Origin of the sequence: Oribacterium sp. KHPX15 (genome assembly GCF_900107835.1) — a bacterium.
Lineage (GTDB): Bacteria > Bacillota > Clostridia > Lachnospirales > Lachnospiraceae > Oribacterium.
On the sequence record NZ_FNRG01000007.1, the window covers coordinates 57,672 to 115,342 of the forward strand.

General features: G+C 42.7%; 49 protein-coding genes, 5 tRNA genes and 1 pseudogene (2 of these 55 cut by a window edge). 4 read left to right on the top strand and 51 right to left on the bottom strand.

Features of this window, described 5'->3' with window-relative positions; genetic code table 11:
• Positions 1-26: the 5' end (the start) of a glycosyltransferase family 2 protein gene (locus BLV86_RS06345; RefSeq protein ID WP_090815719.1), read on the bottom strand. It extends 1,009 nt beyond the left edge of the window; the window shows 26 of its 1,035 coding nt (coding positions 1-26); the start codon lies at positions 24-26; its stop codon lies off the left edge, out of view.
• Between the two features lie 378 nt (positions 27-404).
• Between BLV86_RS06345 and mgtE the strand changes: the two genes are divergently transcribed.
• Complete coding sequence (mgtE, locus tag BLV86_RS06350; protein WP_031554577.1) at positions 405-1,757, top strand: magnesium transporter; 1,353 nt, start codon at positions 405-407, stop codon at positions 1,755-1,757.
• A 144-nt stretch (positions 1,758-1,901) separates the two neighbouring features.
• On the opposite strand, the gene BLV86_RS06355 is transcribed toward mgtE, so the two are convergent.
• From BLV86_RS06355 to BLV86_RS06390, 8 genes are all read right to left on the bottom strand, one after another.
• Positions 1,902-1,974, bottom strand: a tRNA-Thr gene (locus BLV86_RS06355).
• A gap of 522 nt (positions 1,975-2,496) precedes the next feature.
• On the bottom strand, positions 2,497-3,039 hold the full coding sequence (locus BLV86_RS06360; RefSeq protein WP_242873253.1) for a shikimate kinase: 543 nt from the start codon (positions 3,037-3,039) through the stop codon (positions 2,497-2,499).
• A gap of 236 nt (positions 3,040-3,275) precedes the next feature.
• Positions 3,276-4,163, bottom strand: coding sequence for a shikimate dehydrogenase (gene aroE, locus BLV86_RS06365; RefSeq protein ID WP_175456456.1), 888 nt, complete (start codon positions 4,161-4,163; stop codon positions 3,276-3,278).
• A 94-nt stretch (positions 4,164-4,257) separates the two neighbouring features.
• Positions 4,258-4,977 carry a YoaK family protein gene (locus tag BLV86_RS06370; RefSeq protein WP_090815722.1) on the bottom strand — a complete coding sequence of 240 codons (720 nt, stop codon included), beginning with the start codon at positions 4,975-4,977 and terminating at the stop codon, positions 4,258-4,260.
• A gap of 215 nt (positions 4,978-5,192) precedes the next feature.
• A complete protein-coding gene (rlmB, locus tag BLV86_RS06375) occupies positions 5,193-5,936 on the bottom strand; it encodes a 23S rRNA (guanosine(2251)-2'-O)-methyltransferase RlmB (protein WP_031553830.1) in 744 nt (247 codons plus the stop codon).
• 130 nt (positions 5,937-6,066) lie between these two features.
• A complete protein-coding gene (locus BLV86_RS06380) occupies positions 6,067-6,612 on the bottom strand; it encodes a Mini-ribonuclease 3 (protein ID WP_242873254.1) in 546 nt (181 codons plus the stop codon).
• Positions 6,597-8,003: a cysteine--tRNA ligase gene (cysS, locus tag BLV86_RS06385; RefSeq protein WP_090815726.1), complete on the bottom strand. Its 1,407-nt coding sequence runs from the start codon at positions 8,001-8,003 to the stop codon at positions 6,597-6,599. Before cysS ends, BLV86_RS06380 begins: the two co-directional genes overlap by 16 nt.
• Positions 8,004-8,198: 195 nt before the next feature.
• Positions 8,199-9,608, bottom strand: a complete 1,410-nt coding sequence (locus BLV86_RS06390) for a S1C family serine protease (RefSeq protein ID WP_090815728.1) — start codon at positions 9,606-9,608, stop codon at positions 8,199-8,201.
• Positions 9,609-9,867: 259 nt separating this feature from the next.
• Between BLV86_RS06390 and BLV86_RS06395 the strand changes: the two genes are divergently transcribed.
• Entirely contained in the window at positions 9,868-10,794 is a 927-nt protein-coding gene (locus BLV86_RS06395; RefSeq protein WP_031553819.1) for a diacylglycerol/lipid kinase family protein, read from the top strand.
• 36 nt (positions 10,795-10,830) lie between these two features.
• Here BLV86_RS06395 and ispF read toward each other — a convergent pair whose 3' ends face one another.
• The 17 genes and pseudogenes from ispF to BLV86_RS06480 form a co-directional block, all read right to left on the bottom strand.
• Positions 10,831-11,304, bottom strand: coding sequence for a 2-C-methyl-D-erythritol 2,4-cyclodiphosphate synthase (gene ispF / locus BLV86_RS06400; RefSeq protein WP_090815730.1), 474 nt, complete (start codon positions 11,302-11,304; stop codon positions 10,831-10,833).
• Between the two features lie 108 nt (positions 11,305-11,412).
• Positions 11,413-12,795: a S41 family peptidase gene (locus BLV86_RS06405; RefSeq protein WP_175456457.1), complete on the bottom strand. Its 1,383-nt coding sequence runs from the start codon at positions 12,793-12,795 to the stop codon at positions 11,413-11,415.
• A 279-nt stretch (positions 12,796-13,074) separates the two neighbouring features.
• Positions 13,075-14,373, bottom strand: coding sequence for a murein hydrolase activator EnvC family protein (locus BLV86_RS06410; RefSeq protein WP_090815734.1), 1,299 nt, complete (start codon positions 14,371-14,373; stop codon positions 13,075-13,077).
• Positions 14,370-15,278, bottom strand: coding sequence for a cell division protein FtsX (locus BLV86_RS06415; protein WP_031553807.1), 909 nt, complete (start codon positions 15,276-15,278; stop codon positions 14,370-14,372). Before BLV86_RS06415 ends, BLV86_RS06410 begins: the two co-directional genes overlap by 4 nt.
• Before the next feature lie 615 nt (positions 15,279-15,893).
• A pseudogene (gene ftsE / locus BLV86_RS18620) lies at positions 15,894-16,547 on the bottom strand (cell division ATP-binding protein FtsE); the annotation flags it as partial.
• 117 nt (positions 16,548-16,664) lie between these two features.
• The gene (locus BLV86_RS06425; RefSeq protein ID WP_031553802.1) at positions 16,665-17,756 is read right to left on the bottom strand and encodes a PucR family transcriptional regulator; all 1,092 of its coding nucleotides are present in this window, start codon (positions 17,754-17,756) and stop codon (positions 16,665-16,667) included.
• Between the two features lie 259 nt (positions 17,757-18,015).
• Positions 18,016-19,128, bottom strand: a complete 1,113-nt coding sequence (locus BLV86_RS06430; protein WP_090815737.1) for an ABC transporter ATP-binding protein — start codon at positions 19,126-19,128, stop codon at positions 18,016-18,018.
• 172 nt (positions 19,129-19,300) lie between these two features.
• Entirely contained in the window at positions 19,301-19,951 is a 651-nt protein-coding gene (locus BLV86_RS06435) for a S1-like domain-containing RNA-binding protein (RefSeq protein WP_090815739.1), read from the bottom strand.
• Between the two features lie 172 nt (positions 19,952-20,123).
• The gene (locus BLV86_RS06440) at positions 20,124-20,849 is read right to left on the bottom strand and encodes an acyl-[acyl-carrier-protein] thioesterase (RefSeq protein ID WP_090815741.1); all 726 of its coding nucleotides are present in this window, start codon (positions 20,847-20,849) and stop codon (positions 20,124-20,126) included.
• Between the two features lie 225 nt (positions 20,850-21,074).
• Positions 21,075-21,554: a large conductance mechanosensitive channel protein MscL gene (gene mscL, locus BLV86_RS06445; RefSeq protein WP_031553793.1), complete on the bottom strand. Its 480-nt coding sequence runs from the start codon at positions 21,552-21,554 to the stop codon at positions 21,075-21,077.
• A 179-nt stretch (positions 21,555-21,733) separates the two neighbouring features.
• Positions 21,734-22,564, bottom strand: a complete 831-nt coding sequence (locus tag BLV86_RS06450; protein WP_031553791.1) for a hypothetical protein — start codon at positions 22,562-22,564, stop codon at positions 21,734-21,736.
• Between the two features lie 272 nt (positions 22,565-22,836).
• Entirely contained in the window at positions 22,837-24,372 is a 1,536-nt protein-coding gene (locus tag BLV86_RS06455) for a hypothetical protein (protein ID WP_090815743.1), read from the bottom strand.
• 73 nt (positions 24,373-24,445) lie between these two features.
• The gene (locus BLV86_RS06460; protein ID WP_175456458.1) at positions 24,446-25,318 is read right to left on the bottom strand and encodes an ABC transporter ATP-binding protein; all 873 of its coding nucleotides are present in this window, start codon (positions 25,316-25,318) and stop codon (positions 24,446-24,448) included.
• The gene (locus tag BLV86_RS06465; protein WP_031553786.1) at positions 25,311-25,670 is read right to left on the bottom strand and encodes a GntR family transcriptional regulator; all 360 of its coding nucleotides are present in this window, start codon (positions 25,668-25,670) and stop codon (positions 25,311-25,313) included. The genes BLV86_RS06460 and BLV86_RS06465 overlap by 8 nt, the downstream gene beginning before the upstream one ends.
• A 206-nt stretch (positions 25,671-25,876) precedes the next feature.
• Positions 25,877-25,948: transfer RNA gene (locus BLV86_RS06470), tRNA-Gln, on the bottom strand.
• A gap of 34 nt (positions 25,949-25,982) precedes the next feature.
• Positions 25,983-26,054 (bottom strand) — tRNA-Gln (locus BLV86_RS06475).
• 319 nt (positions 26,055-26,373) lie between these two features.
• Positions 26,374-27,504, bottom strand: a complete 1,131-nt coding sequence (locus BLV86_RS06480) for an FAD:protein FMN transferase (protein ID WP_090815747.1) — start codon at positions 27,502-27,504, stop codon at positions 26,374-26,376.
• Positions 27,505-27,766: 262 nt separating this feature from the next.
• Here BLV86_RS06480 and BLV86_RS06485 point away from each other — a divergent pair.
• Positions 27,767-27,852, top strand: a tRNA-Ser gene (locus tag BLV86_RS06485).
• Positions 27,853-27,894: 42 nt separating this feature from the next.
• On the opposite strand, the gene dapA is transcribed toward BLV86_RS06485, so the two are convergent.
• From dapA to BLV86_RS06505, 4 genes are all read right to left on the bottom strand, one after another.
• Positions 27,895-28,806, bottom strand: coding sequence for a 4-hydroxy-tetrahydrodipicolinate synthase (dapA, locus tag BLV86_RS06490; protein WP_090815749.1), 912 nt, complete (start codon positions 28,804-28,806; stop codon positions 27,895-27,897).
• Between the two features lie 176 nt (positions 28,807-28,982).
• A complete protein-coding gene (locus BLV86_RS06495; protein WP_090815751.1) occupies positions 28,983-30,263 on the bottom strand; it encodes a four-carbon acid sugar kinase family protein in 1,281 nt (426 codons plus the stop codon).
• Positions 30,264-30,292: 29 nt separating this feature from the next.
• Entirely contained in the window at positions 30,293-32,320 is a 2,028-nt protein-coding gene (locus BLV86_RS06500) for a TRAP transporter permease (RefSeq protein WP_242840118.1), read from the bottom strand.
• Positions 32,321-32,493: 173 nt separating this feature from the next.
• Complete coding sequence (locus tag BLV86_RS06505; protein WP_090815752.1) at positions 32,494-33,657, bottom strand: TAXI family TRAP transporter solute-binding subunit; 1,164 nt, start codon at positions 33,655-33,657, stop codon at positions 32,494-32,496.
• Positions 33,658-33,933: 276 nt separating this feature from the next.
• Between BLV86_RS06505 and BLV86_RS06510 the strand changes: the two genes are divergently transcribed.
• Complete coding sequence (locus BLV86_RS06510; protein WP_175456459.1) at positions 33,934-35,715, top strand: sigma-54-dependent Fis family transcriptional regulator; 1,782 nt, start codon at positions 33,934-33,936, stop codon at positions 35,713-35,715.
• Between the two features lie 104 nt (positions 35,716-35,819).
• Here BLV86_RS06510 and BLV86_RS06515 read toward each other — a convergent pair whose 3' ends face one another.
• The 21 genes from BLV86_RS06515 to BLV86_RS06615 form a co-directional block, all read right to left on the bottom strand.
• On the bottom strand, positions 35,820-36,284 hold the full coding sequence (locus BLV86_RS06515; RefSeq protein ID WP_090815757.1) for a NanQ anomerase/TabA/YiaL family protein: 465 nt from the start codon (positions 36,282-36,284) through the stop codon (positions 35,820-35,822).
• A gap of 4 nt (positions 36,285-36,288) precedes the next feature.
• Positions 36,289-37,389 carry a PdxA family dehydrogenase gene (locus BLV86_RS06520; RefSeq protein ID WP_090815759.1) on the bottom strand — a complete coding sequence of 367 codons (1,101 nt, stop codon included), beginning with the start codon at positions 37,387-37,389 and terminating at the stop codon, positions 36,289-36,291.
• A 556-nt stretch (positions 37,390-37,945) separates the two neighbouring features.
• Positions 37,946-39,739 (bottom strand): sigma-54-dependent transcriptional regulator, encoded by a 1,794-nt coding sequence (locus BLV86_RS06525; RefSeq protein ID WP_090815760.1) that lies wholly within the window; start codon positions 39,737-39,739, stop codon positions 37,946-37,948.
• A gap of 212 nt (positions 39,740-39,951) precedes the next feature.
• A complete protein-coding gene (locus BLV86_RS06530; protein ID WP_090815762.1) occupies positions 39,952-41,118 on the bottom strand; it encodes a sialidase family protein in 1,167 nt (388 codons plus the stop codon).
• 214 nt (positions 41,119-41,332) lie between these two features.
• Complete coding sequence (locus BLV86_RS17765; RefSeq protein WP_175456460.1) at positions 41,333-41,476, bottom strand: hypothetical protein; 144 nt, start codon at positions 41,474-41,476, stop codon at positions 41,333-41,335.
• Positions 41,477-41,517: 41 nt separating this feature from the next.
• The gene (locus BLV86_RS06540; protein WP_090815766.1) at positions 41,518-42,690 is read right to left on the bottom strand and encodes an iron-containing alcohol dehydrogenase; all 1,173 of its coding nucleotides are present in this window, start codon (positions 42,688-42,690) and stop codon (positions 41,518-41,520) included.
• Between the two features lie 90 nt (positions 42,691-42,780).
• On the bottom strand, positions 42,781-44,004 hold the full coding sequence (locus tag BLV86_RS06545; RefSeq protein ID WP_090815768.1) for a four-carbon acid sugar kinase family protein: 1,224 nt from the start codon (positions 44,002-44,004) through the stop codon (positions 42,781-42,783).
• A gap of 50 nt (positions 44,005-44,054) precedes the next feature.
• Positions 44,055-44,768, bottom strand: a complete 714-nt coding sequence (locus tag BLV86_RS06550; RefSeq protein ID WP_242873255.1) for an ArsB/NhaD family transporter — start codon at positions 44,766-44,768, stop codon at positions 44,055-44,057.
• Positions 44,769-45,072: 304 nt separating this feature from the next.
• Positions 45,073-46,833, bottom strand: coding sequence for an EAL domain-containing protein (locus BLV86_RS06555; protein ID WP_175456461.1), 1,761 nt, complete (start codon positions 46,831-46,833; stop codon positions 45,073-45,075).
• 330 nt (positions 46,834-47,163) lie between these two features.
• Positions 47,164-47,249 (bottom strand) — tRNA-Leu (locus BLV86_RS06560).
• 193 nt (positions 47,250-47,442) lie between these two features.
• Positions 47,443-47,895 (bottom strand): V-type ATP synthase subunit K, encoded by a 453-nt coding sequence (locus BLV86_RS06565; protein WP_090815774.1) that lies wholly within the window; start codon positions 47,893-47,895, stop codon positions 47,443-47,445.
• Positions 47,896-47,926: 31 nt separating this feature from the next.
• Positions 47,927-49,768 carry a V-type ATP synthase subunit I gene (locus BLV86_RS06570; RefSeq protein WP_090815776.1) on the bottom strand — a complete coding sequence of 614 codons (1,842 nt, stop codon included), beginning with the start codon at positions 49,766-49,768 and terminating at the stop codon, positions 47,927-47,929.
• Positions 49,765-50,379, bottom strand: coding sequence for a V-type ATP synthase subunit D (locus BLV86_RS06575; RefSeq protein WP_090815780.1), 615 nt, complete (start codon positions 50,377-50,379; stop codon positions 49,765-49,767). The genes BLV86_RS06570 and BLV86_RS06575 overlap by 4 nt, the downstream gene beginning before the upstream one ends.
• An 11-nt stretch (positions 50,380-50,390) precedes the next feature.
• Complete coding sequence (locus BLV86_RS06580) at positions 50,391-51,683, bottom strand: V-type ATP synthase subunit B (RefSeq protein WP_090815782.1); 1,293 nt, start codon at positions 51,681-51,683, stop codon at positions 50,391-50,393.
• Positions 51,684-51,691: 8 nt separating this feature from the next.
• Positions 51,692-53,422 carry a V-type ATP synthase subunit A gene (locus BLV86_RS06585; protein ID WP_031553712.1) on the bottom strand — a complete coding sequence of 577 codons (1,731 nt, stop codon included), beginning with the start codon at positions 53,420-53,422 and terminating at the stop codon, positions 51,692-51,694.
• Positions 53,423-53,449: 27 nt separating this feature from the next.
• Positions 53,450-53,971, bottom strand: coding sequence for a DUF2764 family protein (locus tag BLV86_RS06590; protein ID WP_090815784.1), 522 nt, complete (start codon positions 53,969-53,971; stop codon positions 53,450-53,452).
• 13 nt (positions 53,972-53,984) lie between these two features.
• Positions 53,985-54,545 carry a hypothetical protein gene (locus BLV86_RS06595; RefSeq protein WP_031553706.1) on the bottom strand — a complete coding sequence of 187 codons (561 nt, stop codon included), beginning with the start codon at positions 54,543-54,545 and terminating at the stop codon, positions 53,985-53,987.
• A 561-nt stretch (positions 54,546-55,106) separates the two neighbouring features.
• A complete protein-coding gene (locus tag BLV86_RS06600; RefSeq protein WP_175456462.1) occupies positions 55,107-56,036 on the bottom strand; it encodes an RnfABCDGE type electron transport complex subunit B in 930 nt (309 codons plus the stop codon).
• A 12-nt stretch (positions 56,037-56,048) separates the two neighbouring features.
• A complete protein-coding gene (locus tag BLV86_RS06605) occupies positions 56,049-56,663 on the bottom strand; it encodes an electron transport complex protein RnfA (protein WP_031553698.1) in 615 nt (204 codons plus the stop codon).
• 2 nt (positions 56,664-56,665) lie between these two features.
• A complete protein-coding gene (rsxE, locus tag BLV86_RS06610) occupies positions 56,666-57,367 on the bottom strand; it encodes an electron transport complex subunit RsxE (RefSeq protein ID WP_044917006.1) in 702 nt (233 codons plus the stop codon).
• 15 nt (positions 57,368-57,382) lie between these two features.
• Positions 57,383-57,671 carry the end of an FMN-binding protein gene (locus BLV86_RS06615; RefSeq protein WP_090815786.1) on the bottom strand. 320 nt of this gene lie beyond the right edge of the window, so only the last 289 of its 609 coding nucleotides appear in the window; its start codon lies beyond the right edge, outside the window — the gene reads right to left on this strand; the stop codon is at positions 57,383-57,385.

Sequence of the window (57,671 nt, forward strand, 5' to 3'; positions counted from 1 at the left end):
ATTGCCACTGAAAGAAGTTTATGCATCGTATAACCTTTTCTTTAATCCGAAATTACCTTTGACGCTAAAAACAATTCTCAAAAGGACAACCTTAAGTCTGCTTTAAGCGTATTTCTACGGCTCGAATGATTGTACCATATATTTGATGTTCACGAAACTTTTTAATGAAGTAAAACCTTGACTTTGATATTTTATAAACATAGAATTGAATCGAAAATCGTTCCTGTTTTTAAATTCTTTTGAAGGGTGGTGGTCATATGTCAAGTGACAGTCGAAGTTCAGATACTGTTCCCCGAAGTACACATAATATGATCACGGCAATCTTCTGCTGCAACACCCGGAATTCCCTGTAAAGAGTATCTTCCTGTGTGCGGCTTATTTTGCCGTATAAAAGGAGATACAAGATGGAAGAAAAGAATAATGTTTTTGATGAGCTTCTCACCATGTTTGAAAACAAGGAGTACCTGAAGCTCCGTGAGGCGCTGTCCGAACATAATGATGCGGATATCGCTGCATGGATAGAGGAACTCGATGAAGAGCGAATGCTTAAGATATTCCGTATTCTGACCAAGAATCAGGCTGCGGACGTTTTCTCGTACCTTGATGTGGACCTCCAGCAAAAGATCATCAGCGCAATGTCCGAAAAAGAAGCGGCAGGAATCATTGATAACCTTATGGCGGATGATGCTGCAGATCTTATGGATGAGATGCCGGCGAACATCGTTACAAGGATACTGGCCAATGCCAATGCCGATACAAGGCGTGAGATCAATCAGCTTCTGCGCTATCCGGATGACAGTGCCGGAAGCATCATGACCGTGGAGTTTGTGGACCTTAAGGAAAGCTCTACTGTCAGGGAAGCCATAGAAAGAATTCGTAAGGTCGGTGTCGACTCCGAGACCATCGATGTTTGCTATGTACTGGACAGCGGCAGGCATCTCCTTGGAACCGTAGCCCTGAGATATCTCCTGCTCTCAAAGGATGATGAGATAATCGGGGACATAATGCATGAAAATGTCATTGCCCTTAATACCATGATGGATCAGGAGGAAGTTGCGAGACAATTCAAGAAGTACGACTTTACCACCATGCCGGTAGTAGACAATGAAAACAGGCTTGTGGGTATCGTTACAGTCGATGATATCGTGGATATCCTGGAAGAAGAGGCCACAGAGGATATGGAAAAGATGGCAGCTATCCTTCCTTCCGATAAGACCTACATGAAAACCAGCGTGTTCGAAACCTATAAAAAGAGGATTCCCTGGCTTCTGCTTCTCATGGTAAGTGCTACCTTTACCGGTGCCATCATTAAGTCCTTTGAGGACGCCCTCAGTGTGTGCGCTGTGCTTGTGGCTTACATTCCCATGCTCATGGATACAGGCGGTAATGCCGGCGGCCAGGCGTCTGTTACGGTTATCCGTGGATTGTCTCTCGGTGAGATTGAATATTCCGATGTTCCCGGGGTTATCTGGAAGGAAATCAGAGTTGCTGTTTTCTGCGGACTGACATTGGCAGTTGCCAATTTTGCAAAGCTTCTCATCTTTGATCATGTGGCTGTGCCTGTAGCTATCACGGTATGTCTGACGCTTATTGCAGCGGTACTTATGGCTATGCTCATAGGCTGTGTGCTTCCGGTTGGAGCAAAGCGCCTTGGTTTTGACCCAGCGGTTATGGCGAGTCCTTTCATCACTACAATCGTTGATGCTCTCTCGCTGTTGGCATATTTCAGGTTTGCGACGATGATTTTGAAGCTGTGAAAAAACCCGAAATCTCATGTGATGTCATGGGATTTCGGGCTTTTTGTTCATGAAATTATGATAGGACCCTTGCAGAAGAAAGGCTTAGGAACTGCACAAGCTTGCAATTTCCTAAGCCTTTTTTGATACTACAGAAACAAAAAAAGCTGGTAACCGGAATCGGACCGGTGACCTCCGCACTACCAATGCGACGCACTACCGACTGTGCTATACCAGCATTTGCTCTCTCAAGTGAGAACCTACTAAATTTAGCATATGGATATACCAATGTCAATATACAGTTGAAAAATTGATAAAATTCAGCCGGTGGACCGAAACAGTTCAGCCGGTATGCCTTATTTTCGCAGTGAACAAGGCATTACATTGACCCATATTCCGGTTACTAGGATTTGAGTCATCCTGAATGGCAGGTTACAATGACTCAATTTCAGGTAATCAGGATTTGAGTCATCCTGAATGGCAGGTTATAATGACTCAATTTCAGGCAATCAGGATTTAGGTCATCCTGAATGGCAGGTTACAATGACTCAATTTCAGGTAATCAGGATTTGGGTCATCCTGAATGGCAGGTTACATTGACTCAATTTCAGGTAATCAGGATTTGGGTCATCCTGAATGGCGGGTTACATTGACTTATATTCTGAATTCTGAGTTTTAAGGTCAATCAGTGGTTCCAATAACTCCGGATGGTGGGGAAAAGAGCCGACCAAGGTCTTCGCGAACCATGCCGGCTGAATCGTCAGGAATTCACAACAGCCTGCACCAGTTCTTCGCAGATTTCCTGAACTGTCTTTCTGTCTGTAGCAATGATGATATCCGCAGCAGCCTCGTACTTTGTGCTTCTCTTCTCCTGCAGGCTCCGGATGAAATCAACATTCATGTTGCCGTTGAGGATTGGGCGATCGCCTGAATCCTTTACTCTTTCAAGGGTTGTTTCCGGGGTTGCGGTGAGAAGGACTATGGTGCTTCCTTTTTTCAGGTTTGTAACATTTTCTTCCCGAAGAACCGCTCCGCCGCCACAGGAAATGATGGTGCCACTTGATTTTTGGAGGTCAAGGATGACCTCGCTTTCACATTTCCTGAAGTAGTCTTCACCGTGCTTTTCGAAGATGTCCTTGATGGGCATGCCTTCACGACGGACAATTTCCGCATCAGTGTCCACTTCTGTCATTCCAAGCATGTCTTTAAGGCAAGAGGAAACCGTGGATTTTCCTGCTCCCATAAAGCCGATGAGGGCAATGTTCTTTTTCTTCAGTTTTTCGAGGGTCTGAGGGTTTGTCACTTTGGTTTCCTCCTGTTTTAGATAAAATCATGCTTAATGAAGAAAAATTAGTGTAAAAGTTGTAATCGTTCAATCAACATATTTAATAAAAATCAAAGTTTATTTAGATTTTAAAGATGATCCCGTTTCTCCGGTTGACTTACTTTGCTGTTTTTCGAGAATGCAGTCAATCCTAAGGCAACAATATTATAGTCATGCCTTGGTGGAGCTGTTACTAATAGTTTCCCTCGCCTAAGTCATATATCAAAGTATTTTTCCTTCACGATCTCCACCGGCATTTTCTTTCCGGTCCAGAGCTCGAAGGCAGCAGCCCCTTGGTAAAGCAGCATGTACATGCCGTTAAAAGCATTGAGTCCACACTCCTCTGCCATTTCAAGAAGCTTTGTTTTCCGTGGGTTGTATATGACATCGGAAACCGTAAGTTTCTCATTCATCCCGGAGGCTCTGTCCGTAAGCCAGGAAGCATCCTTTATGAGATTTCCTTCCGGATTCGGTGCCATACCAACGTTTGTAGCATTTATGAGGAGCACAGATTCAGAAATCTCCCGTTTCATCACATCATCCTCGTAATCATAGACCGTGACCTTGCAGGAAGTGGCATCATGTATTTTTTTAATGGTTGACGCTGTTCTGTCCTTGAACCTGCTTCCTGAGCGTTCAAAAACAGAAATCTCCTTTGCACCATCCAGTGCCAGCTGGGTGAGCACCGCAATGCCGGCACCTCCTGTTCCCAGCAGGGTGATTTTTTTTCCAATGTAATCGACCCCGGCCTGTCTCGCTGACTCCGTAAAACCGATTCCGTCGGTGGTGTGTCCTGTGACGGTTCCGTCATCCTCAATGACCACGGTATTTACGCTTTCAGCAATCTTTGCGGCTGTACTCAGTCTGTCGCAAAGGGATACCGCTTCTGTTTTAAGGGGCATGGTGAGGTTAAAGCCTCTCACTCCCATCTTCTTGAAACTGTCAAGAACGCCGCTGAGCTCCCCCTCTTTTACATCAAATGCAAGGTAGCAGTAGTCAAGGTCAAGCTGCTTAAAGCCTTCGTTATGCATGGCAGGAGAAAGGCTGTGAGCTACAGGACTGCCCAGGAGGCAGATCATCTTTGTATGTCCGGATATATTCATGATAAATCTCTTTCCGCTATCTTATAACTTTAACTGCCGAAGATGGATACGGTCATCATGATAGCTAAAAAACAGTAGGTTTGTCGGAATAGTTTCAGTGCCCTCTGGGCACATTTCCCAAAAGGTTTTTTTCGTAAGTTCTGTCTGCTTTCATCAGGTTTATGAAAACTACAAGGAGCACGATGCCTGCGCCCCAGATAGATTTATAGCTTACCAATCGGCATCCCAGAGTACCCACATAAGCTCCAGCCATAAAAATAATGAGCATGCTTAGATGGAGCTTCCATCGCCTTGTTGCCTCTGGATTACCGTCACGAAAAGCTTTTACCAGGTTTGAACCAAACTGTCTTATGTGGTTGGTGCAGAAAGTTGTTGCCATACCTATACCCTCAGACTGCCTGAAGGTGTTGAATTGCATGGCACAGATAAAGTTAAGAGTAACCTGACAGATCTGATCCGGCCATTCTGCCGGCATAAGTCCTAACAAAATTACGGCAATTAATTCGATGCCCACAAGGATGGTGTCCCATCTGAGCAGATGATATTTCTTAACCGCCTTTGCCAGAACCTCTGAAAGGATGGTTCCACCCAGGTAGGCGGCAAATGGTATCAGGTAGTAAGCGGCCTTTCCGTAGTTACCGTTCCCTAAGTTTAAGCCAAGGAGAACAACATTGGCAGTCTGTGCATTACAGAAAACGCCTCCGCGAATGTTGTAGGTATAAGCACCGTAATAGCCTCCCACAAATATAAGTGACCAGAAGACCCATATCTTCTCGCACTCCAGAAATTCTTCCTTCTCTGATTTTGTTTCCATAAATTCTCCAAAATAGATTCGTAAACGTAATTAACTGCCATTTCTGAGTTAGCCTAGTTTGCGTCTACTCGTAAACAATTAATGTAGTGTAAGTATGCTCATTAACGAGTTTTAATAATAAATGTCTCCCCTAGGATAACCCTTTTTTTTATAAAATAAAAGTCGGGCACTATACCCGACTTTTATATCTTATATTATGTTTGAGATTTTATACATCATCCATTCAGTCTCTGACGCACAATCTCATAGGCCAGAACACCGCAGGCCACAGAAGCATTGAGGGAATCAATGTTTCCGAACATAGGAATGGAGGCTACCATGTCGCACTTCTCCTTTACGAGTCGTGATACGCCCTCTCCTTCATTTCCGATAACGAGACCGATGGCACCTTTCAGGTTCAGCTTATACATCTGCTCGCCATCCATATCGGCACAAACAAACCAAAGTCCTTCCTTTTTCAGATCTTCGATGGTCTGACCGATATTTGTAACCTTGGCAACCTTTGTGTATTCCAGGGCACCGGCTGAAGTTTTGGCAACTGTTGAGGTGAGTCCCACAGCACGTCTTTCGCGAATGATTACGCCGTGTGCGCCTGCAAGATTAGCCGTACGGATCATGGCACCGAGATTGTGAGGATCTTCTATTCCGTCCAGAATAAAAAGAAACGGGCTTTCATTTTTCTCCCTGGCATAGTCAAGTATTTCCTCAACTGTGCTGTAGTGGAAAGCTGCAAGATAAGCTATGGCACCCTGGTGTGAACCCTGACCGGCAATCTCATCGAGTCTTTCCTTTTTAACGAATTCCGGCTTGATACCGGCTTTCTTTGCTTCTCTTATGATGGTGGAAACAGGACCGTCATGAACACCGTCCTGCAGAAACAGACGGTCAACTGTTTTTCCGGCACGAAAAGCTTCGATAACCGGATTTCTGCCGATGATGGTAAATTGTTCGTCTCTCATATATAGACCTTTCAAAAGTTAATTAATAAAATGCAGAGGAGTTAATTGATGATCTGTCCTCAGAAATAGCACATATTTTCGACTCAATGATACTCTTCGAAAATCACATACCAATCATCATCTGGGATTTTTAGGAATCCGGATTTTCTGCATCAGAGGAATAGTCATTATCAGGAAGTTCTGTCTTTTCCTCATGCTTTATCTTCCCGTATTTGTCATGCAATTCCCGGAGATGATGGATGCCCATGGCTTCAATCTCCAGCAGGCGTTCGTACTGTTCTGTCAGATACAGATACCCGATAAGAGCCTCAAAACCTGTGGCGCGACGATACTCCTGGATGGAGCTGTTCTTACTGTGGGTTACGGACTTCTGGTTCCTGCCTCGCCGGTAAATAGACATCTCTTCCGGAGTCAGTATTTCCTTCGCAATTATATACCCCATGATCTCCGACTGGGCATGGGCACATACAAATTCGGTTTTCTTTCGGTTGATGGCATTGATGGAACCGGGGAAATGGGTGACCACATACTCCCTGACTGCGAAATCATAGATGCAGTCCCCGATATACGCAAGAATAAGCGGGGATGTTGTTTGGACATCCACCGCCTTAAGATCAAGTTTTTCTTTGTAAAGTTTGATAAAAGATTCTGTCATGGACATTATGCTCTGCTCCACTTAACGCCCTCACGGGTATCCTTGAGAACGATGCCCATTTCGAGAAGCTTATCTCTTATTTCATCAGCCTTTGCAAAATCCTTAGCCTTACGTGCAGCCTGGCGCTCTTCGATGAGCTTTTCAACCTCTGAATCCAGATCATCCTTTGCTACCACTGTCTTGATTCCGAGAACGCTCATAAGAAGTTCTATCTTTTCGAGTACGTAGTCTGCAAATGCCTTGGTGCTTTCTTCTGTGACAGAAACATTGGCAATCTTTACAAGCTCAAAGATGGCTGTGATGGCATCGGCAGTATTGAGATCATCATCCATCTTCTGGTTGAACATATCCTGCTGTGCGTCCACGCTCTTTACTGTCTCAAGCTCGGCTGCTGACATGTCGCTGCCGGTTAACTTTGCGCTAAGCTCACGGAGACGCTCGATGGCAGTCTGTATACGCTCGAGAGAGGTCTTTGCACTGTCCATAAGATCCCTTGAGAAGTTAAGAGGATTACGATAGTGTGCGCTCAGCATGTAGAATCTGAGAACACGGGGATCATACTGTGAAGTAATGTCTCTGACCGTGAAGAAGTTGCCCAGGGACTTGGACATCTTCTGATTGTTAATGTTTATGAATGCATTGTGCATCCAGTAATTTGCGAATTTTTCGCCGTGAGCCACCTCATACTGGGCGATTTCATTCTCATGATGAGGGAAAATAAGGTCCTCGCCGCCGGCATGGATGTCGAGACGTCCACCACAGTATTTGGGAGCCATAACGCAGCACTCTGTGTGCCAGCCCGGACGGCCTTCGCACCATGGTGACTCCCAGTAAGGCTCTCCCATCTTCTTTGGCTTCCAGAGAACGAAGTCTGTTGAAGTTCTCTTGCCGTCCTCGCCGGAAACCTTCAGATCACGGAAACCTGACTGAAGCTCATCAATGTTTTTGTGGCTGAGTTCGCCGTAATCTTTAAATGATGTTGTATCGAAGTAAACGGTTCCGTCCTTTGCAACATAGGCACTGTCCTTTTTAACAAGAGTATCGATAAGGTCGATCATGCCCTGGATCTCTTCTGTGGCACGGGGATGGATAGCCTCCTCGATATTTAAGTCAGCCATATCCTTCTCAACTTCTGCTATATATCTTTTGGTAATGTCGGAGCACTCAACGCCCTCTTCATTAGCCTCTTTTATAATCTTGTCATCTACATCGGTGTAGTTGGAAACGTAGGTCACCTTATACCCCTGATATTCCATATATCTTCTGAAGGTATCAAAGACGATCATGGGACGGGCGTTTCCGATATGAATGAAATTGTAAACCGTAGGGCCGCAGACGTACATGCGGATCTTTCCCGGCTCTATGGGTTTAAACTCTTCCTTCATGCGTGACATCGAATTAAAAATCTTCATAATATCTCCTTTGCCTCCAAGGCACGGTTTTACGCTTATAAAGCGAATCTCCCCGCAGGCTACATGAAGTTTATTTTAGTATTTAAGCGGTTTTGCGTCAATAATAAACAAGACAAAGCCGGAGGGCATCAATTGAAAAACTTGTCACAGCGACTCATTTTCAATTGATGCCCTCCGGCTGTAGATTACTTATTATTACTGATGCTCATTGAAGAACTCTTCAAAGGTTCTCCAAAACTCATCGGAGTCCATTGAGTAGTTTTCGGAATTCTGGCTGCTGCCATCATTTCCTGACTCACCGTTGTTTCTTGCGAAAGGATCGATACTCTCCTTCTGTCCGTCAGAGGAAGCATTATTTGAGGATGGTGACTGGCCCAGAACCACGTCAACATTAAGCTCGTCATACTTGTCACCGTTAGGTCTCTGAATAGTGAGAGTTACTGTTTCACCCACACGATATTTTGCAAGGATTGAAGATAGATCTGTAAAGTTCGTTACTCCCTGACCATTCATTGCGGTGATAATGTCTTTTTCCTGAAGTCCCTCGTTCTGAGCTGTTGAGCCTTCGATGAACTTATAGATAAATACACCCTGAGGCATTCCGAAGCTTTCGGCTGTTTGAGCATCAATGTTCTTTACCATGATGCCGAGGTAGCCTCTCTCTGATTCAGGGATCTCCTCACGTGTCTCAAGAGAAGAAAGTGAATCAACGATCTTCTTTGCCTTTGAGGAAGGGATGGAATAGCCCATGCCTTCTATGGAGGTGGAGGTATATTTTGCAACGTTAATGCCTATAACCTCACCCTTCATATTGATAAGAGCGCCGCCGGAATTACCCGGGTTAATTGCAGCATCGGTCTGAAGAAGACCTGAAGATGTGCCCTTGCTTGTGGCAACGTCTCTGTCCTTTGCTGAGATGATACCTGTGGTAACTGACTGACCGTAGCCGAGAGCATTACCGATAGCTACTACCTGATCTCCTACTTCCAGCTGATCGCTGTCACCGAGAGTTGCGACGGAAATAGCTTCCATTGTCTTTGTAGGGATGTTTTCAAGCTTTATTGCGATAAGAGCCAGATCTGCGGCAGCATCTGTTCCCTTTACAACGGCATCAACTGACTCGTCATCTATAAAGGTTACGGAAAGAGACTCAGAGGACTCAACCACGTGATTGTTTGTAAGAATGAGAAGCTCTGTGTCTGTCTTCTGCACTATCACACCCGAACCGCTGGCAGGCACTTCAGTTTCGTAACTCTGATAGTTTCCGAAGATAGAATAGCCATTCTGACGATACTTGACCATATTTGTTATGGCCACAACTGATGGCATGGCATTCTTTGCAACCTCAGTCACACTGGTAAATGACGAACTGACCGGTGCAGTCTGAATAGTTGATGGTGTACTTGTAGTAACCGGCGTGGATTCTGTTTCAACCGGTGTGTTTGATTGTTCCCCTCCGGCAGGAGCTGTTTCGTTGACAGCATTAATTGATTTCTGATATGCAATTCCTGCCTTCTGAGCAGCTATATTTACTCCAACCATTGAAGCGCCGGCTACAACGCCGAATAAAAGAGCTCCTGCAATGATTCCAGCTATTCGTTTCATTTTTTCCTCCTACCTGTGAATGCTACTGTATATGGATGTTACTGCCCCTAACATATGACGGAAAATCCGAGGGAACAGTTTGAGTAATTTCCTTTGATAATGTGTATCATACTTACTTTCTGTGTTCAATTTGTGTCTAATCAAAGTATTTTTTGTGTTGCTTATTTGAAGTTTGAATTTCGACTTATTTAATAGTCTTTTTATACATGAACAGATTTTTCGATGCTATACTCTCTGTTAGTTATAGCTTGGAGGACAAATGTATTATTTTATTGTAAACCCTGCGGCTACCAATGGTCGTGGACGTATAATCTGGGATAAGGTTCTCAGATATCTTAAAAAGACTGAAAATGCCGAAAATTTTGAGGCTTATATAACAGAAAAAACCGGGGATGCCCGTGATTATGCACATAGATTATCAGATGATCAGGAAACAAAAACCATTACTGTCATAGGTGGTGAGGGAACTTTCAATGAAGTTGTGGACGGAGTAAATATGGATGGAGATAATATTTCCCTCGCCTACATTCCCACAAACGCTGACAATGATGTGGCCCGTTCCTTCCGAAGGAAATATAACCTGAAAGCACAGTTGAAAAGACTTTTTAATGATTCGGATGAGGTACTTCTGGACTACGGAGTGTTAAACTGCTCTTCCATGAACAGAAGGTTTGCTGTCAGCTCCGGAATAGGACTTGATGCAGCCATCTTTCTTGATCTTTATGATGAAAAGTGCGCTTGTGAAAAGCAGAAGAAAAAGCTTGACCGGATTCAGAGATTTAACTATGTGAGAACGGTTATGAGGGAGCTTTTCAGAACAAAGCCCACAAAGGGTTATGTTATCCTGGATGGGAAAAAACATGAATTTAACAACGTTTTGTTCATTTCCTGTCACGTTCACCCTTATGACGGCGGATACATGGTGTGTCCCGGTGCCAGTGGTAATGATGGCTGGCTTGATGTATGTATAGTAAGCACCAAGCAGAAGTGGCGCTGGTATATCATTCTGTTCTCAAGTATTTTCGGGCTTCATGTGACCCGTACCGGGGTCCATCTCTATCGCTGCAAGTCGGCAGAGATTCACATGACAGAGGCACTTCCCGCCCACGTGGACGGTGAGTCCATCGGAAAGCAGAAGGATTTTACACTGAACTGCATTCCGCAGAAGTTGAAATTGAGGATTTAAAAAGAGCAGGCGAAAAATCGCCTGCTCTTTTTTGGTTTACAAATTTTCTATCAGCGCCACAGCCTGTGAACTGATGCCCTCACCTCTTCCGGTGAAGCCGAGATGCTCTTCTGTGGTGGCTTTTATGGAAACCTGATTTATATCAAGACCGAGGGCGTCGGCAACATTCTTCCTCATTTCCGGAAGGAAGGTCATAAGCTTTGGTCTCTGGGCAATGATGGTGGAATCTATGTTTCCAACTTTATATCCTTCTTTTTTCAGGATATTTCCAACTTCCTTCAAAAGCTTTATGGAATCTGCACCTTTATATGCAGGATCATTGTCAGGGAAATGCTGACCGATATCTCCCAATGCAGCAGCGCCTAAAAGAGCATCCATGATGGCGTGTACGATCACGTCCGCATCGCTGTGACCGTCAAGTCCAAGCTCGTAAGGCACTGTTACTCCGCCAAGGATAAGCTTTCTTCCGGGAACCAGTTTATGTACGTCATATCCTGTACCTATTCTCATTTTTATCTCCATTCCGCCGCCTTTTTTATGTCGGCACTTTCAGTGCAAATATTTTCAGAATCGATCCGATGATGATCATGGATCATAAAACTATAGCAGGTTTTCGGTTCAGTTACCATTTACCAGGACTTCGATGGCCTTCTTCATCTGAAGGTCATCCTCCAGGGAAACCATGTACTCATCAGCTGTGCTGCCAAGCTGGATCTCGATGTCAGGAACTATACCTACCTTATGGATGTTGAGCCCTGATGGTATGTAGTAGTAATGGGTTGTGAACTCAACGGCAGAACCGTCGGCAAGTGTGGTCACTGTCTGGACTATTCCCTTACCGTAGGAGGTGGTGCCAATGACTTTTGCGACACCATAGTCATGAAGACAGCCTGAGAAAAGCTCTGCGGCAGAAGCTGAATTCTGGTTTTGCAAAATGATGATGGGGATGTTTATCTCGTGACCGTCGTGTGCGTACCACTCCTGTCCTTTTCCGTTTTTGTTTCTTGTATAGGCAAAAAGAGTCTTGCCCTGCTGGAATTCCTTGTTTCCTTCAGTGAAGGTTGTCAGGTTATCCGGAAGTATATAGTCAAGCAGCGATGAAGCGATCTCAATGTCTCCGCCTGTATTGCCCCTAAGGTCAATGATAAGTGCTTTTACCTGATCTTCGTTGATAAGCTTGTCAAGGGCTGCCTTAGCCTGCTTTCCTTCTGTACTGTAGAAGTTTCCAAAGGACATATAGCCTATTTCATCTGCTGAAAGACTCTGAGCTCCGGAACCTGAAATGACAGAATCCGGAATGGATATGCCAAGTCGGGACAGAGTTCCGCTGGTTACCTTAGGAACTTCCACATCGCCTCTTGTGATACGCATGGAGACTTCCTGATCACCTCTCTTTACAACGCAATCGAGAGAGGTGCCCTTGTCACCCTGAATCATATTCTGGACCACATAGGAAAGGGACATGTCGGAAATGTCTATGCCGTTAACCTTGTAAAGTATATCTCCGATCTGCATTCCTGCATTTTCGGCAGGGCTTCCCGGATATACTTCGATAACGATACACTCATTGGTATCCTCCATCTGATGAACTATGGCACCTATTCCGTAATAGGTTCCGTTCTGTTTGGATTTCCGATCGTTCATCTCTTCCACACTATAGTAGTGTGCATAAGGATCCTCGTCTGTGAGTGAGGCAAGAAGACCTTTATAGATGTATGTTTCAGCTTTTCCTGGATCTTCAGGGAACAGATAATTCTGATCTATAAGAGTCTGGAGAATGCCAAGCTTTCTGGCAAGAGCCGCCATATCGATGGAACCGGTTACGACAGTTGAACTGCCGGTTTCGGCAGAGGCCGTTTCACTTGCGACAGTGGTTTCCAAAGCTGTACCTTTATCCCCGGCCTTAAGTTCTGATGCACTCGCCAGAGAAAGGTAAGCATTACCGGAACCTCTGTGATTAAGGTAATCATTGATAAAAGGCGGGATGCCGAAAAAATACACATAAAAAGTACTGCCTCCTATGGTGAACATGATAAAAAGTCCAAGCAGGAAGCCGTAAACAAAGTCGAAATTTCCAAATAAATGTCTTTTGGGTTTTTCGATTTTCTGCGTAGTTTCGTTTTGATTTTCTGGTTGATTATTTATATTATTATCGTTTTGCATAAAGGATATTATATGTTGCCCCGGACTTTTATACAAAGAAAATTTTTATAAATTCATTTTATGGAAAAATGGAATTAAAAGCTCCCACCTGCGTAGTCTCAAGTGGGAGCTGAATTATCACAGATAATTTTCCGGATTTACATAGGAACCATTTTTACGTATGCCAAAGTGCAGGTGTGGTCCGGTTGAGTATCCTGTTGATCCGACAGATCCGATGCTTTCGCCCTGGGATACTTCATCACCTTCGGAAACATTGAGGCTGGACATATGCATGTAAACAGTGTAAGTGCCGCTTCCATGGCTTATCATGACGTAATTTCCGGCACTTGCGGAATAGGTGGCAATGACCACCGTGCCTGCTGCTGAAGCGATGACATTGGATCCGCTGGGAGCTGCGATGTCGATGCCCTTGTGGTTGGAGCTTGCGCCCTCTGTGGGGGATTCTCTGTCGCCGTAACCGCTGGAGATTCTTCCGCTGCTTGGAACCGGCCAGGTAAATCCGCCGGTCATGGTTCTTGATTTGTAATCTGATTTTGCACTGTCAGGATCCCTGCCTTCGGCTTCAGCCTTTCTTCTGGCCTCTTCTTCGGCTTTCTTGCGGGCCTCCTCTTCCTGACGCTCTATCTCCCGCTCCATGGCCTCGATATTGGCCTCCTGGGCACTGATATCCTCATAGAGGTCATCTATCTTGCTCTGCTGACTCGCAATCTCACTTTGGGCATTTGAGATCTTTTCCTTGTAGGCGGCCAGTTCCTGATTTTTCTGGTCAAGAAGAGCCTGGAGACTCTGCTGCTTTGCAACCTCCTGATTCTGCAGGTCCAAAAGCTGGGCATTTTCTGCCTGAAGCTGAGTCTGGGTGTCGCTTACAAGCTGGCGGGTGGACTCATATTCTGCAAGTTTATCCCTGTCGTATTTCGTTATCCTGCTGATGTACTCTGCTTTATTAAGAAGGTCAGACCAGCTCTTTGCATTCAGGATCATATCAATGAAATTGGTATCACCCTTCTCATACATGAATTTGATGCGAAGTTTCATGCTGGCGTACTGGTCGGATTCTGACTGGGTGGCTTTTGCAAGCTGATCCTGTGTGAACTCTATATCCAGCTGTTTCTGTGTAATGTAATTGTTGATGGTTATAAGCTCATTGGTCACTTCGGCCATGTTCTGATCCAGAGCTTTGATATAAGCTGCAGTATCTGATTTTAATGCTTCAAGATCTTTGATTTTTTCATTGACCTTTTTCTGCTCCGATTCCAATGTATCTATCTTTGCTTTATTCTCATCTATTTTCTGCTTTGAGTTGTTTATGGACTGCTTTTCTTTTTCTGCCGCAAGGTTAGGCACGGTGGTGAAACAGAGAGACAGTGCCAGGGCAAGTGGCAGCAGTTGTATTTTTTTAAAATAATTATTTCTCATACCCTTAAGGACTTTCTTATGGTGAAAAATGAAACTATAAAGCCTACTCCCACGCCGAGACCCAGGGCGATGATTACCATCATAGGGAAGATCGTTGTGATAGGTATAGGTGCAAAAAGTGTGCTAATGCTTAAGAAGTGATCATTCACATATGTAACAGCCTTTTCATAAATAAAGTACATTCCTATCAAAGGAATGACTGATCCGACAAAACCGAGAACCACTCCTTCCACAAGGAAAGGCAGACGGATCATAAAGTTCGTGGCTCCGATCATTTTCATGATCTCATTTTCTCTTCTTCTGAATCGGGCAGCGACTGTGATGGTATTGGAAATAAGAAACACCGAAACTGCCAAAAGTATGCCTATAATGATGAGGCTAAGGGAGGAAATGATGTTGTTTACGGTACTCAGTCCCTTTACGGCTGCATTGGAATAGTTGACCTGCCTCACTGAATCAAAAGTGTACAACCAGTCAACTATGGCCTTTTGATCATCGATATCGTTAAGGAATAACTCGTAGCTCTGGGAGCCTGCCAGAGGATTGTCCTCGGCAAAAGCCTGAGCCAGAAGTTCGTTGTTGGCAAAATAATCCGACTTAAATTCAGCCCATGCATCTTCAGCAGAAGTATAATGTGCGCTTTTAACTTCTTCTCTTTCTATGATGGCCTGTCCCACAGACTGTACAGTTTCGGGAGATGCATCATCATTGAAAAAGACGGTGATACCTACTGTGGTTTCCGCATTTTGTGCCATGTTCTGAACATTGGAAACGATGGCAAAGAAAAGGCAGAAAAGAAAAATACAGGCGGCTATGGTTGCCGTTGAGGCCGCAGAAAAAAGGAAGTTGTGACCCATGTTTTTAAAACCGGAGCGGATGCAGTAGCCCCAGGCATTTGGTTTCATCATTTATGCATCCTCCTTTCCGATTTTATGATGCGGGCGGTGTGAGCCCTTCAGACCGCGGCGGGGCTTCTCAGTCGGGTTCGGTTTGATTTCAGGCATATAGTAGCCGGATTTTGAGGAAACAGAATGATCTTCAACAGAGCCGTCAGCGGGTTGTTCTGTTTCATTTGAGGAATCTGATGCCTTCCCGGCAGAAGGTCTGATTTCAGAATCCGGCTGTTTATCAGAAACATCAATGGCATCATCTGATGTATCCGGCTGTTTATCAGGAACATTAACTGTATCAGTTGATCTTTCAGGCTGGCTTTCAGCTGTCTCTGGTTCTGCCCAGTCCTCATCCCAATCGTCTTCCCAATTACAGCCTTCTTCAGGTTCTTCATAATGCTCATCAAAATCATCCTCAGAAGTATCATCACTTGTTTCGAAGGCGTTTTCCTCGTAATCCTCTTCGGAAGACTTTTCGATGCTTTCTTTTGATCTGTCCCCAGGCTTCGGTTCACCTGCCTTTTCTGTATTGCTGTCTGAATTTGTATCAGTATTAATCTCAGCGTTTTCGGCTGCGACTGCGGAAACGCCGACTCTTATCTCAGTGGTTCCGGACTCCTCCGGTACAGTATCTGAAATTATCTCCCCCAGTGACATGCGGACAGTGCGCTTTTTCATACGATTAACCATTTCACGGTCATGGGTGATGACTATAACTGTTGTTCCCTGGGCATTTATACGTTCAAGAAGATGCATGATTTCCAGGGCATTTTCGTGGTCAAGATTTCCTGTCGGTTCATCGGCGATCAGAATCTCGGGGCGGTTTACAAGAGCTCTTGCAATGGCTGTACGCTGCTGCTCTCCGCCGCTAAGCTGTCTTGGATACGAACGGCTCTTGGAGCTTAGTCCGGTGAGTTCCATGATTCTTGAAACATTTTCTTCTATCTCAGCATTGGTTTTGCCGATGATAAGCTGGGCAAAAGCTATATTTTCATACACTGAACGGTCTTCAAGGAGTCTGAAGTCCTGAAAAACCACTCCCAGGCGTCTGCGGTACTTAGGTATGTGGCGTCTGCGGAGATGTGTAAGGTCAGTGTCATTAACAACGATGTAACCCTCGTCGGGATCCAGTTCCTTGGTGAGGAGGCGGACTAATGTTGACTTGCCGGAACCGCTTCGTCCGACAATAAAGCAGAATTCGCCGTCTTGTATCCGGAGGTTAAAACTATTCAGTGCAGTGACACCGTTTTTATAAGTTTTGGTAACATTATTGAATTCTATCATTTAAATGGATTCTTTCTGTGGATTTTAAAGTGCAATTATATAATAAAAAAAAGCCGGCTAATGTGTAAACACTAATAACCGGCTTTTATCTTTTGATTTTCTTACTATTTTTTTTAATCAGTAGTTTATAGACTCCATATACTTCATGTATTTAACTACCATAAGTGCGATCTTAAATGTTATGGCATCGTCAAATACTCTCAGGTCAAGACCGGTGGAGCGCTGAAGCTTGTCCAGTCTGTAAACAAGAGTGTTTCTATGGATGTAAAGCTGTCTTGAAGTCTCTGAAACATTAAGATTGTTCTCAAAGAACTTATTGATGGTTGTGAGGGTTTCCTCGTCAAACTCATCAGGAGAAATGCTTGTAAAGATTTCCTTGATGAACATCTTGCAAAGAGGAAGCGGAAGCTGATAGATCAGACGTCCGATACCCAGACGGTTGTAGGCAATGATGTTTCTGTCTTCGTAGAAAATCTTGCCAACCTCAAGAGCCATCTTAGCTTCCTTGTATGACTTTGATACATCCTTGATCTCGTTAACAACGGTACCAAAGCTTACACGGGCCTGGATCATAGCCTCTGTCTCCAGCATGTCGAGGATGGTTTCTCCTACATGATAGATTTCTTCGGCAGATTCATTGGGCTTGACTTCCTTAACGACGATAACATTCTTTTCATCTACGGCAGTTACAAAGTCCTTGGTCTTTGTAGCGAAAAGAGTTTTTAATGCATCAAGAGCTCCGGAATCGTTGGTGCCCTTGTCTGTTTCAATGATGTAAACCACGCGCTTTACGCCGATATCGATGTGGAGTTTCTTTGCGCGGTTATAAATGTCAACCAGAAGAAGGTTATCGAGAAGAAGGTTCTTAACAAAGTTGTCCTTGTCGAACTTCTCTTTATATGCAACCAGAAGTGTCTGGATCTGGAAAGCTGCAAGCTTACCTACCATATAAACATCATCGGTGTCGCCTTTTGCTATAAGAACATACTCAAGCTGATGTTCGTCAAAAATCTTGAAGAACTGGTATCCTCCCACTGCCTGGCTGTCTGCCTGAGACTCTGCGAAGGAAGAAACCATAGCTTCTGTATACTGATCATCTGAGAAAGTTGAAGCAAGAATTTTGCCATCAATATCAGCGATAGCAATATCAACTCTTGTAATGCCTTTAAGTGAGTCAATCGTGCTCTGTAAGACCTGATTTGATATCATAGTAACTCCTATCTGAATGTAAAAATGTAGTATCATCTTCTACTACACATAATTACAATTATTTTACTAAAATCAACTTTCAAGTGCAAGATTTCCCGGAATATTTATTTTTTTCTCGACTCGGCTCAACGCATTCAAATGGATGCCCACCGCTCGGCCCTTCATGTGCTCCGGCTGAACTGTTACCAGCTAAAAAAATACCCCCGGAACGATTTATGTTCCGGGGGAATGAAATCTTTTATGAAGGGATTGATCCAAATTAGTTTGTGATGGTCTTCTCTGTATCCTTGTCGAATACGTGGATCTTTGACTCGTCGATAGCGAATGTAACGTTAGATCCTGTACGAGCTGCTGTCTTAGGGTTAACTCTTGCTACCCATGAAGCATCTCCTAAATCGAAGTAAAGGAGTGTCTCAGCACCGAGCATCTCATAAACCTTGATCTCAGCCTGTAATGTCTGTCTCTGGTGAGCTTTTACGAAATCTTCCTCGTCATGGATGTGCTCAGGTCTGATTCCGAGAGTAACAGTCTTTCCGATGTATCCGCCTTCCTTAAGCTTTGCAGCCTTAGCAGGGCTAAGAGCGATTGTGTGACCTGCAAATGTAAGAGTTACCTCTCCATTTGACTCGCCGCACTCTGCATCGATCATGTTCATCTGAGGAGAACCGATGAATCCGGCAACGAACTTGTTGCAAGGTGTGTCATAAAGATTCTCAGGAGAATCAACCTGCTGAATGATACCATCCTTAAGAACAACGATTCTTGTTCCGAGAGTCATAGCCTCTGTCTGATCGTGTGTTACATAGATGATAGTTGTCTCAAGTGACTTGTGAAGCTTAGCAATCTCTACACGCATCTGTGCACGAAGCTTTGCGTCAAGGTTTGAAAGAGGCTCGTCCATAAGGAATACCTTAGGTCTACGAACGATTGCACGTCCCATAGCAACACGCTGTCTCTGTCCGCCTGAAAGAGCCTTTGGCTTTCTGTCAAGAAGGTGCTCAAGGTCAAGGATTCTTGCTGCCTCATGTACCTTCTGATCGATCTCATCCTTAGGAACCTTACGAAGCTTAAGACCAAATGCCATGTTGTCATATACTGACATATGAGGATACAGAGCGTAGTTCTGGAATACCATTGCGATATCTCTGTCCTTAGGCTCTACATCATTCATTCTCTTACCATCGATGAGGAGATCACCGCTTGAGATATCCTCAAGACCTGCGATCATACGAAGTGTGGTTGACTTTCCACATCCTGAAGGACCTACGAAAATGATAAATTCCTGATCCTTTACATCAAGGTTGAACTTCTTAACGGCTTCAAAACCGTTTGAATATTTCTTGGTTACATCTTTAAGAACTACACTTGCCATAGTTTCATGTCTCCTTACTGAGTTAAATACGTTGGTTAACAAAGAGATTCAATCACTCGCTCTTTGTGACAATGTGTATGATACTCCAACGCATATTTAATCTCTACGGCACAGCTACCCAAAAAAAGCTGTGAATATTTAGACAAAGTGTCAGACAGGAAAACCGGTTTTGTTAATAAAGACAAAAAATCGAAGTTTTTGTTATCTTAATCTTGCCTTCTTTCAGCAATTTGCCTACAGAACGCTTGAAAGCAGCCTTTGACATGCCGAAATCCCGCTGAATTTCGTCAGGTTGTACAGTTTTGTCGGTGTATGGAACATGTCCTCCGAACTTTTCTGTCAATATCTTCAAAACCTCATCGGCATTTTGCTCATAAAAATAGCTCTTAATTTCGTCATTTTTAATAACGGTGGCGTCAGTATGCTTCTTTGTGTACATAGTTGCTGCAAGGCGCTGTGAGTGATCCACATAAAGGTATACTTCCACAGAGTCTCCTTTTTTCACCTCATATCTCATTTCGTGATATGGAAGCAGTACATCTCTTTCAAGTCCAATGTCTACAAATGCACCTATCTTGGTGACATCCTTAACCATAACCTTTGCTATCTCTCCCACTGCCACAAGCGGCTTCTGGGTGGTTGCTATAAGACGGTCTCTGGAATCCTTGTAAACAAATACAGATAATTCATCTCCAATTGTTCTCCCGTTGGGAACCTGCTTTTTCGGAAGAAGGACTGAGGCACCTTCATTGTCCTCAAGATAAACTCCGAAATCCTTTTCTCTTGCAATCTTAAGTGTTTGCATCTTTCCTAATTCGATCATAATAAAACCTTTCTATAAAGCATTATTGGCCGGTAAATATCGGCGCTGTTTAATTGATTGAAAATTTTCAAAACGTGTTGTAAATAAAAATGTCTTAACCGATAGCCGGTTAGATTAACATCTGCATGTCAGAGACATAAATAGTTGGGAAACTTACGGTAAGAAGGTTGATTTACAGAAATTCTATATTACAGAATACATCCCCTGTCTCTGAACGGAGACTTACTACTATTCCTCCGTCCGGGCTCTTTCCGTACATTGGGATCATGATGTCTCCGAGAACAGCTGCCTTTCGGTATTCTGCCCTTATACGGCCGGAAGTAAAGCTTTCCTTTCCTTCAGTTACGGCTGAAAGCACATCGTCAGCGATCTGAAGATACTGGGCATTGTTTACATGATGGTTGGTATCGATATGATGGGGCTCTATCTTGATGGCAGGCGTCTCTATCATTTCCTCCGGTTCCTGAACCTTGCGGTCTCCCGCCGGAAGCTTAAGGACATCTTCAAGTGCACCAAAAGAACTGAGCATTTCGTCATCTATTTTGACCGGACGAAGTCTCTCTGTGTCGTAGCAGAACCAAATGCTGTTGGCCTTTAAAATATATTTACCGGTAGCATCCTTTATCCAGAAATTTCTGTGGCCAAGTACCCCTCTGAAAGCATGAGGGCTTGTACCTACAGTGATGGTCTCATACAATTTGGGCATTCTTTCTACGTAAATGTCCCAGTAGCTAAGAAGCCATGCTTTATGGAGTTCATTCAACCTGTCCAGTGTCAGTCCAATGTCAGCACTATGAAAAGTACTGCAGTCCTGAAGATAATTGACCAACGCAGTTATGGTAATATGCTGCGATCCCCCAACTTCCGAATATCTTACTCTCTCTTTTATTTCGTACATAAATGTCCTCTGAATCCAAAAAAGCAGGTTCTACGTTCCCGTAAAACCTGCCTGAAATGTATGGTTTATAGGTGTTACGTCATTAGATGTGGCTGTTATCTCGTCCAACAGCGATGCAAGTATATTAAACGCTATTTGAAATAAAATCAAGCAGAAAAATAGTCAGGAGCCGGTGGGCATATCCAAATGGATGCCCACCGACTCCTGACGGACGGTTATAATTTATTACGCATTGAGCTCAGCCGGATCGATCTTGAAGCCCTCAAGCTTTGATGTACAGTGCGGACATCTGGTTGCCTCAATGCTGATCTCTGACTTGCAGTATGGACACTCCTTGGTCTTTGCTGGCTCTTCAGCAGAAGCTTCCTCTTCCTTGCGGAGCTTGTTGATGCCCTTTACAAAAAGAAATACTACAAAAGCCATGATAAGGAATGAAATAGCCTCTGTGATGAATTTACCGTAAGCAAAAACCGCACCTTCCTCTACTGCCTGAGAAAATACCTTTGTAGTCTGACCTGCAAGCGGTACGAACATATTGCTGAAATCCAGTTTTCCGGTAAATACGGAAAGCAGCGGCATAACCAGATAATCAACTATGCCCTTGACCAAAGAAGTAAATGCAGAACCGATGATCATACCTACAGCCAGGTCGATCATATTACCTTTGATCGCAAATTCCTTAAACTCTTTCATGAAACCCTTCATATTTTTTTACCCCCTCTGTTCAAAGATTAAATAATCCTAAAGAGTTATAAATTTTTAATACCACTATTTTACTCTTTCAGAATAGAAATAGCCATAAAAAAATGGACAAAAAAGAGAACGAATAAAGGCAATACTCGTTCTCTTTGTATTATTTGGTTATTTGTGTTTTGAGTGATCTGTTATTGAACTAAAGCTCCGTCGCTTCCAACATAATGAGTTCCAAGCTCATCGGAAACGTATGTATTCACATCCATGAATCCGTTGGCTCCAAGGTGATAACATTTACCATCGGACTCAAAAACCCATCTGTTGGTTACAGGGATACCGTTCTCAAGATATACCCATCCATAAGGCTGCCATAACTGCCATTTGTCTGCTGTGGCTGCCTGCTGATCAGGTGTCTGAGTTGAATTCTGTGAAGAGTTCTGGGTATCATTTTTCATTGCATCTGCTGGTGTAGCACCTGAAGCAGTGTTTGAACCGGATGAGCCTGATGTATTACCGTTAGGTGTAATTGCTGAAGAACCGGAACTGTTTGATGAAGCAAGTGACTTAAGAAAATCGCTGTCAACTTCAAGTGTATCAGATTCTGCATATGACTTTTCAGAGTCACCTTTATTTTTCTTTCCTGCAGTAATCTTAAAGGTGTATGATCCCGTACGGTTTATATTTTTGATGTAGCTTGTAAGCTCCAATTTGCCGGTGGTTGTGGATGCAGTTATGCTTCCGTTCTTTTTAGCTTCGCTTGTGCGGTTTTTGTCATCAACATATATGGTTATCGTACCTGAGGATTTGTCCTCAGCTTCTGTCCAGGTTGCGTAAACGTGCGTTTTTCCTTTGGAATCTTCCGAAGTATCCCAGGATGCATCGGATACAGAGTAGTCTTTTTCGTCTTCTTCATCGTCATCTTTCTTTGCAAACGCTGTGATTTCACCGAGATATGCGCTTACAGGTGATGAGGTTGCGAGAATTGCTGCCATCATTATAGCTGATAATCTTTTTAATTTCATTGTTTCCTCCATACTGGGTTCTACCCTCTGAAATCGCGAGACTGTAAACTATGTCCCTCTCAAGGATCCGCGTCTGTTGAACTGATTGAATCCCTTTTTTGAACCCATGATAATGATAATACAAGAAACGGATTTTTGAAAACCTTTATCAAAGATTTAATTAAAAAGTAGATAAATGTATAAAAAAGTTCAGCATAATGTAATCCACCGGGGACGGTTCTCTCCGAAGAGCACCGTCCCCGATGGATTTCCAGGTGGATAGATCAGTCAGTCTATTCGGTTTTTAGCAGCTCTTTATGGTTAGCTCTGTAATCAAGGAATTCTTTCAGTGTCATAGCTTCAAAATCACCATAATTCAGGCTTCCGGTTTCCTTGTTTATGATGGGATAAACGTTCACATCACAATATCTGCTGATCTCTTCAAGCTCCGGCTCTGAAAACGGATAATCTCCCGTGTAGCTGTAATCATTATATTCACGGTAGTCATCCTCCGCTTTTTTATTGCAAACTTCAAAGTCTATTGAGCTGTATCCGCTTTTTCTGCGGTTATAAAATCTTGAGGTGGATTTTTTGCGGTATTCTTCCATTTTATCAACTATAGCTTTGTATTCCGCCTTGTTTTCTGTAGGTATCATGAGGGTGAAGGAGACATTGGCATAATTTTCATTATAGTAGTCAGAATTATCCACGCCCAGGTCTTCAAGCTTTACGTCTGCCCTGTACCGGTAGCAAAGATATTTTTCGGAATAAAGATTGTAAGGCAGATTACTGAGACCAAAGCCTTCGGTGAACCATCCCGCTTCTGCAAACGCCATGGTTCCGATACAAAAGGCAAGAAACATGGCAATAGGCTTAAGGGAAATCTTAATTGACCTTTTATAAATAAAAGATGCCACAATGTAGATAAAGAACAAAAGCAGGTATATGAATCCCAGTCCTTCGATGCTGTCTGATACTACCGTCCATGAAAGGTCCATAAGGATCAGAAGGAGGTAAACATTGATGATAAATGGGTATGAAAGGATATCATCGGACAACTGTTCGGCACGTTCTGCTTTTCTGTTTATAAAGTGATGCCTTAGAAGTATCACGGATAAAACTGCAAATACAGACATTGGCAGCAAATAAAGTGTCATGAAGCCGGTGTCACTGTATTCAGGTTCAAGAAGTGCCCCGATGTTTATAAAAAACATGGATATGGGGGATAACAGTGTGCCTATCTGGTTCACAAGGCTGTCTGAAGGGATGTTCCGGCCGGCAATCATGGAGTACATAAATGACATTACAGAGACGGATACTATTACGGGCAGAACTGTATATGCGCCTATCATAACCACGCCGTCAAATACTGAATTTGTAAGTGCATAGACAGCTGAGTGGAATAAGGTGAGGACAGCAATGGAAAAGGCGGAAAAAAGCTGCAGGGACACAAAGGTTCTCAGGAGTATGACGCTGCGGGCACGAAGGAGCCATACAAGGGTGGTTCCTGCAAAAAAGCAGCCGTAGGATAAAAGCCAGGTCAGAAACAGATTCGTAATGAGCTGCTCTTTTCGTGAAACCGGCAGTGAAAAATACATGTCGACACTGCTCTTTCTATGGATGTATGCAAACAGATATACAGGCATCGCCATGGTGAGCAGTATGGAGAGATCACAGCCGATGTTGGCGCTGGTTATAAAGACGTCTTTAGGGTATTCGGGATCGAAGCTTGTAAAAGGGATAAGCTGAAATCCTATGTATATCAGAATAAAAAACAGGAGTGATACCTTTCTGCTTTTTATCAGCCATTTGAAATAATTCTTATTCATAATAATCTCCGTCCGGGGTATGGTTCCCGGTAAAAAGTTTTGTATCTTTAAAACAGCTTAGGCATTCGTTGAATCAATGCTTTTTATCAAGCTCATAGATGAATAGTTCTTCAAAGTTTATCGGAAGGATATTGAGAAGCATGGGGTTCATTTCCCGAAGTTTTGCTTCGACAGTTTCCATGTCTCCCCTGATCACAAGCTTGTATACCTGGCCTTCCTTTTCGAACTGGAGCACATCCAGATCCCTGAAGTCTTCCTTTGTGTGTTCATCTGTGAAAGCCAGCTGGTACTTGTTGATATTTTCCTTTGATTCCGCAAGGTCGCCGCCTCTCATTATGCTTCCGTTTTCAAGCATTGCGAAGCTGTCGCAGATGTCCTCCAGCTCCTTAAGGCTGTGTGAGGATATGACAACGGAAACCTCTTCATCCTCCAAAAGTCCGGTGAGAGCTTGTTTAAAATGAAGTCTGGCAAGAGGCTCCAGTCCGTCGTAGGCTTCGTCCAAAAGAAGAAGTTTGGGATGGATGGATAATGCAAAAAGCAGGGACACTCTCCGCTTCATTCCCTTTGAAAAAGTTGAGATGGAAGCTTTTGGGCTTAGCTCAAACATGTCGAGGTATTTAGTGAAGGCATCGGGATCAAAGTTGTACATGGACTCATAAAAAAGCTTCAGGCTTTCGATGGTGGAGCCTATGGGGAAATAAGCTTCATCACTGACAAAGGCGATTTTCTTTTTGGTTTCCATGTCGTGGTAAGTGCTTTTTTCATCCAGCATTATGCTGCCCATTTCGGGTTCGTAGACTCCTGCTATGGAACGGAGCAATGTTGATTTTCCTGCCCCGTTTATGCCTACTAATCCCACGATGGATTTATCATTGACTGTAAGATTCAGATCTTTCAGTACCTCTTTCTTTCCGAAGTTTTTGGACAAATGTTCAATCTTAAGCATTGTGATCCTCCTCATAAAGTTTATCGATGGCTTTTAGGATCTCTTCTTTTGTTATGCCGCTGTTTTTAAGGGGTTTGAGCAGAGCTTCTATTTGGATGAGTCTGGAGTTTTCCGGATTGACCTCTGCGACATAAACACCTTTTTTAGGCAGGTTGTAAACGTATCCCTTTTGCTCCAACAGAGCATAGGCTTTGGCAACAGTATTGGGATTAATGCCGTTTTCCGTAGCCAGCTGCCGTACAGAGGGAAGTTTGTCGCCGGGATTCATTACACCGGCTTCTATAAAGCTTAGTATCTGAGCCTGTATTTGTTCAAATATGGGCTCCTTGCTTTGAAGGTTCAATAAAAACATAGTTCACCTCTAAAACTGTATCACTTGTACCATCTGTATTAACTGTACTACTATTTTGGAATAAGTCAAGACCTTGAAAGCCGGAGCCGGCGGATAATTGCATATGACACGCAAAATAACGATAAAAAGCAATCTGCGTGTCTGAATAGACATACTAACGCCATGGAATCAAAAAAACCGATCCACATCATGTGAACCGGTTCTAGCAGCGCTACCAGGATTCGAACCTGGGAATGACGGAATCAGAATCCGTTGCCTTACCACTTGGCGACAGCGCTATATGAAATTGTTTTACTTGTAAGGCTACAAGAGCAGCGCTACCAGGATTCGAACCTGGGAATGACGGAATCAGAATCCGTTGCCTTACCACTTGGCGACAGCGCTAAAATAATTCGTCGCTTCAAGCGACTTGTATATACTACATGAAGGTGCAATTCTTGTCAACAGGATTTTAAAAAAGAAACCGGATTCTCATTGGAAATAAAAAAGAAAAAATGATTTTTGAAATGTTTGGCTTGATTTCGATATGTCTGACGGAACAAAGTTCATCGGAGGCGGTTCTCAACCCGAAAAAGTAATCCACCGGAGGCGGTTCTCACCGTCGAGAACCGTCCCCGGTGGATTTGGAGAACCATCCTTTCGGTGAAATACTGCCTCAAACTGGGATAGTTTGAGGCAACTAATTCAGGTATTGTGATATTTTTCAGTTTTTAGTAAATTCTTCAAATCCGTCTGTAAAGGTCTTTGTTCCGTCGGCGGAGATCCACATTACTTCTATCCTGCCCACTCTGTCGCTCTTTCCAAGCACGCTGGTGCCATCGGAAACAGACTTTATAAGCTTCTTTCCGTCTTCGATGCTCATACTGAAAAGTGCAGTGGACAGCGCATCAGCCAATGCCGAATCATGAGTAAGGATTGTAACACTTCGGTGGTAGGCTGCGGGATATAGGGTCTCGGGATCAATGATATGATGATAACGCTTGCCGTCTACAACATAGTAGCGTTCGTAATCCCCGGAAGTAACCAGAGACATGCCATCCAGATAAGTCATGGCTGAATACTGGTCTCCTGTCTGGGAGTCACGGTAGGTGGGGTTTTCAACGGGACATACCCATTTATCTTTATTGTCCTTTAGTCCTATTGCCCGGAGATTTCCTCCGAGATTAAGCATGAAACTGTCTGATCCTGCTGACTCAAGGAGCCTTGCGGCGTCTTCTGTGGCGTAGCCCTTTGCTATGCCGCCAACGTCGAGACTCATTTCGGGATCCTGAAGGTAGATGGTTCCTTCTGCTTCATCGATGATGATGTCATTAATGTCAGTATGTTTGACCGCTTCTTTCAATGCCTCCTCGTTCGGCAGCTCGCCCTTTTCGGGATCAGCCATACCAATCTCACGCTTTTCGTGCCAGAGCCTCAAAACTGCGCCATAGGCTATGTTTACTTTGCCGTTGGTGAGGGAGTAAATATCCTTGCCCCATTTCACAAGCTCTATGAGTTTTTCGTCAACCTTTACCGGCTGTATGCCTGCGTTGTCATTGACGGTCTTAAGGTTATTTATGCCATCGTAGTCATTGTAAATATCAAAAAGCTGATGCTCCTTCAGAAGAAGCTCGTGAGAAGCATTATAACGCTCCTTGAAGGTTTCCTCGTTTGCTTCATAACCGATCTCCATGGATATGGTATCAAACACATCAAGAAACTGAGCGGTAAAGCGCTCCTTCTTTTCAGGTGCAGCAACAGGAACGGAAGCGCAGCCTGTTGAGAATGTAATTACAGCTGCCGAAAACACAGCAACTGCGTTTCTGAAATTGTTGTTAAATAATGATAATTTCAAATCTTGCCTCTTTTTTTTGATTGATTATTTGGAGGTAACGCTTCACTCGTGACATGCGTAGGACCAGAGCTGACAGACAGGTTCTGGACCATGGTATGCATCAAATGAACAATTACATTCGGTGATTATATCACAGGATATTGAAATTTCTCAAAAAAGCGTGTGAAAACCTGAATATTTCATACCCTGACTCTCAGGTCATGGGTAATTGACATTTGACTTTGCTGTTTTGGTGTATTATATTTTTTAGGTATGATTTTTTGGAGATGTACCCAAGAGGCCGAAGGGGGCGCACTCGAAATGCGCTAGGTCGGAAACGGCGCCAGGGTTCAAATCCCTGCATCTCCGCTAAAAAACCGTCGGGAAATGTGTCCCGGCGGTTTTTTATGGTCAGCTCATTCCATTTGCTTTATTTTCGGCAAGATTTTTCTTAATTGCCTCAATTTTCTCATCCGGAATCATATTAAACGGTGCACGGCAAAGACCTACATCATACCCCATAAGTCTTACTGCAGTCTTCACAACAGTATTTGGATTGGCTCCTGCAAAATTCTCTCTGAATGGTGCAATGGCGTCCTGATACTTTTTAGCCTCATCCCAGTTTCCTGCCACATACTCATTATAGATCATTGCCATATTATGAGGATAAGCATTGGCACAACCTGAGATTCCACCTGTTCCACCTGCCTTAAGTGTCCAGAGAATCAGCTGGTCATTACCCGAGAGAACAGCAAATTTACCATCCTTTCTTGATTTTCCTGCATCAATATATCCAAGGATATTTTTGAAATCTCCACCGGAATCCTTGGCACCGACAATATTATCAACCTGTGCAAGCTTTCCTACTGTTTTAGGATCAATCCTGTTACCTGTACGGGCAGGAATATTATAAAGAACTATAGGCATCTCAGGAACAGCTGCTGCAACTGTCTCATAATGTCTCTGTATCTCATCCTGTGAGGCCGCAGCAAAGGATGGAGTGATGATAGAAAGAACATCTGCGCCGCAAGCCTCAGCCATCTTGGACTGTTCGATAGTTTCCTTTGTGGAAATGCATCCTGTTCCGGCATAAACAGGAACTCTACCATTTACATGCTTAACAACTGTTGAAAGGACAAGTTCCTTTTCCTTTCCGTTCAGGATATATCCCTCACCATTTGTTCCGAAACAGAATATCGCATGTATTCCTGCTTCTATCATTCTATCGCACTGTTCTTTAAGAACATCAACATTGATGGATTCATCCTCTCTCATAGGAGTGATGATTGGTACAATGATGCCTTTGATATCTACCTGTTTCATTATAATTCTCCTTTTATTAATATATGTATATCTTGTGCTCTGATAGCTACAGTTTAACATTACAAACGGACGATTTCTCTGTTTGAGTCTCGTCCGTTTGTTTCATATAGTTACATTATTTATTTTTATATATTTTAACGATTTATTTTGTTTCATTAAGAAACACTTTGGACTATTTATATTTTCATCAGTACTTCATCAGATATTGCTTCCGGACTTTTTTCATCGCCTTGCTTTAATATCTGACAGAGCTCCAAAATCAGATTTTCTTTACCAAATCCTCCTGATTTTGAAATACAATATATATCTTTGCCGAGATAACTAAATTTAAATGCTACAACTCCTGCAATGAGCTCTGTAATAGGTCTTAAGGAGTATACTGACAACGCCTCCATAGCCCCAAGCAACGTGTCTCCTCCTGTAAGCATAAACATGGCATCAGATTCAACATCTATTACTTCCTTGACTATTCTTCCCAGGTTCCCAGATACTATGCTGCGATCATCCGGATTTATTTTTTCTCCTGAAGCATTATGTGTATATTTACTATTCACGTCCAGTATTATATTTCCCTCTTCCTGCATGACAGAAACCCAGTATTTAATTTTTTCTTCCGCATCAGCAGTGGTTGACCATTTTTCATCAAGCATCATGGTGCTGTTTAATCTTATACGCATAACTCCGGCTTCTTCTGCAACATCAAGTTGCCTTACTGTTACCGGATTAACACTTCCACATACCACAAACAGTTTTTCAGGAAACACAGGTAAACTCCCCTTACTTCCCCCTATATGGAGCATCTCTGCAAGAGCATCTGCAAAACCTGCACACCCTGCACATGTAACAAGTTCGTGATCTGCATTAAGTTTATATGCTATATCCAACAGATCCTTATCTGTTTCCGCATCATATATGTATATGCCATTATGCTTATCTTCTCCCACAACATCGTCTTTTGAAATCAACATAACATTAACATCTGAACTGTTTTTTATCAGCTCAGGTATATTGGAAGTCAGAACCGGATCAAAGGGATCTTCTCCAAACACACTTCTTGCAACAGGCACTCCATCGACATATTGTATTCCGTTATTTGTTGTTCTTCCCATATCAGGATATGCCGGAACAAAGTGTACTCTTCCACCGCTTCTGTCACACAAAGCCGTAAGCTCCGCTCCGATATTTCCTCTTAGAACCGAATCCGTTTTTTTATATATAAACGGTATATTTTGCTTTAATGCTCTATCAACTATCTGATATACAACCTTGTAGGCCTCATCTGCACTAACATGTCTTGTCTCGGAGTCTATTACAACAACATTCACATCAGGAGACAGCTTTTCATATTCTACATCCTTTTCGGTATGTACCTCTACCACTGCCCCTCGTTTGGCAAATTGAATGCTTGTATCAAGTGCGCCTGTAAAGTCATCCGCAATAATCAAAAGTTTTACCATAGCGCATCCACCTTACTGTATTTTATGCCTTAAGCATTCATAATTATTTTCTGTTCCTGATTATTGAATACTCCCTCTTTTTTACCTCTGATGACTCTGTATGAAATAAATACCGTTCCTGCTATAAGTCCGATTATATCTGAGGCTCCTGATGGAAGAATAAACAAAAATGCTATCACTGCAAATACGGTTCTCTCCCATAATTTCAGATCTCCGAACATATAGCTGGATACACATCCGGCCAGACAGAATGTAGCAAACGCAAGCATAGATGCAGATTGAATGATTTCAATCAGTGTACCGTCAAGAAGTAATGCAGGTCTGTATACAAACATAAATGGAACTATAAATCCGGTTATAGCAAAGGCAAATGCTTTCCATCCGGTTTTCCATGCCGATCCTCCCGCAATACCGGCTGCTGTAAATGATGCAAGACATACCGGAGGTGTTATCTGAGCCACAACGCCAAAATAGAATATAAACATATTAGATGTAAGTGCAGATATACCCAGTCCCTGAATAGCAGATATAAAAAGTGTATTTGCAATCAGATATGCTGCTACGGTAGGAAGAGCCATTCCCAAAATGATGCAGCCAAGAGCTGCCACTATAAGAGCAATAAACAAAGAGTTATTACCGGTTTTATCAATTATCTTTGCAATCTTAACTGCAATACCCGAACGAACAACAATACCTATCATGATACCGCAGGATGCAGTAGGAATTGCGATATTGGCAGCCTGACGTATACCATCGAGTACTGTATAAAGAAACTTCTTTGGAGACATTCTTGTTTCCGGGGAAATAAAGCTTATCACAATGGCAAGTACCGAACAGATTATACCGGCTCTTGGAAGTGACATACCTCTTACTATCATGAATACAAGTATAATTATAGGAAGAAGCCTGTATACTCTTGGTAAAATCGGCTTACCTGTATAATGAACATTAGGATTCTTTCCAATGTGTCTCTTTCTGGCAATAAGGTGTACTACCATGAGTGCTGCAACAAAATAAGCAATAGCAGGTATAATTGCTGCCGCTGCAATCTTAACATACTGTATTCCTATGATCTCAGCCATTACGAAAGCTCCTGCACCCATAATAGGCGGCATTATCTGTCCACCTGTCGATGCAACAGACTCTACTGCTCCTGCTTCTTCAGGTGAATATCCGGTCTTCTTCATCAGAGGAATAGTGAAAACGCCGGTGCCTGTAACATTGGCAACTGCAGAACCCGAAATCATACCCATGAGTCCTGATGATATAACTGCTGCCTTTGCAGGTCCACCTACTGTTTTATCCGATAAGGACAGACCTGCATCCGTAAGCACCGAACCGCCTCCACAATTGGCAAAAAAGCAGCCAAACATAAGGAAATAGAACAATGTATTTAAGGATGTGCCGAGAGGAGAACCAAATATTCCATTTTCTCCAAGCGATAACGTTTCAACAAATCTTGAATAACTGATGCCTGCATAATGAAATATTCCCGGTACAAACTGTCCGAACCACGCATAAGCCATAAAGAAAGCAATTACCCAGAAAAGTGATAGAGAAACTACTCTTCTTACAGCCTCCATACATTCAATGATGAGTATAGTACCTGCAAGTACATCATCAAAATTCATCTTATCCACAGAATACAGTCTGTAGTTAAGTGTTTCTGCATGTGAAGCATAATAGTAAAATACATAAACAGCACCCGCAAGAAGCAGCGAATCATATATCCACCACAGTTTATTGTGACTCTTGGATTTTTCCTGCATAGGATTCATCAACCATACTATCACAAGTGCAAGACACATATGTAATGGCAGCTGAAGCCATGGATCCAACGGTTTAACCAGCTTGATGTATAACTGAAATAAAACCCAAAAAACCGAAAGCCCGATGATTATAACTTTGCGCCACATAGGTGCAGCATTCATTATCTTGGCTATCTTTGTTTCATCACCATCTTCCTTTGCGAGCTTTCTGCCAATCTCATCTGCCTTTGACAGCTTTGGATGAGACATCGTTTCCTGAGCGTTTTCGCTTTTGATTTCTTCGCTCATGATTTTTCCCTCCGATTTAATATACCTGACATTTGATAACTACATAACCATTAAAAAACTCCGGAACCAGACTCCTCCCGAAAAAAGGATTCCGGCTCCAGAGTTCTCTCTAATTACAATTCTTTTCAAGAACTTAGATGGATAAATAGTGGTTCTTAAGCCAACATAAGTGTTTACTTGATGTATCCCATCTCCTTGTAATACTTTTCAGCACCCGGGTGAAGAGGACATCCACCAATCTTCTGAGATTCCCAAGCTGTTGCCGGATCCCATCCTGAAAGTGATGCATACTCATTTACAAGCGCATCTCTGTTTTCTGACAGACACTTAGTAATGGCATATACAACGTCCTCTGAAAGATTTTCATTTGCAAACAAGCAATCCGGAGAACCCGGAAGAACAAGTTCTGAATCCTGACCCTTAAATGAGTTAGCAGGAATTGTGATCTTGTCATAGCCTTTTTCATTTACAAACCAGTTTACAAGGTCATCACCCCATTGAAGGAATGTTACATCACATGTAGTTGCAATCTGTGCCATAGTTGATGATGCTGATGATGTGTGGTCAATATAGAAATCAATCTGTCCATCAGCAAGAGCCTCTGCATTTTGGTCACCGCCCTGATTGGTGATGCTACCACCCCAGCTCTTTAAATCATCTTCCGTAACACCAAAGTACTCAAGAAGAAGATATGCACCCTCTGCGTCCATTGATCCCTTTGCTGAACATCCGATTCTAAGTGGGAGTTTCTTTTCAAAAACTTCCTCTATTGTGGAGACACCGTTTTCCTCAAGGAACTTATTGGAGATACAGTTGATATATGCAACCTGTGTAAGTCCACCTATAACTGCTGCATAGCCGCCGGTCGGCTCACGATCAAGTGTTCCTGTATCCATAGCCCACTTTGCAGGAGCACCATTTACAAAAGAAAGATCTACACCATTCTCTTTAAAAATATACGGTGCACCCATGCCTCCCGGATATGATGGATCTACATTTACAGCTTGAAATCCGCCTTTTTCTTCCAAAACCTTAGACATGGCAACAATCATGTTATATGATCCGGATCCAACCTTATCGGACCAGAAATTCAATGTTGTTCCACTCATATCTGCTATGCCATCTGTTCCTGCAGCGTCAGCCGAACTATCCGCAGCCTCTGTTGATGTTGCTTCCGCTGCTGCAGAGGCTGCTGCAGTTGTAGCTTCAGCTGTTTTGCCTGCAGTTGTAGCTTCAGCTGTTTTGCCTGCATCTGAGCTTCCGCATGCTGCCAAACCTGTAACCATAGACAGTGCCAAAACACCAGCCATCAGTTTAGAAATCATTTTTTTTCTCATTACAATACCTCCCATTTTAATGGTGTTAAAAATTTAAACGCCCCATACTAATCATACTTACGATGCGTTCAATTACTGTATGATTCATATCTCATGTAATCATACTACTCGTAAAAAAGCTCTCTTTCAATTGATTTTTATGCAAAATGCTGTTTAAATATTAAACATAAACATATTTTTTATATTTTGCGATATTAATTGGGTGTTATTTGAATATTGTGTTGTATTTATTTCACAATTTATCCATATTATTCAAAGTCCATGTTAGGAGGCACTATGAACGATAAAATCCGGATTTTGGGTATAGCTCCATACAACGGAATGAAAACTCAGATGATCAAGGCAGCCGAAGATTATAAAGACCGAATAGATTTAGTTGTCTTAGACGGAGACCTGCAGGAAGGTGTTTCTGCAGCAAGAAATAACTTTCACGGTGATTTTGATGTGATCATATCCCGTGGCGGAACCGCAAGTATGATTCGTGATCAAGTTTCTGTTCCGGTAGTTGAGATAGACCTCACAGATTATGACATACTTAGGGCAATGAGACTTGCAGAAAATATCTCTACAGACATAGCAGTAGTTGGATTTCCCAACATAACAGAAGCCATACAGGGCATTTCCACACTTCTCAGTAAAAAATTGCGGATTTTTACCATTGAGAGCGCCGATAAATTGGACAATACCATGCAGCACATTCACGACCAGGGCTACAAAATAGTTCTTTGTGATGCATCGTCTGCAACCATAGCCAAAAGACACAGCTTGAACTGTGTACTCCTTACCTCCGGACAGAGCGGCATACGCAAAGCCTATACCAACGCTATACATCTGGTAGAATCCATGCAGAAGTTACGTTCCGAAAATGCTTTTCTCCGTCAGGTGATTGACAGACAGGCCAATGATACGGTCATCTTCGACAATAAGGAAAATATTATATTTTCAAACATGAAATTCGAAAAAAGGGATGAACTACAGAATCTATTAAAAAAAGAGATATCATCCGTACCTTCAAATAAGTCCTGCCGTATAATAAAACATCACAACAAAAACCTATATCATATCAAAGCCTTAAAGCTTAATTCAGATACCGGTACCTACACAGTATTTTATGTAGAGCGAAGTCGTGCACCGTTTTTGAGCGGACGTTCGGGTATAAAATACTTTACGCAGGCTGAAGCACATGAGGCCTTTTACAACAGCTTCTTTGTCAGCATCAGTGATATCCTTGGTAATGATGAGGATTTTGCAAGGGCGGCAAGATTTAAACGTCCGGTAATGCTTTTTGGTGAGGATGGTACAGGAAAAGAATCGGCAGCAAACATGATTTACAATAAAAGTTCAAATGGGAATAAACCTTTTATTGTTATCAATTGCGAGTTACTTAACGATAAATCCATGGAATTTTTACAGAGTAATCAGCATTCACCTTTTGCGGATTCTGACAATACTATATATATTTCCGGGATAAGCAGCATGAATCATAATCCGCTGCAGCTTTTATCTGTAATTATGGATATGGAGGTTTGTCTTAGAAATCATGTGATATTGTCTTTTCCTACAAATGGTTCATCAATTCCTAAATTTGCAGAAACCTTTACCAACAAGTTGGGCTGTACGGTACTTAACCTCTCATCTCTTCGATCCATAAGCTGTCAATTACCGAAGCTCATCAATTTATTCCTAAGTCAGTTCATGCAATTCAGTGAAACCGATATCCTGGGAATGGAGGATGAAGGTATAAAGCTCATGATGGATTTTAACTGGCCACATAATTACGCTCAATTCCGTCGTATCATGGAAGAACTTGTTAGTATCACCGATCAGTCACTTATAAGAACCGAGGACGTATCAAAAGTTCTGGAAAGAGAAAAACTTACACCTGTTACCAGCTCCGGCATAAATGGCTCAGAGGTATTTGATATGAACAGGACCCTGGATGAAATGAATGCGGAAATCGTACGCAGAGTTCTTAAACAATGTGACGGCAACCAGACTCTTGCTGCAAAACGTTTGGGCGTATCACGCACCACAGTATGGAGATATGCTAAAATATAATAACTATAAAACCTCTCAAGTCATCAGGTTAATGATGCTTTGAGAGGTTTCAATCTGTTCTATACTTAAGTCCTGATCCTAAAACATGCCATTAGAATAAACTATCATACCTTATTACAATCGACCGGAAGCTTAAGTATTATCTTTGTAAAGCTTTGCTGCTTCGTTGTGTGTGATATGGCTTTATGTCCATCGTGAGGGAATGCTGCCCAGAACATCCCCTTGTTTATCAATATCTTATTCTCGAAGGTTCCACTATATCTTGCTGCATCTTTTTCTTCGTCATAAGGTATGACTTCTGTCAGATCTTTAATTTCTTTCCAGGCTATTTCCTCGGAACCATCTATGAGAATCTGTACGTCTATATATTTTTTATGTGCCTCAAAGGTTCCCTCTGTAAATGCTTTGGTTACTCCCTTTTGTACCTTAAAGAATCCACCCTCAAAATTATAGGTTCCTTCTTCAAGTTCGCCTTTTGACTGCAAAACCTTGATTGCATCAAGACCACATTTCAAATTTGGAAGCATTGCCTCATAAAAGCCTATGTGTTCAAAACTATCGACAATCATGTTATTATGCCTTATTTGCCTTTCTGTAGGAAGCCATCTGTAATGCTGCATCTACAGCATTTACAAGTGAAAGTTCATTGGCTCCGCCATTACCTGCATGTCCGAAGCCTGTGCCATGATCAACTGATACACGAACTATAGGAAGGCCGAGAGTCATATTGATTCCGGCAACAGCCTCCCAATGATGCTCATCCTTGTTATAAACAAATCCCTTAACCTTAAGTGGAATATGTCCCTGATCATGGTACATAACAACTACGATATCATACCATCCTCCAAGTGCCTTGGAGAATACAGTATCAGGTGGTGTAGGCTTCTTTTCAGGGATGTTTATCCCCTCTTTCAGTGCCTCATCGATAGCCGGCTGAATCTCCTCAATCTCTTCTCTTCCGAACATACCGTCCTCACCACAATGCGGATTGAGACCTGCAACACCGATTTTAGGCTCAGCAATACCGAGCGCCTTGCAGGCTTCGTTAGCCATGTGGATGCAGTCAAGAACTCTATCCTTCTTGACACGATCACATGCCTCACGTAAAGATACATGAGTTGAAACATGAACTACTCTGAGATCCTCATGTCCAAGCATCATTGCGTACTTCTTTGTATTTGTATAATCAGCGTAAATCTCTGTATGACCTGAATAATGATGTCCGGCCATATTGATGGCTTCCTTAGACAGTGCGTTGGTCACTGTTGCATCAACCTTATCTGCCATAGCAAGTTTGATAACATATACAACGTACTGGAATGCTGCCTCTCCGCCCAGTTCACAGGCTCCGACATGGAATGGTTGAGGACCGTCAGGATCATCAAGCGTATCCGGAATCTTGTCATCAGGAACCAGGTTAAGATCAATAAGGTCAATAGTTCCATATTCGTATTTACCTTCTTCTGGTTCTTTAACTATATTTAACTTAAGATCAATACCATTAACTTTTTGGGCAACCTTTAGTGCATACTCCATAGATGTCTTATCACCAACGATGAGAGGTTTACAACGATCATAAAGAGTTTTATCATTCAAAGCCTTTACGGAAATTTCAGGACCATTTCCAAATGGATCTCCCATAGAAATACCAACTATCGGTCTAATGTCTGCCATAGCATCCTCCTAAATCTTCAACTCTGTCATACACATATCTTTAAATTCTGATCATACGTGCTAACAATTAATAATTTCACTGTTGTTATAATAACAAAGTAGTTTTGGCAATTAAATATTTTAAACGTTGCAAAGTGTCCATTTATGGAACATTTTGCTCTGTGCCTTTGATTTCATGAAGCAATTTGAAACACATTCCGCAGCATATACTGCCATGTATTTTCTCCGCAAAAAAACTCCGGTAAGATATTTATTCTCACCGGAGCACATATATTGTTTAACTATATTACTTCATCGGGAAGATGTACATCAAACATTATCAATACAATCATCAATACCAGCACAGCCAGTGCCAAAATCATTTGTGTTGTCATAATTAAATCCCCTTTCAAACACGCATATATTTATTTTTTGCCAGCGCCACAAAACTTTATGGTGTTATTATCTACTCATGAACATGTAACTACATTACAAAAAAGCTCCCTATATGAGAACTTTTCCCAAAAGGAGCTTTTGACTGTTATAGTTTATAATATTCAATGATTCAAAAATTAATTTACTTTTCTCTGCCTATATATCTCCATAATGTAGTTCTGCTTATACCAAGCTGCCTTGCTGTTTTACTCTGATTTCCTTTATTATCCTCCAGAACATGTTTTATGATACTTTTATTAATCTGCTCAAGTGTCATATTGGGCAAAGGCTGATTTGTATCATTATTAAACACGGATGCATATACGTTTGATGCCTGTTCTTCTTCCAAAAGATCCATTATTGTTTCTGCTCTGATATACGGAGTATCTGTTTGGGCTGCAGCTTCCATAAGTACATGTTGAAACTGCTTATAATTCTGAGGCCACTGATAATTTTCTATTATTTCAGTTGCTCCGGGCTCAAGCCCGACAATCTGCTTTCCCATGTCTGCATTAAGCCTACTGAGATATAAGCTTGCAAGAAGCGGAAGTTCTTCTCTACGTTGTCTGAGAGGAGGCAAACCTATCCGTACACAATACAGTTTACGGCTATAGTCACTTACCCTCTCCTTTGCTTCATTTTCTATATTATCGGAGGCAGAAAAAATGAGTCTGTTTCTCCTTTGGAGGTTCGTATCAAGGATGGCAGACAAGAGCCTCCTGTGCTTATCCTCCGGTATCCTTCCTATATTCATAAAGTAAATCGTATTTTCATTGTCATTAAACGGAGAGTTATAGTGATTGAGCAGATACTCCCAGCCTCTGTCATCCATGATACTGCAATCAATTGTGATGAGCGGATGATCTGACATCGTGCTCTTCATATATATGTAATATGCTATAAGATCTTTACCGGTTCCTGTCTCTGCCTGTATCATAACCGAGTACCTTGCAGAACTGATTTCATCTATCCTGTTTCCAAGAAGCCCCATAGCTCCGGCTATACTGTAAAAGCTGTTATAATACTTCTCTTCAGCCTCTTCTCTGTTCATGAACCTAATACCATATTTACCTGTGGTAAGAGGTATCTTGGAGGCGGTGAAATAAAATGTGATATATTTTTTTTCATTATATACAGCCGTTTGGGTAGTCACTGAATAAAGCACCTTATCCATACTTCTAAAGAACTTACGGTCTCCTGACTCTATAACCGTTTTTATCTCCTTACGAAGCATCTCTATTACTTCAGCATTTTTTTCTTCTTCATCGGTCCATGTTGACAAAAAAACTGTTCCATCCTCGGCCATTACTATCGTAGAGGAACCGTTATGACTCATTATTCCTCTTAAGATATGATTTTCTTCCCTTATCGACGCATAACTTCTGCAGATATTGATAGCCTGACTTATAGCTGACAAGATACTTTCGTTTCCCGATGTTATGAGTATAGAGTTCATATCCATGCGTCTTGCAATATTCTGTGTGACCATATCACAAATGACCATACTTATACCTTGCTGCTTTAACTGTTCCAAGGTGGAAACAACTTCCTCCTCATCATGTATAGTTACAATCTTAGTACGATTTTTCATTAGATCACATAAAATATGAGCTGTCTCTGTTATATTTTTAAACCCTACAATTGCATATTCTGCTTCATAGTTGTCAGCAAGCCTCATGGCTCTCAGAACATCATACACAGACAGTGAAATTTCAACTACCGGAGTATTTGTTACCTCTGATATAAGTCTTGAGGTTCCTCCTCGTGATATTATGACATCATACTGATCATGCGAATGCTCCTTTACCACATTGACACCATCCTCAAGGTTTCCGGTATAAGCATCCAATTGAATATTATCAATAGTATCTGCCAGAGTTTCCATAGATTTTCTCATAGCCTCATATGGTGCAACTCCAAGAATCCTATACTTCATATATACTTACCTCCATAAAGGTATTATCCATCAGAATATGTGCATTTTGTAACACCAAAAAAGTGTATCATTTTTAGTGCAAATTTGAAACACTTTATTCTTTTCCGGGATTTTATGTGTTTTAGATAATATAAAATAAAATATCCCAAAGGCACAACAACCTCCGGGATATTCATAAGGATAAAATATAATGGATAAGGATCACAATCTCATCAATGAGCGCCTACAGCCCCTGATGTCGGATTATATATGCTGGCTTCCCGCTTACCTATAACATCGGCTTCACTAAGTGTAAGCCACTTAACTCCTCGACGAGTCTGATAGGCATATGCAACATGAAGCATACCACCCTGAGCCTGCATTATATACGGATATTCATACTGCATATTTCCTCCACGATTCTCCTCACCAACATAGCCTTCTCCTCTCTCAACATTTCGGATAAGTGGCCATGTTTCACCATTATCCTCAGACAGTGCGATGGTTATAGGACATCTGAGTCCCGGCCATGCGCCCATGTTGGTATACGATTTCGGTGCACTTGAATGATTGTAGCAAATACATAATCTTCCACTTTTCAGTTTAATCGCAGAAATGGATGAATTGTTATTAGGAAGAACCGTAGCCACCGGCTCTGACCAGGTATCACCATAGTCAAAAGAATCACTCTTATATATAAAATCAGCTTCTCTCGATCTCATAAATGCAATTAAATGCCCCGGCTTATCTGAAAGCTCTACGATATTAGGATGCACACGTCCATTGGATTTTGGCATATCAACTCTTCTCCAGGTCATCCCTTCATCATCTGAAATCCTGAAGGCACTCGGATCTCCTGCAAGACCATCTTTTGAGTCTGTGCATATCCAGTTACCATATATCCATCTGCCGTTTGATAATATCTGTATAGGTTGTCTTGAAAAAGTACCCGGTTCATCAAATAAAACTTCCGGCTCTCCCCAGGTACGGCCATCATCCGTTGATACCTGCTTTTTTACAACAGCCGTAAACTGCATATTGTCTTTTCCCGGCTGACGCCCCAACTGTGATGTATAAAGGCACCAGATTTCTCCATTTGGATTCAGCCAAAGAGATGGATTCTGGTCAGAGAAATCATTCTCATTGGAAACATTTACCGGCTCTTCCCACTTATCTGCTCCCTTTGGAAGTCGTGAAACCACCACATTAATGTCTGCTCCACCCTCATATGTACCTGCAAACCAGCAGCACAATAAAGTACCCTCTTTAGTTTCAAGCAGAGACGGAGCATGCGCCGTTGGCCATGGTCCTGTAGGAAGCATTGCCTCTGTTAATTTCATTTCAGAATCATAATACAATTGTCCGTCCGGTGTTAAAATATCCAGTGTTTTAATACTCATAAATTACCTCCTCTAATCCTCTATGCTTTGTATTCCAGAGATCCATCCTTATTTCTTCGATAATGCTTAATTATGTTCCATCCAATCTCAGGTTCACGAGTATCAACAGCATGAGGCATTCTCCTTACTGTCACAAAATGATATAGTTCATCATCCCCGGATACATGCAATTCGTCTGTTTTTACATGACCGGTAAAACCCATATCATCAAAATTTACTCGTTTTTGATAAGTACCGTATACATCATTACGCCATTTTCAGGATTTAGATTTCCGGAGGTTGCCCCTTTTACTGTTTCCAAAATCAACTCTCCTCCATATGGAGAAAAGTTTTCCGGGCGATTCATACTATCACGCATCAGAACAACTCCTTCTTAATTAACATATAATTATATTCCTTTTACTTCATTACATTGAGATAAATTGACCGTGCATCATCAGCAGTCACTTCTCTCATATTGTTAACAAGGAGTCTCTGCTGCTGTAATCCTGAAGCAACCAGACCTTCAAGATCTTCAGTTTTAACACCAAACTCTTTAAGATCTGTTGGAATATCAAGATGCTTTACGATCTCATCCATCCAGTCAATGAGAGCATTGGCTTTTTCATCAACTGTAGACAACTTTTTATCACCATGATAAGCAAAGTCCCAAGCTGCAGCCATTCTTTTACGGAACTCTTCATCACCTGCATTAAATCTCATTACAGGGATAAGGAGCATGGCATTGGAGGTTCCGTGAGCAACATGGTATTTTCCTCCCAAAGGATAGCTCAGTGCATGGACTGCCGTTGTACCTGATGCAGTTATTGCTACTCCTCCATAAAAAGCTGCAATCTGCATATTATTCTTTTCTGCAAGTGCATCCTTATCATCACAAGCTTTTACAATATTGTTCATGATTATTTCAAATCCGCGAAGCGCAAATGTATCAGAGAATGCATTAGCCTTATTCGAGGTATAACATTCAATACAGTGACACATTGCATCTACACCGGTTGAAGCTGCGATTGAGCGAGGCAGGTTTTCAATGAGTCTTGCATCAAGGATTACATAGTCAGACATCATGTTGTCATTTACAATACCGATTTTTACTTCCTTCTCAGGTACACCAACTATAGCGTTTGGAGTACACTCCGCACCTGTGCCGGCTGTTGTAGGTATTGCAAGAGTTTCCAGACATTTCTTTGCTCTCTTAGGATCATCCAAAAGTTCCTTTACTCCATACTCATCTGTTACCAGTACGGAAGCAAGCTTCGCTGTATCCATTACAGAACCGCCACCGCAGGCAACAATAAAATCATAGCCATGCCCTTTGAAACGGTCTATAACACCCTGAACAGCCTGATAGCTTGGCTCAGGTGGAAAATCATCATATATGTCATACTCCACATCTGCCTTTTTTAACTGATCTTCTACAAGATCAAACAGTCCCAGCTTACGGATGCCCTTATCTGTAAATGCGGCAACCTTTTTAGAACCTGCAGACTTAAGTATCTCAGGTATATTATCCATTGCTTCTTTTCCTGAATAAACTGCCTTTGGTAATTTAAGACTATACTTATCAAGTGACATAATTATCCTCCTTATACTTGATGCTGCCACACTCATGGCAACTAATAAAATTTACAAAATCAATACAAAACCCTATGCCTGAAAATACATTTATTCAGAACTGCTGCTCTCAATCCACTTAAGTACTCTCTGCAATTGATCATCTGATCCGAATGCACCGGATTTGGTTATGAGATAGGTTTCATAATCACCATATCTATATGATGCAATAACGATACCCGGATCTATTTCTTTAATTGGCCTCAAAATACTTATACCCTTATTTCTTATGAATCCTTGTAAGGTATCTCCACCTATGATCATAACTGTCCGATCCGGATATTTGCGCAACAGGCAGCTTGCAAGATGACCCATATTAACAGCGATAGTGTGAGCTGCTTCTTCCGGATCAACCAAATACTCAGGATCATATATACCCAAAGTATCTATGATTATGATGTTGCTGTCTCCAGCATTCTCCTCAACCATATCAATAAAGTGCTCTTTTTCATGATTGCTCCACAGATTCTTCAGTATCCTGTTCATAGGTACATGTACTCTGTAGGCTCCATGTTTTTCAGCGTAATCAAGCTGCGATCTGGTAATATCATTTACTGATCCGGATAAAATCAATAGCTTATGATCGAAGCTTTGAATTTTAACTTTTTCTGTAATACGCTTTCTGACCGGAAATACTTCTAAAAATCCTGCACATCCCGCTGTTATATCAAGATCACCTTCTGCTTCAAGTTTTTGAGCAATTCGTTTCATATCATCATTAGTCTCAGCATCATATACAACAATGCCTCTTTTTTCAGAACTGCTCCCCGATACAACATGAACATCACTTCCAAAATGAATGAGTTCATCTATACGACTGACAGTAATAGGATTGATAGGATCCTTTGCGAAAATACTCTCTGCAAGTGGCTTTCCATTTACATACTGTACTCCATTTACAGTCTTTCTTCCGGTAGCAGGATAAGCCGGTATGAAATTAAGATGCTTTGCACCGCTCGCTTCCAATACTGCAGCAAGTTCAGCACCGACATTTCCTCTTAATCCTGAGTCGGTTTTTTTATATATTCGTTTAATGCCTCTATCTTGAGCCTTATGAATCAAAGCCTTTATGATATTCGCAGCCACTTCACCGGTTACATGCCTCGTTTCTGTATCTACAACAATCACATCCACCGAATCATCTTCCGGAAACTCCACATCTCTATCCGTAAGGATAACAACATGTTCCCCCTTTAATGTAAGTTGTACTCCGGAATCCAAGGCCCCGGTTAAGTCGTCCGCAAGGATCAATAAACGATTTACTGCCTGTTCCATTGCGACTTCCCTTCTTTCTTTTTAAACTTTCTAAAAGCCTATATTTTTCTTTAATGCCAGAATATCCATATAAACAGGTAACCTGTTGTTGCTGCCACCAAAGTAAATGGAAGGCCAATCTTCATAAAGTCACCAAATGATACATCATGTCCGCCCTTTTTCAGCATTCCTACTGCAGTGATATTGGCACTTGCCCCTATTGGAGTTATATTTCCACCGAGAGTTGCACCTGTAAGTAATCCAAAATACAGAACATATGGCTCGATGCCAAGCAATGCTGTAATACTGGTAAGTATCGGAAGCATCGTCGCAACATAAGGGATATTATCAATAAAGGCAGAAAAAAGAACCGATCCCCACACAATGATGGTATAGAGAACAAAGAGATTATTACCGCCTGCATTTACGATAAGACTTGCTGCATCATCAATAAGCCCCACATCTGTGATACCTCTGATTACCACAAACAGACCACATAGTACCAGCAATGTCTCGATATCTACTGATGCAAATGCATGAATGATATTAAGCTTTTCTCTTTTTTTGACATAATCATATAAAACGCAGATAACAGCAATTGTCATACATATTGCACCATTAATCACTGATGGTGTGTTAGGTATAAAAGAGGCTATGATAAGACAAACTACTATTCCGCATAGTGCTATTGTCGGAAACATTTCCTTAACTTCTGTTTTTTTACCTGCCTCTACCGGTTGAGTATATTTATGAAAAAGAATCAACGCAATTGATTTAAGTTCCAAAGTGTTTCTTCCATAAACGTTAATTTCATTTTGCATAATAATTATCTTTTATCAGAACTTTAAAAGCAATGATCCAGAAAATCATTTTGTTTCATTATGAAACTATTTATATATCACATTCCACAGTCGGCCATTTTTTGTAACTTTTAGAAACACTTTTCAGATTATTAATATAAAAGCTAAGGAGGTGGAGCCTCAGTATGACTCCACCTCCTATTTTCTTTGTTATAGGATCTTCGCATCATTTTGCGACATCCAAAGCAAAATCGAGCAGGGAGTTTTTCTCCCCACTCGATTTAAGTAATCAACATTCGTATTTATTTAAAAAGTCCTGATATGGTAATGGCTTCGAATAGTAGTACCCCTGGAAGGAATCAACATTACAGGTTCGCAATGCACTTTCCATAGCCGCTGTTTCCACACCTTCAATACAGGTGGTGCATCCGTAAACCTTGGCAAGCTTTGAAATGACTGAAACCAGGTCAAGCTGCTTTTTATCACTTTCCACATTGAGTATGAACTGGCGGTCCACCTTGAGGATGTTAATGCTGAGATCCTTGAGAAGTCCCAGGGATGAAAAACCTGTTCCGAAGTCGTCTATTGCAAACTTGATACCCTCCAGCTGAAGCTCGTCATTAAGGCTTTGAAGCCTGCTGATATCTATAAGACGGCATCTTTCTGTTATTTCCAGACACAGATTACGTGCAGGATATCCCGTGGTTTTAAGGCATTTGTTTACTCTGAATGTAAAACTTTCATCCTGAAGCTGTGCATAGGAAAGGTTTACATTTAAGACAAAATCCGGATATTTTTCAAGGAATTTCTTTCCTTCCTTCATGGCGGTAAACATTATCCATTCTCCAAGAGCCGGGAACAAGGCATCATTCTCAAGTACCGGAATAAAATCATTGGGGGGAACTACGGTTCCATCATCATCTATCCAGCGGATTAGGGATTCTGCACCTTTTAGCTGTCCTGTTTCGGAATCAACCACCGGCTGATAATATAAATGGAAATTTTTACAGCCTTCATGTACATCTTTACGGATTTTGTTTATAAGGTCTATCTGATAGCGCTTTTGGCTTCTGGGATCATTATTGAACTCACGAAAAGCGCCCTGATAATCATTTTTAGACTGATAGTAAGCCTGAGTGAGACAGGAAAACAAAGTATCCTTATCAATGTCAAAACGGTTAAGAGCCAATGCTCCGGCATTTATCGGCATATCGATATGTTCGCCGTCGAAAGGGAAGCCTTCTTTAAGCCGTGTACGAAATACTTCATATTGCTCTGAAAGCTGCTCCATGGTAAGGGACTTGGTCACGAGGGCAAGGCGGATACCGTCAAGCCTGTAAACATTACCGACGTTTCTGTAAGCTTCAAAGAGGTATCTTGCCACATGCTGAAGGAGCATATTTCCAAAATCATAGCCATAGAGATCGTTGACTCTGGAAAAATGAGTCGGACCATACATGACGATGTTGATCGGAACATGCTTTTCAAGGCATAAGCTGATCTCTTTAAAGAAACTCATCTGATTTCCGAGACCGGTAAGAGCATCTATGCCGCCGCCGATAGTCTGGTTTCTGATGGCACCTCCGAAATATTCGGGTTTGCCTTCGGCATCCCTTAATATGATACCGCGGCAGGTACACATGTAATATCTTCCCTGACCGTCACAGGCACGATACTGCATATCATGTCCGTTTATCGCACCTGAAAATATATCTGCTATACTCTTTCGATATACATCTCTATCCTCCGGATGCACATGTTCTTCCCAAGTCTGTCCGGCATTAAACATATACTCGGAATCGAGGTTAAAGAAATCTACAGTAGCTTTTGACCATCTTGAATAATCATATCTCATGTCACAGAGGAACACATCTGCCCCCTCTGAAACTATGGAATAGGACTCGAACAGCTGATCCAGCAGCCTCTTTCGATCTTTCGGTATAGGGCAATCTTCTTTATTTTTTTCATCTGTCACAGATGTAGCCCTGATTTCTTCAGTGGTGTTTTCAGGACATTTTGGATTCACTTCATTAGAATTAAAAGCATCCATTATATAAAACTCCCTTACATGCTTCCTAATTGAGATAATATTTCGCCTTTGGATATAAGCAGAATATCCCATGCTTTAGTACTATACAATTACATAAATCACAGTAGTGTCACAATTATACACGGTTTTTTAATACCATTTTGTAAAAAGAATATTAAAAGTATATAAGGAATGTCGGCAAAAACCCCGATAACATTAATGAAATCTGTTTTTTTCTGACTTTCCGGGAGGACCGGCTTTTTTTGAAAGATATTTGAAGGGATTTATGAGGTGGATTTTTGAAAGTAATAAAAAAACCAGTATCCAGGAAAACCTGAATACTGGTTTCTATGCCGGTAGCCGGGGTCGAACCGGCACGCCCATCACTGGGCACGGGATTTTAAGTCCCGAGCGTCTGCCTATTCCGCCATACCGGCAGCACCAAATTATAATACAAAATAATATGGCTTGTGTCAATGGGGAAATTGATGGTGTCAACTCAGCCGTTGGACCAAGGGGACGGGGTTAGTGGTTCATTTTTCTAAAAATGAACCACTAACCCCGTCCCCTTGGTCCAAAAACGGAAGGCATCCCGTTTTAAATGGATGCCTTCCTACATTAGATTGATTCTTATGCGATTGAAGCTGCGCTGAGAAGCAACATGCAGAATACCAGTGCGAAAAGAGCAACTGTCTCGATGACACCGATTACTACGAAGTAGTTTGCGGTACCCTTTCCGGTAGCGCCAAGAGCGTCAGCAGATGCTGCTGCAGCCTTGCCCTGGAAGAATGCTGAGAATCCGATAGCGATTCCTCCGAAGATACCGATACCGAGTGAAAGTGCCGGATCGATGGTTCCTGCCTTATATGCACTTGCTATGAAGTTCATAAGAAGGAATCCGTAGATAGTCTGTGTAAGAGGAGCACCTGCAAATGCAGTCATAATGAACGGTGCCTGCTTGCCGGCTGCGTAGCACTTCTTCCATGCTCCTACAGCGGCCTGACCTGCCATACCGGCACCAAATGCTGAACCTAATGCAGACAAACCAAGTGCTGCTGCCATACCAATATAAGCGATATTCATAGTATTTCTCCTTTAATTTAAAATTATAAACTTATTCTTTTATTTTGTCGTTCATTTTAAATGGATCGTACGCTATTCCCGTCCACTCGAGACCTACCTGTCCGGAGAACTCAAGCACGTTAAGACGTACACCATGTACTACTACTGAAAGGATACACATAACTATATTGATTACGTGTCCGATTATTACGATGATAGCTGCCACTATCACGAGAGGTCCGTTTGCAAGACCTGCCGCCATGTTATTGAAGCTCTGTGCTATCGCGAGACCTGCCATTCCTACCGCAAAGAGTCTGATGTAACTCATTACGTTACCGAAACAGCTGATGGTGTTGAGGAAGCTTGTGAAGGCTCCTCCCAGTCCTGCCTTTACACCGTCAGAGAAGCTGACTCCGGGAGCCATGCCGCTGAACAGTACTACCAGCACGAAACCAATCGCAATTGCTATAAAGATAGGTGTGACAGACATTGATTCTCCAAGCACAAGAACCAGTGACAGGAGATACATCGCAACTATCGTCACCATCCATCCTAAATCTGCAACAAAGCTCAAATCTTTGTTATCCATCTTCTTTTTTGCAGCAAGTAAACTACCAAGTTCCATCTGCATAGCACCTATGGTGAATGAGAACTTCATAATGTTGTTTTGCTGCGTTGCCGAAGCCACTCCGAATTTCTCTGCGTAGTTTGCAAAGGAAGGAATGACTAAAGCTCTCAGGAACGGAACATTCATAGCGGACTCCATACCGAACCAGGTTCCTGTTACGGCACCCCAGATAACGGTAGAGATCGACAGAACCAAAAGAAGGAAAACAGGTGTTGTTATCTTCTTTGTCTTATAGATAATGACGATCGCAGCTATAAGGAATATAAGTCCGTATCCGCCGTCTCCGATGATCATCGCAAAGAATAATGCGAAGAAAAGCAGGAACCAAAGTGAGATATCTGCTTCTCTGTAGCCCGGAAGTATTCCAAGCATATCGTAGAGCGGTTCAATCAGTTTTGTAACCTTATTATAGCGGAGCTTGGTAGGTATGGTCTCATCTTCAGGTGAAACATCGCCTATTGCATATGCCCAGTTATTTCTGGTTGCTGCTGATTTAAAGGTTCCCAGATCTGCCTCAGGTACATATCCTGAAATCCATACCAGCCGATCCTCGGTGGTTGCCGTCTCACTGGCTGAAGAATAGTTTTCTTCGTTTTGTGCCTTTATGAGCTGATCATGGAAACTGTTTTCGTAAGTTGCTGCCTTTTTAAGGAATTCAACACACTCGTCACTCTCTTTCGTGAATCTCTCGATGTCACTTTTCAGATCACGGAGACCCCTGGCAGGGAGTGAGAACTCTGTTGCCTGGATATCCGGAGGGAGTGTGCCTAAAACAGCTAAAGTGTCGGTCTTTTCAACTGATGCAAGCTTGATGGCTTTAATGTTCTCATCCTGCATGATCTGCTCGCACTCGGCAGTACCTACACGATAAAAGTGAAGGTCGTATCCTCGCTTCTGCAGCTCTTTGACATCAGCCGGTGAAAAATCACCCCATGCTTCGATTCTTTCAATCTCAGCCTTTGTTGAGGAGATTTCCTGGTTAAGACTGTCCTTTTTGTTAAGAGCCTCTTTGGCTCTTCTATAAATCTTGTTAAACTCGTCGTCAGAAAGAACCGGAGGAGTTGTGGTTTCCTTTGATTTATCCGGCGCGTAATCCTGAAGCCGTGATACTGTCTTGGAAAGCTCTGTGAACTTTTCTATAGCAGCATGATTGGCACTCTTTCTCTCCGCCAGATGCAGAAGACCCACATCACGTAAGCCCTCCAGCATTTCATCTTTATGTGAAACAGTAGTAACGACGTGAACCATTTTCATTTTTTCTATCATCGTTCTGCCCCCACAAGTTTTTTCTTCGAGATCTTACCACGTACAACTGCGGCCGTCTGCTGGTCTCCGAGATAAACACCGATGACACGGATATTCTCCTTTGCCTCCGGGATCTTTACCTTCTCGAACAGGTTTACTCTCTGGGAGGTTGAGCGCAGCTCCTTATCCAAAAGTGCTACCTGTTTGCGAAGTGTTGAAACCAATGCATCAAGACGGGCAATCTCACGCAGTTTTACAAGTGCAGTATCAACCCACAGCGGGTAATCATCAACGTTGTAGGAAATGTCCTTGAAGGTCAATTCTTTAAAGGCCGGAAGCTTTACACCCGCAACATTTTCTGTTGTTACCAGAACTTTGTCCGGTTGTACCAGATTGTTAAGCTGTAATTCCTCGACGAACTGTTCATTCTCGGCGAAAACAGCTATCCAGTCATCCAAATTGCCTATCATGCCTTCGCGTTCGGCTTCCTTTTCTTCAAGTTCAGCCTTTATCTGCATGATAACTGACTGAAGCTGCTGCTTTTTAAGCTGCAGGGTAGGAAGATAACGTTGATACTGTTTCAGGTGATCTTTCTGCACTTTCTGTTCGTTTTTAGTGAGTTTGATCGCCATAAACCGCTCCTTTACTCAGCCAACTTCTTTGGCCATCTTTCCTTGATGAGATTTGTCTTGAGACCTGTCTCATTAGGCTCAAAACAATCGGCAAGTATTTCCCAGCCAAGATCAAGAGCAGCTTCCAGCGGAATGTTAACACTAAGGTCCATAAGCTTGGACTCGAACATCTCACCATACTTAAGAAGCTTGTCATCCCATGCACTCATGGTAAAGCCCATGGACTTTTTCTCAAGACTTTCCTTGTACTGTGCATAGAGCTTGATCATACCATCCATAAGTGCTCGGTGGTCATCACGGGTTGTGCCGTTAACATTCTGCTTAAGTCTGGACAGGGAACCAAATGGCTCGATGTGTCCGTTCTTAAGATAGAACTGACCCTCTGTGATGTATCCTGTGTTATCAGGAACTGGGTGAGTAACATCATCACCCGGCATGGTAGTTACACCAAGGATAGTGATAGAACCTGCACCTTCGATGGCAACGGCCTTCTCATAACGGGAAGCAAGTGTACTGTAAAGATCTCCCGGGTAACCACGGTTTGAAGGAACCTGCTCCATGGTGATAGCCAGCTCCTTCTGAGCGTCACAGTAGCTGGTCATATCTGTAAGAAGTACAAGTACTTTCTTTCCCTCAAGAGCGAACTGCTCTGCTACTGCAAGTGACATATCGGGAACCAGTGTACTCTCAACGGTAGGATCCGCAGCAGTATGAATGAACATAACTGTGTGGCTCATAGCACCGCCTTTTTCAAGAGTGTCACGGAATGCCAGGTAGTCATCATATTTCAGACCCATTCCACCGAGAACGATAACGTCAACCTCTGCCTGCATGGCGATACGTGAAAGAAGCTGGTTATAAGGTTCTCCGGAAACGGAGAATATAGGAAGCTTCTGACTTTCAACGAGAGTGTTGAACAGATCGATCATAGGGATACCGGTACGGATCATCTTCTTCGGAACGATACGCTTCGCAGGATTAAAGGAAGGGCCGCCGATATCTATCATGTTTTCTGTAAGAGCCGGACCATTGTCTCTTGGAACACCGGCACCATCAAATATACGACCTAAAAGGTGTGATGAGAAGGAAACCTGCATCGGTCTGCCAAGGAAACGAACCGGGTCATTTGTGCTTACGCCCTGTGCGCCGGCAAAAACCTGAAGCGAAACGATATCCTTGTCCAGCTTTATAACATTGGCATAGCTGTTTCCAACCAAAGCAAGGTCACCATTTTTGATTCCCTCGGCCTTGACGGTAACAACGTTGCCGACGATTGACTCGATTTTTGTATATACTTTCTGCATAAGACCTCCTAAGCTAATGCCTTCGATTTATATAAATCCGTGATCTTGGTCTTCTGTGCTTCAAACTCAGGTGTCTCAAAAACAGTTCCATGCCAATCAAGGAATTCCTGTCTTAACTGGTTGAAGAAAGAACGGATCTCGTCTTTATCTTCGAGGTCATATTTCTGCATCAATGAATCATAAAGGACATCAAACTCTATTTTCTGTCTCTCAGGCGGGCAGGCTGCATCGATAGGATCGAAGGAGTTCTGCTGCAGATAAACCGCGTCGAGAAGCTCACCCTTCTGATAGGTGATGTAATCTTCTGCTGTTGTACCTTCCTCACCGACAACCTTCATCATCTGGTTGATTTCGATACTTCTACGGAGGATTCCTCTAGCCCTTTCTACGAGATCCATTTCGATGATTCCGGGATACTTTGACCAGGAATCCATCGGATGGATGGCCGGATACTTACGGGCATCGGATCTCTCACGGGAAAGTCCGTGGAATGCACCTACAACCTTAAGAGTTGCCTGAGTAACAGGTTCCTCGAAGTTACCGCCGGCAGGGGATACTGTTCCACCGATGGTTACAGATCCGATAGAACCGTCCTTAAGACGAACCTTTCCGGCTCTTTCATAGAAGGAAGCGATGGTTGACTCCAGATATGCAGGGAAAGCTTCCTCGCCCGGAATCTCCTCAAGACGTCCGCTCATCTCTCTCATGGCCTGTGCCCAACGTGAAGTTGAGTCTGCAAGGAGGAGAACGTTAAGTCCCATCTGTCTGTAATACTCTGCGATTGTTACGGCTGTGTAGCAGGATGCTTCTCTCGCTGCAACAGGCATTGAAGAAGTGTTACAGATAATGATGGTTCTTTCCATAAGTGAACGGCCTGTACGTGGGTCATCCAGCTCAGGGAACTCTGTAAGTACTTCAACTACCTCACCTGCACGCTCTCCGCAGGCTGCGATAACAACGATATCAGCTTCTCCGTTTTTAGCTTCCATGTGCTGAAGAACGGTTTTACCTGCTCCGAAAGGTCCGGGAACACAGAAGGTTCCGCCCTTTGCTACAGGAAGGAATGCATCCACGCAGCGGAGCTTCATGATAAGCGGCTCATCCGGTCTTAATCTCTCTTCATAGCACTTGATAGGCTGTTTGATAGGCTGAGTGATGACCATGGAAAGTTCTTTTTCCTCTCCTGCACCATTTGAGATAACGCAAATGGTAGAGCGGACATTGTAAGAACCCTTACCATTTATGGATTTAACAACCCAGTCATCGCCCTGTAATGTAAACGGAACCATGATCTTGTGGGTGAAGATACCCTCAGGAACGGTACCGATGGTGTCACCGGCAACAACATTATCACCAACCTTGGCTACCGGAGTGAACTCCCAGTCGCGGTTAGGGATAGCGTCAAGGTAAACACCTCTCTGTAGGAAGAAACCACACTGCTCTGCAAGTTCAGGAAGTGGGTTCTGAAGTCCGTCGTAAATCTGTGTCAGGATGCCCGGGCCCAGATCAACGCTCATCAGCTCTCCGGTGAATTCTACCGGATCACCAACTTTGATGCCGTTTGACATCTCATAAATCTGCATACTGGCTACGCCGTTAGTAATACGAATAACCTCGCCCTTCAGACGCTTGTCGCCTACAAGAATATAACCTACTTCATTCTTGCGGACAGCTCCGTCGAAGCTTACATTCGCCATGTTACTATTGATGCCAGTCACATGTCCTGTTACTGTTTCCATATAAGTCTCCCGATTAATTTATATTAATTACAAATTGTAAACGCGCTGCTGTACCTCACCAAGTAGCTGTCGGAATTCCGTACTGCCCTTATCGTGATCAAAGCAGCCCTGACGCTCCAGTAATTTTAGTTTTACGGCATATCCGAACAATACATGATCGTCGAACATGTGTAATCCTACCAGTTCATCAAGCTGCTGGAATTCATAATCCAGCATGATCTTTTCTGCTTCGAGAGGATCCTTCGCTGCAAGAGCAGAGCTGACAACCTGGGCAGTCATGAAATCCTTTGTTTCGGGCGTCGGATAAGTCTTTCCAAGCTTCATGCTTCTCTGATAGTTAAGCTCTTTCGTAAGAGACCCGTAAACCCGGTTCCACTCCTTGATAAGAGGTCCATCTGTTGAGGATAATGTTAAATCCTTTAGAAGCTTGTAATTGGATTCACTTACCTGTGTTTCGCACATGTCAAGGAATTCCTGGTAGCTCAGAGGCATATCTCCGTCACTTTTGAGGTCAGGCAGGCTTGATATCAGATAATAATATGCAGCCATCTTTTACCTCCGTTTAAATCTCAAGGTTTCTGAAGTACGGCATCATCATCTCGGCAATTTCATCTTCGGTACATGCAAAATATCCGGATCCGTCATTAGCCGCAAGACGGAAGCCTGCTTTTACGTTCTTTGTGGGTTTGATCTCAAGTCCGTCCTTGATCTCCTGTGCAAGCTCACCCTTTAAAGCATCTGAAACTTCAGCTACTTCGGCGGTATACTTGGATACATCTTCGCCGGTAACCGCAGCGCGGATGAGTTTTCCGAGAGACTCTCCGGTCAGTGCCTTCTTTACATCGTTTTTGAGAATGTTCTCAAATGCGGTCTGGACTTCTGTCTTAAAAGCAAGCACGGCATCCCGTTTCGCCTGCTCAGCGCTGACAGAAGCACTTTCTTTCATGATTCCGATTTCCTTTTCTGCTGTGGCTTTGGCGTTTGCTGCTTCTGCCTTGGCATCGGAAACGATTGCAGCAGCTTTTTTCTTAGCTTCCGCAATGATAGATTCTGCCTCTGCGTTGGCAGCATCGATACCCTCTTTACGGATCGATGTGACCAAATCCTGAATCTGTAATTCCATAAGTTTCCTCCTAGTAAAAAGTCGACATGCTTTTTGATAAAACTTTTCTACTTTCGTATTTTCGGCAATTTCCAAAATATAATTAGTTTCCGCACCGTAAAATAAAACACTCTGTCATTCGTTGCTTTCCGGGAAAAAACGTACGGATGTGTGAGTGTATTCCTGCGTATCCGTTAGTGTTTTGCAATTACTGTCTGATACGCATTATAAGAGGATAAAAGAAAATAAATTTCGGATTCCCTATGTATACAATGTTAAATTTTACACTAATTCTCCGTCAAAGGCAATAATTCTGTTGAGCTTGTATGAATAAAATGCGTATAAAATTACTGAAAATTGTATAACAAGCCCCTGAATTAACTTTTGGCATCGGGGGGCGAGATTTTTACAGGCGGTAATTAATGACACAGTTGAATGAGCTGTTTTTGGAATCTTTCATCAGATGAGTAACTGCTCTTGATCTGATGTATATACAGGAAAAGGGGCAATTGCAACAGAAAACCCCTCACCTCCTATGAGGTGAGGGGTTTTCCCATCTTGGTCTATAGAAATTATTTTCTATCAGGCATTGGCAGATGTTGTATCTTTAGGCTGCTCTGCAGTTTTTTCTGCCGGAGCGGGTGCCGAAGCCTTGGCTTCTGTAGCGGCAGGAGCTGCAGCCGGTGCCTTTGGTGCGGCAGGCTTTACGGGACGCTTGCCTGTAATAGCACCTGTAGGACACTTCTGGGCACAGATGCCACAGTCCTTACACTTATCATTCATAACTGCAAGACCATCGATAACATGGATTGCATCGAAAGGACAATTCTTTTCACACATTCCGCAGGCGATACATCCGATTGAGCAGGAATCCTTAACCTGCTTGCCCTTGAGATGATTCTGGCAGGAAACGATGTGCTTCTTCTTATAAGGAACGATAGCGATGATGTTCTTTGGACATGCCTTAACGCAGGCTCCGCAGGCAACACACTTTTCCTTATCAACCTTTGCCACTCCGTTTACGATGTGGATGGCATCAAATTTACAAGCCTTAACACAGGTTCCGTATCCGCAGCAGCTGTAAGGACACTCTTTTTCTGAACCGTTAGGTACAACAGCGAGGTCACGGCAGTCTGCTATTCCGGTGTAGTGGTAAGCCTGTTTTGCCTTATCACAGTCACCCTGGCATCTTACGTAAGCAACCTTCTTATCAGCCTGTTCGCCTGATGCGTTTGTACCCATGATCGCAGCAATTTTTGCTGCAACAGCAGGACCACCTACAGGACACTGATCTACGGGAGCTTCGCCTGATGCGATAGCCTTTGCACAGCCGTCACATCCGGGGAATCCGCAGGCACCGCAGTTGTTGCCGGGAAGAGCTGCTCTTACGTTTGCTTCTGTTTCATCAACTTCTACCTTGAACTTCTCAGAGGCTACTCCGAGGAACATGCCAAGGATAAGTCCGGTCGCACCTACAAGTCCGGCAGCGACCAAAATAAATGTTACTATCACGTCGTTACCTCCTTATACAAGACCGGCAAATCCGAAGAATGCTATAGCCATAAGTCCGGCTGTGAGGAGCACGATAGGTGATCCCTGGAATGACTTCGGGATGCTGTCATTGCCCTCGATAACGTTCTCTCTGATAAATGCCATAAGGATAAGAGCAAGTGCAAATCCGATGGAGATACCGAGACCGTATACGAGACATTCTACGAAATTGTATCCGTAAGTTACGTTATTCAGTGCAACACCGAGAACGGCACAGTTTGTTGTGATAAGCGGAAGGAAAACACCGAGAGCGTCATAGAGACCCTTCATGTTCTTCTTCATAAACATCTCAACCAGCTGAACCAGTGCGGCGATAACAAGGATGAAAACGATGGTTGTGAGATACTCGAGACCATCCTTAAGACCAAGTGCCTTGCACAAAGGTGATGATGCAGCCATGAATACCACGTAGATGGCGTGGGAAACAAGGGATGCAAGCACGATAACGAAGATAACGGCTGCGCCCATACCCTTTGAAGAATCAACCTTCTTTGAAACACCAAGGAAAGCACAGATTCCGAGGAACTGGGACAGTACAACGTTTGATACAAGTGAATATTTAATTGCAATCAATAACAGATCTAACATGCTCACGCCTCCTTCTTAACTTCAGAAGCTGGAGCTTCTTCAATCTTATTAAATGCACCAAGCAGGTCACCTGAAGTAACGAACTCAGGAACTTCTTCTCCGCCATTTGTGGCTGAAGGAAGCTTAAGTTTGTTCTGGATGGCTGCAAGGAATGCAAGCACGATGAATGCACCCGGAGCAAGGGCAAAGATACCGATACTGAACTCCTCAGGAATAAGCTGGAATCCGAAAAGAGAACCCTTACCGATGATCTCACGAACTGAACCGAGAACTGTCAATGCAAGTGTAAATCCGATACCCATGCCGAGACCGTCACAGAAGGAAAGGACAGGAGTATTGAAAAGTGCATATGCCTCTGCTCTACCAAGAATGATACAGTTAACTACGATAAGTGGGATATAGATTCCCAGCGCCTCGTATACAGCAGGTGTATATGCCTGCATGAGAAGCTGTACGATGGTAACGAGAGATGCTATAACTACGATCTCGCCCGGAAGTCTCACTCTGTTAGGAATGATATTTCTGAGTCCGGAGATCACCATGTTTGAAAACATAAGAACGGCGGTAGTGGAAAGACCCATACCGATGGCATTGAACGCACTTGTTGTTGTAGCAAGTGTAGGACACATACCAAGCATAAGGATGAAGGTAGGATTTTCCTTGATAATGCCGTTATAAATTCTTTCAAGATATTTATTATTCATTTATCACGACCTCCTTCACTTTACGATGTATTTCTGTACAAACTCAGTTGCAGCATTGGTTGAGTTAACAACTGCTGTAGAAGTCATTGTGGCACCGGAGATAGCATCGATTTCACTCTCTCCTGCTCCGCCGCCCTTCTTGACACTTAAGTTTGTTCCCTTGCCTGTAAACTGCTCATAGAACGCCGGTTCAAGAGCTCTCTGGCCGAGACCTGCAGTCTCAGGGAGTGTTTCAGGGAAGGAAATGCCGGTAACCTTTAAGTCACTGTCAACACCGATAACGACTACACAGTTTCCGCCGTAA

Coding starts and splice junctions, on each gene's coding strand:
- BLV86_RS06465 (WP_031553786.1), bottom strand. CDS start 25,670: ATGTTTTTATTGAACCTTCAAAGCAAGGAGCCCATATTTGAACAAATA.
- BLV86_RS06575 (WP_090815780.1), bottom strand. CDS start 50,379: ATGGCGATCAAACTCACTAAAAACGAACAGAAAGTGCAGAAAGATCAC.
- BLV86_RS06495 (WP_090815751.1), bottom strand. CDS start 30,263: ATGGTAAAACTTTTGATTATTGCGGATGACTTTACAGGCGCACTTGAT.
- BLV86_RS06525 (WP_090815760.1), bottom strand. CDS start 39,739: ATGAAGTATAGGATTCTTGGAGTTGCACCATATGAGGCTATGAGAAAA.
- BLV86_RS06530 (WP_090815762.1), bottom strand. CDS start 41,118: ATGAGTATTAAAACACTGGATATTTTAACACCGGACGGACAATTGTAT.
- mscL (WP_031553793.1), bottom strand. CDS start 21,554: ATGAAGGGTTTCATGAAAGAGTTTAAGGAATTTGCGATCAAAGGTAAT.
- BLV86_RS06545 (WP_090815768.1), bottom strand. CDS start 44,004: ATGGAACAGGCAGTAAATCGTTTATTGATCCTTGCGGACGACTTAACC.
- BLV86_RS06455 (WP_090815743.1), bottom strand. CDS start 24,372: ATGAATAAGAATTATTTCAAATGGCTGATAAAAAGCAGAAAGGTATCA.
- BLV86_RS17765 (WP_175456460.1), bottom strand. CDS start 41,476: ATGCGTGATAGTATGAATCGCCCGGAAAACTTTTCTCCATATGGAGGA.
- BLV86_RS06390 (WP_090815728.1), bottom strand. CDS start 9,608: ATGAAACGAATAGCTGGAATCATTGCAGGAGCTCTTTTATTCGGCGTT.
- BLV86_RS06570 (WP_090815776.1), bottom strand. CDS start 49,768: ATGATAGAAAAAATGAAAATGGTTCACGTCGTTACTACTGTTTCACAT.
- BLV86_RS06540 (WP_090815766.1), bottom strand. CDS start 42,690: ATGTCACTTGATAAGTATAGTCTTAAATTACCAAAGGCAGTTTATTCA.
- BLV86_RS06510 (WP_175456459.1), top strand. CDS start 33,934: ATGAACGATAAAATCCGGATTTTGGGTATAGCTCCATACAACGGAATG.
- BLV86_RS06415 (WP_031553807.1), bottom strand. CDS start 15,278: ATGAAACCAAATGCCTGGGGCTACTGCATCCGCTCCGGTTTTAAAAAC.
- aroE (WP_175456456.1), bottom strand. CDS start 4,163: ATGAATATATCCGGACATACAAAGATGATCTGCCTCCTGGGCAGTCCT.
- BLV86_RS06520 (WP_090815759.1), bottom strand. CDS start 37,389: ATGGCAGACATTAGACCGATAGTTGGTATTTCTATGGGAGATCCATTT.
- cysS (WP_090815726.1), bottom strand. CDS start 8,003: ATGAAGATTTTTAATTCGATGTCACGCATGAAGGAAGAGTTTAAACCC.
- BLV86_RS06505 (WP_090815752.1), bottom strand. CDS start 33,657: ATGAGAAAAAAAATGATTTCTAAACTGATGGCTGGTGTTTTGGCACTG.
- BLV86_RS06370 (WP_090815722.1), bottom strand. CDS start 4,977: ATGGAAACAAAATCAGAGAAGGAAGAATTTCTGGAGTGCGAGAAGATA.
- BLV86_RS06590 (WP_090815784.1), bottom strand. CDS start 53,971: ATGGCTGCATATTATTATCTGATATCAAGCCTGCCTGACCTCAAAAGT.
- BLV86_RS06425 (WP_031553802.1), bottom strand. CDS start 17,756: ATGATATCAAATCAGGTCTTACAGAGCACGATTGACTCACTTAAAGGC.
- dapA (WP_090815749.1), bottom strand. CDS start 28,806: ATGAAACAGGTAGATATCAAAGGCATCATTGTACCAATCATCACTCCT.
- BLV86_RS06450 (WP_031553791.1), bottom strand. CDS start 22,564: ATGAAATTAAAAAGATTATCAGCTATAATGATGGCAGCAATTCTCGCA.
- BLV86_RS06395 (WP_031553819.1), top strand. CDS start 9,868: ATGTATTATTTTATTGTAAACCCTGCGGCTACCAATGGTCGTGGACGT.
- BLV86_RS06500 (WP_242840118.1), bottom strand. CDS start 32,320: ATGAGCGAAGAAATCAAAAGCGAAAACGCTCAGGAAACGATGTCTCAT.
- BLV86_RS06580 (WP_090815782.1), bottom strand. CDS start 51,683: ATGCAGAAAGTATATACAAAAATCGAGTCAATCGTCGGCAACGTTGTT.
- BLV86_RS06565 (WP_090815774.1), bottom strand. CDS start 47,895: ATGAATATCGCTTATATTGGTATGGCAGCAGCACTTGGTTTGTCTGCA.
- BLV86_RS06435 (WP_090815739.1), bottom strand. CDS start 19,951: ATGATCGAATTAGGAAAGATGCAAACACTTAAGATTGCAAGAGAAAAG.
- ispF (WP_090815730.1), bottom strand. CDS start 11,304: ATGAGAATAGGTACAGGATATGACGTACATAAACTGGTTCCCGGAAGA.
- BLV86_RS06440 (WP_090815741.1), bottom strand. CDS start 20,849: ATGTACGAAATAAAAGAGAGAGTAAGATATTCGGAAGTTGGGGGATCG.
- BLV86_RS06515 (WP_090815757.1), bottom strand. CDS start 36,284: ATGATTGTCGATAGTTTTGAACACATAGGCTTTTATGAGGCAATGCTT.
- rsxE (WP_044917006.1), bottom strand. CDS start 57,367: ATGAATAATAAATATCTTGAAAGAATTTATAACGGCATTATCAAGGAA.
- BLV86_RS06585 (WP_031553712.1), bottom strand. CDS start 53,422: ATGGAAACAGTAACAGGACATGTGACTGGCATCAATAGTAACATGGCG.
- BLV86_RS06595 (WP_031553706.1), bottom strand. CDS start 54,545: ATGGAATTACAGATTCAGGATTTGGTCACATCGATCCGTAAAGAGGGT.
- BLV86_RS06555 (WP_175456461.1), bottom strand. CDS start 46,833: ATGGATGCTTTTAATTCTAATGAAGTGAATCCAAAATGTCCTGAAAAC.
- rlmB (WP_031553830.1), bottom strand. CDS start 5,936: ATGAGAGACGAACAATTTACCATCATCGGCAGAAATCCGGTTATCGAA.
- mgtE (WP_031554577.1), top strand. CDS start 405: ATGGAAGAAAAGAATAATGTTTTTGATGAGCTTCTCACCATGTTTGAA.
- BLV86_RS06410 (WP_090815734.1), bottom strand. CDS start 14,373: ATGAGAAATAATTATTTTAAAAAAATACAACTGCTGCCACTTGCCCTG.
- BLV86_RS06430 (WP_090815737.1), bottom strand. CDS start 19,128: ATGGCAAGTGTAGTTCTTAAAGATGTAACCAAGAAATATTCAAACGGT.
- BLV86_RS06605 (WP_031553698.1), bottom strand. CDS start 56,663: ATGTTAGATCTGTTATTGATTGCAATTAAATATTCACTTGTATCAAAC.
- BLV86_RS06460 (WP_175456458.1), bottom strand. CDS start 25,318: ATGCTTAAGATTGAACATTTGTCCAAAAACTTCGGAAAGAAAGAGGTA.